This window comes from Nitratireductor aquibiodomus NL21 = JCM 21793, from assembly GCF_000615975.1.
GTDB classification, from domain to species: Bacteria; Pseudomonadota; Alphaproteobacteria; order Rhizobiales; family Rhizobiaceae; genus Nitratireductor; species Nitratireductor aquibiodomus.
The window spans coordinates 1-57,671 of the sequence record NZ_BAMP01000018.1; the positions used below are offsets into that span (position 1 = coordinate 1).

Annotated in this window: 39 protein-coding genes and 9 pseudogenes (1 of these 48 running past the window's edge); 21 read left to right on the top strand and 27 right to left on the bottom strand. The window is 61.3% G+C overall.

Annotated elements, in window-relative coordinates:
- The 6 genes and pseudogenes from JCM21793_RS24630 to JCM21793_RS24645 form a co-directional block, all read left to right on the top strand.
- Positions 1 to 863, top strand: an 863-nt coding sequence (locus JCM21793_RS24630) for an MFS transporter (RefSeq protein ID WP_051556132.1), incomplete at its 5' end; no start/stop codon positions are given.
- Positions 864 to 1,159: 296 nt separating this feature from the next.
- A pseudogene (locus tag JCM21793_RS24635) lies at positions 1,160 to 1,724 on the top strand (cysteine hydrolase family protein).
- A 303-nt stretch (positions 1,725 to 2,027) separates the two neighbouring features.
- Entirely contained in the window at positions 2,028 to 2,636 is a 609-nt protein-coding gene (locus JCM21793_RS07210) for a TetR/AcrR family transcriptional regulator (protein ID WP_007008464.1), read from the top strand.
- Between the two features lie 13 nt (positions 2,637 to 2,649).
- Positions 2,650 to 3,809, top strand: a pseudogene (locus JCM21793_RS24640) (isovaleryl-CoA dehydrogenase).
- A 55-nt stretch (positions 3,810 to 3,864) separates the two neighbouring features.
- Positions 3,865 to 4,590 carry a flavodoxin family protein gene (locus JCM21793_RS07220; protein WP_025029934.1) on the top strand — a complete coding sequence of 242 codons (726 nt, stop codon included), beginning with the start codon at positions 3,865 to 3,867 and terminating at the stop codon, positions 4,588 to 4,590.
- 25 nt (positions 4,591 to 4,615) lie between these two features.
- Positions 4,616 to 6,221: pseudogene (locus JCM21793_RS24645) on the top strand (carboxyl transferase domain-containing protein).
- An 18-nt stretch (positions 6,222 to 6,239) separates the two neighbouring features.
- On the opposite strand, the gene JCM21793_RS07230 reads toward JCM21793_RS24645, so the two are convergent.
- The 3 genes from JCM21793_RS07230 to JCM21793_RS30170 all read right to left on the bottom strand — a co-directional run bounded on the left by JCM21793_RS07230 (position 6,240) and on the right by JCM21793_RS30170 (position 10,773).
- Positions 6,240 to 6,866 (bottom strand): DUF922 domain-containing Zn-dependent protease, encoded by a 627-nt coding sequence (locus JCM21793_RS07230; RefSeq protein WP_007008461.1) that lies wholly within the window; start codon positions 6,864 to 6,866, stop codon positions 6,240 to 6,242.
- Positions 6,867 to 7,105: 239 nt separating this feature from the next.
- The gene (locus JCM21793_RS30165; protein ID WP_244439691.1) at positions 7,106 to 8,689 is read right to left on the bottom strand and encodes an SRPBCC family protein; all 1,584 of its coding nucleotides are present in this window, start codon (positions 8,687 to 8,689) and stop codon (positions 7,106 to 7,108) included.
- Positions 8,602 to 10,773, bottom strand: a complete 2,172-nt coding sequence (locus JCM21793_RS30170) for a hypothetical protein (RefSeq protein ID WP_244439692.1) — start codon at positions 10,771 to 10,773, stop codon at positions 8,602 to 8,604. The genes JCM21793_RS30165 and JCM21793_RS30170 overlap by 88 nt, the downstream gene beginning before the upstream one ends.
- Before the next feature lie 914 nt (positions 10,774 to 11,687).
- Here JCM21793_RS30170 and JCM21793_RS07240 point away from each other — a divergent pair.
- Positions 11,688 to 13,643, top strand: a complete 1,956-nt coding sequence (locus JCM21793_RS07240; protein WP_025029935.1) for an acetyl/propionyl/methylcrotonyl-CoA carboxylase subunit alpha — start codon at positions 11,688 to 11,690, stop codon at positions 13,641 to 13,643.
- 86 nt (positions 13,644 to 13,729) lie between these two features.
- Here the strand turns inward: JCM21793_RS07240 and JCM21793_RS07245 are convergent, their stop codons facing one another.
- Complete coding sequence (locus tag JCM21793_RS07245; RefSeq protein ID WP_007008458.1) at positions 13,730 to 13,996, bottom strand: SEL1-like repeat protein; 267 nt, start codon at positions 13,994 to 13,996, stop codon at positions 13,730 to 13,732.
- 572 nt (positions 13,997 to 14,568) lie between these two features.
- Between JCM21793_RS07245 and JCM21793_RS07250 the strand changes: the two genes are divergently transcribed.
- Positions 14,569 to 14,913 carry a DUF2147 domain-containing protein gene (locus JCM21793_RS07250; protein ID WP_007008457.1) on the top strand — a complete coding sequence of 115 codons (345 nt, stop codon included), beginning with the start codon at positions 14,569 to 14,571 and terminating at the stop codon, positions 14,911 to 14,913.
- A 94-nt stretch (positions 14,914 to 15,007) separates the two neighbouring features.
- Here JCM21793_RS07250 and JCM21793_RS07255 read toward each other — a convergent pair whose 3' ends face one another.
- Positions 15,008 to 15,916: a LysR family transcriptional regulator gene (locus JCM21793_RS07255; RefSeq protein WP_025029936.1), complete on the bottom strand. Its 909-nt coding sequence runs from the start codon at positions 15,914 to 15,916 to the stop codon at positions 15,008 to 15,010.
- Between the two features lie 111 nt (positions 15,917 to 16,027).
- On the opposite strand from JCM21793_RS07255, the gene JCM21793_RS07260 reads away from it, so the two are divergent.
- Positions 16,028 to 16,366 (top strand): DMT family transporter, encoded by a 339-nt coding sequence (locus tag JCM21793_RS07260; protein ID WP_051556133.1) that lies wholly within the window; start codon positions 16,028 to 16,030, stop codon positions 16,364 to 16,366.
- Positions 16,363 to 16,680, top strand: coding sequence for an SMR family transporter (locus tag JCM21793_RS07265; protein WP_025029938.1), 318 nt, complete (start codon positions 16,363 to 16,365; stop codon positions 16,678 to 16,680). The genes JCM21793_RS07260 and JCM21793_RS07265 overlap by 4 nt, the downstream gene beginning before the upstream one ends.
- A 62-nt stretch (positions 16,681 to 16,742) precedes the next feature.
- Here the strand turns inward: JCM21793_RS07265 and JCM21793_RS07270 are convergent, their stop codons facing one another.
- Positions 16,743 to 17,447, bottom strand: coding sequence for a glutathione binding-like protein (locus JCM21793_RS07270; protein ID WP_025029939.1), 705 nt, complete (start codon positions 17,445 to 17,447; stop codon positions 16,743 to 16,745).
- Positions 17,448 to 17,671: 224 nt separating this feature from the next.
- Here JCM21793_RS07270 and JCM21793_RS29710 point away from each other — a divergent pair, with 224 nt between their 5' ends.
- Genes JCM21793_RS29710 through JCM21793_RS07290 form a run of 4 tightly spaced genes read left to right on the top strand, consistent with a single transcriptional unit; the run spans position 17,672 to position 20,663 of the window.
- On the top strand, positions 17,672 to 17,842 hold the full coding sequence (locus JCM21793_RS29710; protein WP_007008452.1) for a hypothetical protein: 171 nt from the start codon (positions 17,672 to 17,674) through the stop codon (positions 17,840 to 17,842).
- Positions 17,843 to 17,867: 25 nt separating this feature from the next.
- Positions 17,868 to 18,041, top strand: a complete 174-nt coding sequence (locus JCM21793_RS29155; protein WP_155983393.1) for a hypothetical protein — start codon at positions 17,868 to 17,870, stop codon at positions 18,039 to 18,041.
- A gap of 46 nt (positions 18,042 to 18,087) precedes the next feature.
- Positions 18,088 to 19,587 carry an AMP nucleosidase gene (locus JCM21793_RS07285; protein WP_007008451.1) on the top strand — a complete coding sequence of 500 codons (1,500 nt, stop codon included), beginning with the start codon at positions 18,088 to 18,090 and terminating at the stop codon, positions 19,585 to 19,587.
- A gap of 56 nt (positions 19,588 to 19,643) precedes the next feature.
- A complete protein-coding gene (locus JCM21793_RS07290) occupies positions 19,644 to 20,663 on the top strand; it encodes an endonuclease/exonuclease/phosphatase family protein (RefSeq protein WP_244439693.1) in 1,020 nt (339 codons plus the stop codon).
- Positions 20,664 to 20,925: 262 nt separating this feature from the next.
- Here the strand turns inward: JCM21793_RS07290 and JCM21793_RS07295 are convergent, their stop codons facing one another.
- Both JCM21793_RS07295 and JCM21793_RS24655 read right to left on the bottom strand, forming a co-directional pair.
- On the bottom strand, positions 20,926 to 21,777 hold the full coding sequence (locus JCM21793_RS07295) for a class I SAM-dependent DNA methyltransferase (protein WP_025029941.1): 852 nt from the start codon (positions 21,775 to 21,777) through the stop codon (positions 20,926 to 20,928).
- A 5-nt stretch (positions 21,778 to 21,782) separates the two neighbouring features.
- Positions 21,783 to 23,463, bottom strand: a pseudogene (locus JCM21793_RS24655) (electron transfer flavoprotein-ubiquinone oxidoreductase).
- Between the two features lie 484 nt (positions 23,464 to 23,947).
- On the opposite strand from JCM21793_RS24655, the gene JCM21793_RS07305 reads away from it, so the two are divergent.
- The 4 genes from JCM21793_RS07305 (at position 23,948) to JCM21793_RS24660 (ending at position 27,063) form a co-directional block, all read left to right on the top strand.
- Positions 23,948 to 24,541, top strand: coding sequence for a DUF2585 family protein (locus JCM21793_RS07305; RefSeq protein ID WP_025029942.1), 594 nt, complete (start codon positions 23,948 to 23,950; stop codon positions 24,539 to 24,541).
- Positions 24,542 to 24,623: 82 nt separating this feature from the next.
- Positions 24,624 to 25,202 (top strand): hypothetical protein, encoded by a 579-nt coding sequence (locus JCM21793_RS07310; RefSeq protein ID WP_025029943.1) that lies wholly within the window; start codon positions 24,624 to 24,626, stop codon positions 25,200 to 25,202.
- 72 nt (positions 25,203 to 25,274) lie between these two features.
- The gene (locus tag JCM21793_RS07315; protein ID WP_025029944.1) at positions 25,275 to 26,096 is read left to right on the top strand and encodes a uracil-DNA glycosylase; all 822 of its coding nucleotides are present in this window, start codon (positions 25,275 to 25,277) and stop codon (positions 26,094 to 26,096) included.
- A 217-nt stretch (positions 26,097 to 26,313) separates the two neighbouring features.
- Entirely contained in the window at positions 26,314 to 27,063 is a 750-nt protein-coding gene (locus JCM21793_RS24660) for a hypothetical protein (protein WP_155983394.1), read from the top strand.
- A 44-nt stretch (positions 27,064 to 27,107) separates the two neighbouring features.
- Here the strand turns inward: JCM21793_RS24660 and JCM21793_RS07325 are convergent, their stop codons facing one another.
- Positions 27,108 to 27,497, bottom strand: coding sequence for a hypothetical protein (locus tag JCM21793_RS07325; protein ID WP_025029946.1), 390 nt, complete (start codon positions 27,495 to 27,497; stop codon positions 27,108 to 27,110).
- Positions 27,498 to 27,635: 138 nt separating this feature from the next.
- Here JCM21793_RS07325 and JCM21793_RS24665 point away from each other — a divergent pair.
- A pseudogene (locus tag JCM21793_RS24665) lies at positions 27,636 to 28,453 on the top strand (helix-turn-helix domain-containing protein).
- On the opposite strand, the gene JCM21793_RS07335 reads toward JCM21793_RS24665, so the two are convergent.
- Positions 28,448 to 29,401 carry a DMT family transporter gene (locus JCM21793_RS07335; protein WP_007008442.1) on the bottom strand — a complete coding sequence of 318 codons (954 nt, stop codon included), beginning with the start codon at positions 29,399 to 29,401 and terminating at the stop codon, positions 28,448 to 28,450. The pseudogene JCM21793_RS24665 and the gene JCM21793_RS07335 overlap by 6 nt on opposite strands.
- Before the next feature lie 67 nt (positions 29,402 to 29,468).
- A complete protein-coding gene (locus JCM21793_RS07340) occupies positions 29,469 to 31,778 on the bottom strand; it encodes a xanthine dehydrogenase family protein molybdopterin-binding subunit (RefSeq protein WP_025029947.1) in 2,310 nt (769 codons plus the stop codon).
- A 187-nt stretch (positions 31,779 to 31,965) separates the two neighbouring features.
- Between JCM21793_RS07340 and pepN the strand changes: the two are divergent.
- Positions 31,966 to 34,610 (top strand): annotated as a pseudogene (pepN, locus tag JCM21793_RS24670) (aminopeptidase N).
- Positions 34,611 to 34,739: 129 nt separating this feature from the next.
- Positions 34,740 to 37,075 (top strand): annotated as a pseudogene (locus JCM21793_RS24675) (PAS domain-containing sensor histidine kinase).
- Position 37,076: 1 nt separating this feature from the next.
- Here the strand turns inward: JCM21793_RS24675 and JCM21793_RS07355 are convergent.
- The 16 genes and pseudogenes from JCM21793_RS07355 to JCM21793_RS07430 form a co-directional block, all read right to left on the bottom strand.
- A complete protein-coding gene (locus JCM21793_RS07355) occupies positions 37,077 to 40,034 on the bottom strand; it encodes a bifunctional [glutamine synthetase] adenylyltransferase/[glutamine synthetase]-adenylyl-L-tyrosine phosphorylase (protein ID WP_025029948.1) in 2,958 nt (985 codons plus the stop codon).
- 45 nt (positions 40,035 to 40,079) lie between these two features.
- Positions 40,080 to 41,540 carry a sensor histidine kinase gene (locus JCM21793_RS07360; RefSeq protein ID WP_007008438.1) on the bottom strand — a complete coding sequence of 487 codons (1,461 nt, stop codon included), beginning with the start codon at positions 41,538 to 41,540 and terminating at the stop codon, positions 40,080 to 40,082.
- Positions 41,540 to 42,211 carry a response regulator transcription factor gene (locus tag JCM21793_RS07365; protein WP_007008437.1) on the bottom strand — a complete coding sequence of 224 codons (672 nt, stop codon included), beginning with the start codon at positions 42,209 to 42,211 and terminating at the stop codon, positions 41,540 to 41,542. The genes JCM21793_RS07360 and JCM21793_RS07365 overlap by 1 nt, the downstream gene beginning before the upstream one ends.
- A gap of 107 nt (positions 42,212 to 42,318) precedes the next feature.
- Positions 42,319 to 43,857: a DegQ family serine endoprotease gene (locus tag JCM21793_RS07370; protein ID WP_025029949.1), complete on the bottom strand. Its 1,539-nt coding sequence runs from the start codon at positions 43,855 to 43,857 to the stop codon at positions 42,319 to 42,321.
- Positions 43,858 to 43,987: 130 nt separating this feature from the next.
- On the bottom strand, positions 43,988 to 45,232 hold the full coding sequence (locus tag JCM21793_RS07375; RefSeq protein ID WP_025029950.1) for a bifunctional alpha/beta hydrolase/OsmC family protein: 1,245 nt from the start codon (positions 45,230 to 45,232) through the stop codon (positions 43,988 to 43,990).
- A 97-nt stretch (positions 45,233 to 45,329) separates the two neighbouring features.
- Positions 45,330 to 45,770 carry a cytochrome c-type biogenesis protein gene (locus JCM21793_RS07380; RefSeq protein ID WP_036539852.1) on the bottom strand — a complete coding sequence of 147 codons (441 nt, stop codon included), beginning with the start codon at positions 45,768 to 45,770 and terminating at the stop codon, positions 45,330 to 45,332.
- Between the two features lie 31 nt (positions 45,771 to 45,801).
- A pseudogene (locus JCM21793_RS24680) lies at positions 45,802 to 47,786 on the bottom strand (heme lyase CcmF/NrfE family subunit).
- A 60-nt stretch (positions 47,787 to 47,846) separates the two neighbouring features.
- Positions 47,847 to 48,281 (bottom strand): cytochrome c maturation protein CcmE, encoded by a 435-nt coding sequence (gene ccmE, locus JCM21793_RS07390; protein ID WP_025029952.1) that lies wholly within the window; start codon positions 48,279 to 48,281, stop codon positions 47,847 to 47,849.
- A 7-nt stretch (positions 48,282 to 48,288) separates the two neighbouring features.
- The gene (gene ccmI / locus JCM21793_RS07395) at positions 48,289 to 49,410 is read right to left on the bottom strand and encodes a c-type cytochrome biogenesis protein CcmI (protein ID WP_025029953.1); all 1,122 of its coding nucleotides are present in this window, start codon (positions 49,408 to 49,410) and stop codon (positions 48,289 to 48,291) included.
- A 209-nt stretch (positions 49,411 to 49,619) separates the two neighbouring features.
- The gene (locus JCM21793_RS07400; protein ID WP_025029954.1) at positions 49,620 to 50,057 is read right to left on the bottom strand and encodes an RT0821/Lpp0805 family surface protein; all 438 of its coding nucleotides are present in this window, start codon (positions 50,055 to 50,057) and stop codon (positions 49,620 to 49,622) included.
- 81 nt (positions 50,058 to 50,138) lie between these two features.
- A pseudogene (locus tag JCM21793_RS24685) lies at positions 50,139 to 51,556 on the bottom strand (ATP-binding protein).
- Positions 51,557 to 51,565: 9 nt separating this feature from the next.
- Complete coding sequence (locus tag JCM21793_RS07410) at positions 51,566 to 52,237, bottom strand: response regulator transcription factor (RefSeq protein WP_007008429.1); 672 nt, start codon at positions 52,235 to 52,237, stop codon at positions 51,566 to 51,568.
- Positions 52,238 to 52,706: 469 nt separating this feature from the next.
- Positions 52,707 to 52,913 (bottom strand): hypothetical protein, encoded by a 207-nt coding sequence (locus tag JCM21793_RS07415; RefSeq protein WP_007008427.1) that lies wholly within the window; start codon positions 52,911 to 52,913, stop codon positions 52,707 to 52,709.
- Positions 52,914 to 52,939: 26 nt separating this feature from the next.
- Positions 52,940 to 56,902: a baseplate multidomain protein megatron gene (locus JCM21793_RS07420; RefSeq protein ID WP_025029955.1), complete on the bottom strand. Its 3,963-nt coding sequence runs from the start codon at positions 56,900 to 56,902 to the stop codon at positions 52,940 to 52,942.
- A gap of 6 nt (positions 56,903 to 56,908) precedes the next feature.
- Positions 56,909 to 57,385, bottom strand: coding sequence for an NlpC/P60 family protein (locus JCM21793_RS07425; RefSeq protein ID WP_025029956.1), 477 nt, complete (start codon positions 57,383 to 57,385; stop codon positions 56,909 to 56,911).
- Positions 57,382 to 57,671, bottom strand: partial view of a phage/gene transfer agent baseplate hub protein gene (locus tag JCM21793_RS07430; RefSeq protein ID WP_025029957.1) — the 3' portion only. 601 nt of this gene lie beyond the right edge of the window; only the last 290 of its 891 coding nucleotides appear in the window; the start codon falls outside the window, past its right edge; the stop codon is at positions 57,382 to 57,384. Before JCM21793_RS07430 ends, JCM21793_RS07425 begins: the two co-directional genes overlap by 4 nt.

A 57,671-nucleotide genomic window follows, 5' to 3' on the forward strand; every position in this document is an offset into this window, starting at 1 on the left:
ATCCCCGCCGTCTTTGCCTGATTGCCGACAGGGTCCCGGAAGCGCGGCATGCTGAGGCCATGGGGCTCGTGATGCTCGGCATGACGGCCGGCATCGCCCTCGGCCCCGCACTCGCGGGCATTCTCACGCAGGTTTTCGGATGGCGTGCGCCGTTTCTGGCAAGTGCCGCCGGCTGCCTCCTGCTGATGTTTCCGGTCGGCCAGGTTCTCCGGTTCGATGGAGAAACATATGCGATGGCGGTCCGGCCGCGTTTCAGGGGCCTGAAACGTGATGTTCTCACGCTCCTTGCGGCAAAGGCTCTCTGGAACGGGGCAGCTGTCGCGGCCTTCGGTCTCAGCGGTGAAATGCTGCGCCAGCGCTTTGCGACAGACACACTTCAGACCGGCCTCTCGGTCGGCTTCTTCGGTGTCGGGCTGGCGATCGGCAATTTTTCAGTCGGCGTTGCCAAACGGATGCTTCGCGGCGATCAGGCGCTACTTTTTGCCGCCGTTCTGCTGCTAATCCTCACCTTCGCCGTGTTCCTGTTCGCACCGCTCCCGCTTGCAGGAGCACTCCTTTGTCTTGGTGGATGGGGCGTGGCGCTGGGTTTTGCCGCACCTGCCAGCACGGCCCTGATCGCACAGAGGGCCGGCGATACACGGGGACTTGTTCTCGCACTTTCCGAAAGCGCCAACAATCTGGCGCTTCTTGCTGTTCTGTCCCTCGCAGCTTTCACCCTTCAGACCTTGGGCCCGATCGCCGCAGGCATGGTGCTTGCGGGCGGGCTTGCGACGGGAGCAGCGCTGCTTTTCCTGGACGTTTTGGTCCAGAAGCGCGCGGGAAAACACGGCAATGGCTCTTGTGAGCGGGGCTATAGTCGCTAAGGGTCAGGACCCATTAATATGGCCGCAATGGCGATCGATAGACCAAGAGATGCAAGGAGAAGCCCGCAGAGCGGGGTCCTCCCCCCGGTCAAGGGGTTTGACGCAGCAGGTCGCCGGTCTATCGAACGTCCTTCGGATCGGCCTGATTTGCACGGCCTACTTTGTCGCAAGACCTTGAAAGACATGAAGTCTTCCTGCGGCCTTGCTTCGCGTATCCGCACGAATCAGGCCGACCATTGCGGCCATATTAATGGGTCTTGACCCTAACAAACAGCGCTCAGGGAAACGAACAGGCAATGACTTTCCAGACTGATTTGAATGATGCCGTTCTTCTGCTGGTCGATTTCCAGCAGGCCTTCGATGGCCCTCCCTGGCCGCAACGCTGGAACAATGATGTCGACCGGAATGCCCTCGCCCTGCTCGCGGCGTGGCGGAAGGCACGGCGGCCCGTCATTCACGTGCGCCATGATTCCGTCGAAACCGGCTCCACCCTTCGCCCGGGTGAACCTGGCCATGCGATGCGGCCGGGCTTCGAGCCGCTGGCCGGCGAGCAACTCGTGACCAAGAGCGTCAACTCTGCATTCATCGGAACCGATCTCGACCTCAGCTGCGCCGACTTGGTGCGAAAACGGTGGTCACATGTGGCATTTCCACCGACATGTGCGTCTCGACACAATCCGCACGGGCGCGAATATGGGGTGGGCAATGATGCTGGTGGAGGATGCCTGCGACTGTTTCGCGCTTCCGGATGGCAAGGGAGGCTCGCTTAGCGCCGAAGACGTGCACCGCGCTCACGTGGCGACGCTCGGCTTCGAGTTCTGCAAGGTCACGTCGACTGATACGCTTCTGGAAGCGCTTTGAACCGAAGCGGGTAAATTCTGGAACCCCGGCCCGGCAGTCGCATTCTAACTGCAACGGAGCCGCCCGTGTCAACCGGGCATGACGGTATGGAGAACAGGGCCGATTTTCCCGGTTTCCCGCCCTGGCATCAACGCATTGGCATACGTGCTTCTGTCCCGTCCGTGCGGCTCCGTTTTCTCCCCAAGCGCAAAGACCGCCCTGCCCCGTCATCCCGGATATGAAGGAGGCAAAGTTTTCTATCCGCCTCTCTCTATCCTTGAATTAATTGAACGTTCGTTTTATTATTGTGGAAAGGGAGGCTCCATGGCGCGAACGACCGGTTCTGACGGTGAAAAGACGGAAGCGGCGATCCGCGAGGCTGCGCTGGAGCTCATCGCACGGCTTGGCTTCGAGGCGATGTCGATGCGCCAGCTTGCGGGCCAGGTCGGTGTACAGCCAGCCGCGCTCTACCGCTATTTTCCGACCAAGGAAGAACTGCTCTACGCGCTCATGTGCGAGCACATGGAAAACCTGATCGCTTCCTGGGGGGAAGTGCGTCCTGCAACTGGCTCCGAAAAAGAAAGGCCGGCAGGACGCCTTGCAGCATTTGTCGAGAACCACATCCGCTTTCATCTTTCGCGCCGCAACGCCACCCATGTGAGCAATCTGGAACTGCGCAGCCTCTCCGAGGAACGCCTCCGGCACATTCTGGGCATGCGCAGCCAGTATGAAGGCGAGCTGCGGCGCATTCTGGCAGACGGCCAGCGCGACGGCGTGTTCCGCATCGACGATGTAGCGCTGACAGCGATGGCGATCATTCAGATGATCACGGGCGTGATTGTCTGGTTCCGCCCGGAACTGCGACTTTCCGAAGATGAAGTCGCCGCTAATTACCACACCATGACCATGCGCCTTGTGGGCGCTGAGACGTGACCGGAGGAGACCGATGTACACCGGATCAATGAATTTCGGGCTTGGCGAGGACATCGACGCGCTGCGGGAGATGACGCATCGCTTTGCACAGGAAAAGATCGCGCCGTTGGCGGCGCAAATCGACGAGAGCAACGAGTTTCCCGCCCATCTCTGGCAGGAAATGGGTGCGCTCGGCCTGCTGGGCATGACGGTCGATCCGGATCATGGCGGCTCGGGTCTCGGTTATCTGGCGCATGTGGTTGCGATGGAGGAGATTTCACGGGCATCCGCTTCGGTCGGCCTCTCCTATGGCGCGCACTCCAATCTCTGCGTCAACCAGATCCGCCGCTGGGGGAACGACGCGCAGAAGGAAAAATACCTCCCCGCCCTGTGCTCGGGCGAAACCGTGGGCGCGCTGGCCATGTCGGAAACAGGTGCGGGTTCCGACGTCGTCTCCATGAAACTTCGGGCGGAAAAGCGCAATGACCGCTTCGTCCTCAACGGGTCGAAGATGTGGATCACCAACGGCCCGGATGCGGGCACGCTGGTGTCTATGCAAAAACCGATCCCGCCGCAGGGCCGCGCGGCATCACCGCCTTCATCATCGAGCGCGACATGAAGGGGTTCTCCGTCGCCCAGAAGCTCGACAAGCTCGGCATGCGCGGCTCCAACACGGGCGAACTGGTGTTCGAGGACGTCGAAGTGCCGTTCGAGAACCTGCTCGGCGAAGAGGGCAAGGGCGTCAACGTGTTGATGTCCGGGCTCGACTATGAGCGTGTGGTACTGGCCGGCGGACCGGTTGGCATCATGGCTGCCTGCCTCGACGTGGCCGCGCCCTATGTGCGCGAGCGCGAGCAATTCGGCCAGCCGGTCGGTTCGTTCCAGCTCGTGCAGGGCAAGCTCGCCGACATGTACACGGCGATGAATGCCTGCCGCGCCTACGTCTATGCCGTGGCGTCCGCCTGCGACCGGGGCGAGACAACCCGCAAGGATGCGGCCGGCTGCATCCTCTATGCGGCGGAGAAAGCAACCCTGACGGCACTTGACGCAATCCAGCTTCTGGGCGGCAATGGCTATGTGAACGAGTTCCCCGCAGGACGGCTTCTGAGGGACGCAAAGCTCTACGAGATCGGCGCCGGAACGAGCGAGATCAGACGCTGGCTGATCGGGCGCGAGATGATGTCGGAGGCGTGAGAACCATGTCCGCTCCCGCGCGTTGACCGTGGTCAGACACGTCAGGAGAAGTATCATGCCGCTGAATGTTCTGCAGAAGCGCCTTGCCGATGAAAACACCGCCGATTTTTCGGACCTGAAGGCGCTGTTCATCAACACGACACTGAAACCGAGTGATCGGGCCGCCTCGCACACGGAAGACCTCATGCAGGATTCCCTGGCGCTTATGGATCGGTGCGGCGTTGGGACCGAATACTTGCGCGCCGCCGATTTCAACATTGCCTTCGGGGTGTCGCCGGATATGCGCAAAGAAGGAGCGGCGGTCGACGACTGGCCGGAGAAGATTTGGCCAAAGGTGAGTGAAGCCGACATTCTGGTGATCGGTTCGCCCATCTGGCTTGGTGAGGAGAGCTCCATCTGCCGTCTTATCATCGAACGGCTCTACGCCCATTCCGGCCAGCGCAACGCGAAGGACCAGTATATCTACTATGGCAAAGTTGGCGGGGCCGTCATCACCGGCAATGAGGATGGCATCAAGCATGTAGCAAAGACCGTGCTCTACTCCCTTCAGCATGTAGGCTATACGATCCCGCCCCAGGCCGATTGCGGCTGGATTGGCGAAGCCGGTCCCGGTCCCTCCTACGGCGATGAAACCGAAGACGGCAAACGTGCCGGCTATGACAGCGCGTTCACACGCCGCAATCTGACATTCATGACCTTCAACCTTATGCACATGGCACGCATGCTGCGCGACGCGGGCGGCTTGCCAGAGCATGGGAATCAAACCACGGATTGGGCATAGTGCCCTATTCGCCGCAGGAGATCGCATGACCGTCCTTCAATCGCAGCTTTCCCCTTCCTCCGACGCATACAGGGCCAATTTCAACCGCATGCAGGCGCTGGTCGGCGAAATGGCCGAGAATGCCGCCGTGATCGAGCGCGGCGGGTCGGACGAGGCGCGTGAACGCCATGTTAAACGCGGCAAGCTTCTGCCGCGCGAACGGCTTGCGCAACTGCTCGATGTGGGCGCGCCATTTCTCGAGATCGGCCAGTTCGCCGCCTTCGACATGTATGGCGGGGACATCGCCTCTGCCGGCCTGATTGCCGGTGTGGGGCGCATCGAGGGACGCGAATGCGTCATCGTCGTCAACGACGCCACGGTGAAAGGCGGCACCTATTATCCACTGACGGTCAAGAAGCATCTGCGCGCGCAGGAGATCGCGCTCGAAAACAATCTGCCCTGCGTCTATCTGGTGGATTCAGGCGGTGCCAATCTTCCAAACCAGGACGAAGTGTTTCCCGACCGGGATCATTTCGGCCGCATCTTCTACAATCAGCCAACATGTCGGCGAAGGGCATTCCGCAGATCGCCTGCGTAATGGGGTCGTGCACGGCCGGCGGCGCTATGTGCCAGCAATGAGTGACGAAACGGTGATGGTGAAAGGCAACGCCACCATCTTCCTCGGCGGCCCGCCGCTCGTGAAGGCGGCCACCGGCGAAGTGGTAACGGCGGAGGAACTCGGCGGCGCGGAGGTGCATACACGCGAATCCGGCGTTGCCGACCACTATGCGCTGGACGATGAGCATGCGCTCGCGATCGTGCGGCGCATCGTCAAAAACCTGAATCGAAAGAAGAGCATATCGCTCGATCTTCGCAAACCGATTCCACCGGTTTACGACCCGCACGAGATCTATGGCATCATCCCCAGCGATACCCGCCAGCCTTACGATGTGCGCGAGGTGATCGCACGCGTGGTGGATGGCTCCGAGTTCGATGAATTCAAGGCCAATTACGGCACCACGCTCATTACCGGGTTTGCCCATATTTACGGGATTCCGGTGGGCATTCTGGCGAACAATGGCGTGCTTTTCTCCGAAAGTGCGCTGAAAGGCGCGCATTTCATCGAATTGTGCTGCCAGCGGAAAATCCCGCTTGTTTTCCTCCAGAACATCACCGGCTTCATGGTCGGACGCAAATATGAGGCCGGGGGTATCGCGCGCGACGGCGCCAAGCTGGTGACTGCGGTCGCAACCGCACAGGTGCCCAAGGTGACAGCGATCATCGGCGGCTCGTTCGGCGCCGGCAATTACGGCATGTGCGGCCGGGCCTATTCTCCCCGCTTCCTCTGGATGTGGCCCAATGCGCGCATTTCAGTGATGGGCGGCGAGCAGGCGGCAACCGTGCTTTCCATCGTCAAGCGCGAAGGCATCGAGCGTAAAGGCGGACACTGGAGTGCGGAGGAAGAGGCCGATTTTCGCCGGCCCATTCTGGAGAAATACGAACGTGAAGGCCATCCGCTTTATTCGAGCGCGCGACTTTGGGATGATGGCATTGTCGACCCTGCGAAGACACGCGAAGTGCTTGCCCTCTCGCTCGGCTCTGCTCTGAATGCGCCGATCGGCGATACGAAGTTCGGTGTTTTCAGGATGTAGGATTTCGGACAGGGGGCGTCAGTTGCTGCGTTGCCTGTCACCATTGATGAATTCCATCACCAGGCGGTGGACATTGCCGCCATCGCCCATCTCGACCCGGTCGAATTCGCGGCTGCGCTGACGCTGCTCCTGGGACAGGCGGCCAAGATGTTCCTGCAGTTTCACCCGCACCTTCCGGCACCCCGGATCCTGCTCTGCACGCAGGCCGACGGATACGGCCTCGATCTTCTTCACCATGTCGGTGATGATCTCTCCGTGGACACGCTCGTGGGTTCGCACACCGTCACTGAAGCGCTCCCATGCCGCCTGCGTCTGCGGGGGAAGGCTGCCTGAAACCTTCGGCAGGCGATAGGTGATGGTCAGCTTCGGTTTCGCCGATGCCAGAACGCAGGCACCGTCGTTGCGCGGCTGATAATCCCGTTGCCAGGTCAGCCTGAAATCCGTGTAGGCGATCACACGGCGCACGCCGAGCTTTGGTCCGCGTTCGCCGATGGACCTGTAGAGATCGAGAGCTGTCGAGCCGGAAATGGTGTAAGGTTCGATGCGCTCGACCGGCTTCCAGTCAGCCAGCGCCACGCCTGGAAAAAACGCCACTGCCGCAGCTGCATACGCCCAGCGGATATTGACCAAATCCAGTGCCCCCATAATACCCAGCGCTTCCGACCGAATTGCTGCAACTGAAATAACAGACCGCCAGAGCTTCGGAAAGGAAGCCCTGGCGGTTTAATGTCCCGCGACTTTCGACAATGACTTTGTCCAAATGAGGACAGGTTGCTCTCGCTGTCGGGAGTGGAGTGGCGGGCGCCTCCCCCCCTCGAGCGACGCCCGCCTCGGGCCTCAGAACTTCCCGACAACGTTCAGGAAGGCTCCGCGGTCGTCCAGCGTCAGATCACGGAGATCGTCTGAGAAGCGCCCGAAATTGTAACCCGCACCGACCTTGAAGTTGTTGCCAACATGCCGGTAGAGGCTGCGAGGGCGCCGTAGTCCATGGACTCGATTTCCGGAAGATAGAATGCCCGTCCTTCAATCATCGCATCCCAGTTCTTGACCACATGCAGGTCGGCGCGAAGGATGCCAAGATGTGCCGAAGACTTCTCCCAGCTACCCATTGACTTGCTGCCGTCACGGCTCCTTGCCCGGATCTCGCCGAGACGCATACCGTATTTGCCACCAATGGAGAGCCATGGCAGGAGATCGTAGGTCAGGTCAGCGGAGACAATGTGGCTGCGCTGAAGCGGCCCGTTCGTCGAACGCGACATGCTGCTGATCTGGTCATTGCCGGGAAGGTTGTAGAGATATGTATACCGCAGCAATGCGTTCAGCAGATCGTTGTCCACCGGTCGATAGGCGTACCCCAGCGATCCCTCGATATAGTCTCCGTTGTAGTATGTTCCAAATGGCGTCTGTGAGATAACGGCATCGACACTTCCAAGAACCCGACCGTACCCGTCGTGATCCATGGTAGCACCGGCACTCATGACATAGGTGTTGCGGGTGCGGGTTTCGTCGTCGGACCGCTCAAAACGGGCTTCGCCTCGAACGCGTGCGCTGACACCCATCTCTTCATCCTTGAAGCCGACACCCAGCGAACCTGCATAACGTTCGAAGTCGGCATATGGCGATCCGGTCGCGGGATTGATGCGCTCATCCTCGATGTTGCCGGCTTCGATACCGCCATCAAAGGTCCATGCGACATCCGGTGTGTAAATGACACCATAGCGCTGAGCCAGTGAATTGCGGCGTCCGAAGAGATCGAAATCGGCTTCCGAATAGGCCGAGATTACATCGCTCATGCGCTTCTTCACACCCGCGACCACCGCACCATGGTCACGACCCTGCAGATCATAGCCATAGCTGCCATCGGTCGCGCGATCGGGATCGAGGCGATAACCGATGTAGTAGTGATCTTCCGGCGTCGGGTCGTAGGTCAGGGCTGCGAGACCGCCAATTCCCGACTTGCCCCAGGATACCTCACCCTCAGCACCGAGTTTCTCACTCAGACGTACTTCGGCACCAACGCCGTAACGATCATTCTTGGCAATGTTGCCTTTCCGATCCACCGTGCCCTGCACGAAACCGTAGTAGAGGTAGTCGTCATTCTGCCGATAGTCGACGCGCAGACCTGCATCCAGCCGGGTACCGTCATAACCGGATTTGCCCGAAGCAATCGCTGCCGGCGAATGAAGCTTCGAATATGCAATGCCGAATGCAGCTTTCCAGTAGGCGTCAAAGGCGTAGCTGACTTCGAGCTCCGCATCGCTGCGCTCCCGCCCCTCCTCATTCTGATAATCGTCATACGACAATTTGAGGTTCATGTTGGCGCTCAGAGGAATTTCGGTTTCGACGCCCCAGCTGCGTTCATCAGCATCCACCTGCTCGGTCACGCTGGAAAAACCGGCCTCCTTCTGCTCGTAGTAGCCGCCAAGTCTGCCGGCAGTGCCGAGCCAGCGGAAATCCTTGAAGGCCATTTGACCACGGAGCTCCAGGCTTTCGCCGAGAGGCCCTCACGCCCCGCCGTATCCTGATCGGCCAGGGTCAGACCGCCATCCGTGGAGCGAGACAGCCCAAAGCCGGGGCCCTTCGAATAGGCAATCTCACCGTCGATATAGGTATCATCTGAACGCTGGACCCTGAGGTCTGCGCCATAGGCTTTCTGGTCAGACAGTCCCGTTGAATCCTTGATCCCCGTTGCGCCCAGTCGAACATGTTTTCCGACCCAGGTCTGCGCGCGGCCGCCAAAGACGTAGTTCTCCATATCGCCCGCGCGAGCGCGGTATTCGTACTGGGCGACCATATAGGCCTTGAGACCACCCAGTGCGCCATCGCGAACCGCACCGTCATCAATAGAACCGGATGACAATGGCGCGTCGAGAATGACGACACCCTGCAGATAGTCGATCGTGTAATCTTCGCCATAGACCAGCGCCCGCCGTTCGATGATCCGGCCAGTGACCTTGTCCCGATATTCGATATGCAGGGTTTCGGAACCCTCTATGATGCGCTGCCGCTTGAGAAAATAGGCGGAGCCGCCGGTCCCCAGGAACTCGTCACGCTGCGGCAGTGTATCAGGTTTGGCGGCAAAGGCCGTTGCTTCGAACTTGGGCTGGCCATTCGCGGTGTTGCCTGCCGAGCGGAGGACCATCTCGGCGCCATAGAGACCGCGATCCACCTGCAGGAAGCGCGTGCCTGAAATCTTGGTCTTGTAGTTGCCCCACATCACATGACTTTCACCGCGCTGCAGGCGCACATAGAATTTCCCGTTTGTGGGAGCATCTTCCACCGAGGTGGAGTCATCCCCATACACAGGATAATACTTGTCTGGATCAATGCGACGGAGGAGTTCCCTCGGGTCTCGGGCATCAAGGTCCCTGAAAAGGTTCCTCACCTCGTTTTCGCCGGTATCGGCGGCCGCTGTGAGAAGGAATTTTCCCTTGATCTTACCGCGGAGATAGAATGCCAGGCGGCCCGAATTCCACACCTTGTCGAATTCGCCCGTCCGTACCTCCTCAATTCCGCTGTCGCCGGTCCGCTTGCCGACGGTGAAGTCTGCAAGCGCGACATAGAACCAGTCGTTTGTCGGTATGTTGACATCCCGGCTGAAGTAAAGGCCACCCGCCTTCGAACCGCCGTCGACAGCGACATCGACCACATGCTGGCCTGGCGGCAGAATGCGCTGGGTGACGAAAGTGCCCTTTGGATCAAGTGGCACGAGCTCGTCAAAGGCGACGATCCCATATCCATCGGGAACATTCTTGCCATAGACCGTTATCGCACCGCCATAGACCGGAATATTGCGGAAGGCAGTCCGGTCCTCCGCATTGCCCGGCGCCACGCCATGTCCGGAATCGGAGAGGAATTCGCCGCGCGTGCTGGCGATGGTCATCGGCACCGTTTCATCGAAGCGGCCCTTGGCATCGTAGACACGCAGCACATAGCGGAACTCACGGCCGCTTCGTGCGGGCATGACCCAGGCGGCCTCGTCGTTAACATTGATCGGGACGACAGCCACAGGCTTGTTGGCCCAGGCGACATTGTCCTCGTATATGCGCACCTCTGCCCGACTGATGAATGCAGGATAATTGGAGGTCGCATAGAAACGGATTGGCTCCCCTTCCCGAAAGATGCGCTGTACGGGCACGGTCGACACGTTGAGCAATGGCTCGGCGTCCAGCCCGTCGAACTTGATCTGAATATCCACGGAACTCAGATCGAGATCTGTCTTCCGCTGCTTGTCGACGGAACGTGCATTAGGCGAGACGCCAAACATGCCCTCGTTCGTGATCTGGCCACTTTCATCGACGACCTGGCCATCAACGGAAATGACGAACGGGACGGCAGGCCGGTCACCGGGCCCCGCCCGTTCCGTGTTCTCACCGATCCGCAGCCTGCCAACGGAGCTGTTGTCCAGCATCTTTCCCCGCATCGCGGCAGGACAGGCCACACCGCCACAATCGCCCTCGAGGTCGACCAGCGGTGGCAATTCGTCCCCCTTGTATACGGGGGAACCGTCTCCCGGCACGACCATTGGAGCTCCGCCAACCGTTCCCTGCATGGGCGCGCCTCCGACGATACGGGCGTTCTGCCTCAGGGGTGACGGAGAAAAAAGCGGCGGCTCGGGAATAACCTCCCTCCCCTCCATGTCTGCTGCTAAGAGCGGGCCGATTTGCAGAGTAGCCGAGATTGTTACAAGACTACTCGCGAACAGAAAGCGGGATGGTGAATATTTCATCATGGAATTTCCATCTGTTGTCTGCTGACAAGTTCAGCGAATTGCTCCGCTTCACGCCTCCGAAGGTCCCAAACTCACTGTCGTACGCGCGGCCGCTGCGGTTCACCGGGAGTGCAACCCCACCGGTCCGCCTTTTCTCGCCTGTTGTTTTGCTACCCGCGCGCCGAGAGGCCATACGCTCCCGGTTTCGCAACGCTTCACTACTCGAGCAGCTCAAACGCGCGTACAGAGTTTCAAGATCAAATTACGTCGAACGCGAACCGGCTGTTTTGGAATTCCCCGATCGGACCAGGCAAAAGGCCATCAAAGTCAGGCCGTTTCGGGATACACACAGCAGTATTCTCTGCGTCGGAAAACGGATCATCTAAAGAACGCAAAGCACATGTCAGACATGCAAGCCGCATGAACACCCCGACACTTTGGCAAAAACATAATTGAAAGATGCGGTTATGAAGCAGTTGTTTTGGGTATTCTTACCGAATTGCGGGCTCGACGATACTGTATGAATTACCCGGCGCCTGTATCAGGCCTGCGCGGGATTGCCAGATTCAGGAACCTATCCCAAAATGCGGGCCGCTGCACCGGCAGCCTTCAATGCCGTTCCGTGCCGTCGACTCTAGAGGCAACCGCACGTGGCATCGGTTCCTGCGGAATGAATGATGGCCCAAGCAGATTTCCCGCCACAAAACACGCTCAACGCATTATGGTGTCTCTGCTTCGTAGGAGGAACGCTCTGCATGTTTGACAAGATTCTGATCGCCAATCGTGGGGAAATCGCCGTCCGGATCATCCGAACCGCCAGGCGTCTGGGGATCGCCACGGTTGCGGTCTATTCCGATGCGGATCGGGACGCGCTGCACGTGCGCATGGCCGATCAGGCGGTGTGCATCGGCCCGGCTCCGGCGACCGAGAGCTATCTCGATGGAGACAGAATTATCGCTGCTGCGCTTGAAACCGCAGCGCAGGCCATCCACCCGGGCTATGGCTTTCTCTCGGAGAATCCCGACTTCGTCGAAAAGGTGGAGAACGCCGGCCTTATCTTTGTCGGCCCGTCGTCGCAGGCCATCCGGGCAATGGGGCTGAAAGACGCCGCAAAACGGCTGATGGAAAAAGCGGGAGTGCCGGTCGTTCCCGGCTATCACGGCGATACGCAGGCGCTAGTCGCGCTCGCTTCCAAGGCCAATGAAATCGGCTATCCGGTTCTGATCAAGGCGCGGGCGGGCGGCGGCGGCAAGGGCATGCGTCTGGTGTCCGATCCCGATGCGTTCCCGGATGCTCTGGCCGCGGCCCAGCGGGAAGCCAAGGCTGCCTTCGGCGATGAACGCGTGCTGGTGGAAAAATACATTCAGACACCCCGGCACATCGAGGTGCAGGTTTTTGGCGACAGCCACGGAAATGCCGTGCATCTCTTCGAACGCGATTGCTCGGCCCAGCGCCGTCATCAGAAGGTGATCGAGGAAGCCCCCGCGCCCGGCATGAACGAAGAAACGCGGGCGGCGATGACCGAGGCCGCCGTGAAGGCCGCCAGGGCCATTTCCTACAGCGGTGCCGGCACGATCGAGTTCATCGTCGACGCATCGGAAGGACTGCGGCCGGACCGGTTCTGGTTCATGGAGATGAACACGCGGCTTCAGGTGGAACATCCAGTGACAGAGATGATTACGGGTGTCGACCTGGTGGAATGGCAATTGCGGGTGGCGGCGGGCGAGCCCCTGCCACGCACACAGGACGAAATCACGGTGAGCGGCCATGCGGTGGAAGCCCGACTCTACGCCGAGGATGCAACGCGTGACTTCCTGCCGGCAACCGGGACCCTGCACCATTTGCGGTTTCCCGATGGCATTGAAACCGCACGCCTGCGCATTGATGCCGGCGTTGCGGAAAAGGATGCCATAACCCCGTTCTACGATCCGATGATCGCCAAGCTGATTGTCCATGCGCCCACACGGGAGGAGGCGATTGAGGGGCTCGCCGACGCGCTCGAGAAGACCGAGGTCGCCGGCTCGACCGTCAATCTCGGCTTTCTGACACGACTTCTGCGCGACGATGATTTTTCTGCCGGGCGACTGGAGACCGGCCTGATCGGACGCAAGCAGGACGTTCTGACCAAAACTGCCCCTCTTAAGGCGCGGCATCTTGCGGCAGCCATTGCGGCAACGAGCGGAGCCGCATCTTCAGAAGATACATCCGATCCGTTTTCCACAATTTCGGGTTACGGCCATTTCGGGCCGCTCCGCCACAAACGCACGCTGATAAACGGTGAAGAGGCGGTGGAAGCCCGCGTGGCGGCGCAGGCCGATGGCGCGCTGGCAGTTCACCTTGGTGACGATGAAGCCAGCCGGCCAATCATCGTACGCCGCGATGACCCCACCCGCATCGCTTCATGGCCGGGCCATATTACGGTGTTCGAGGGCGCGGATGCGCTGACGCTCAAGGTGCCGGACCGGCTGCAGGCAGCCGAGGAAAGCGGCGGCGGCGACCGGCTCAGAGCTCCGATGCCCGGGCTGGTGAAGCTGGTGCGCGCTTCGGTCAACGAGACGGTCCAGAAGGGTCAGCCGCTACTGGTGCTCGAAGCGATGAAGATGGAGCACACCATCACCGCGCCGCATGACGGCGTCGTCGCCGAAATCGCGACCGAAGGTCTGCAGGTCAATGACGGCGCGATGCTCGTCCGCTTTCAGGAAGCAGAGTAGACTCGCGCACACGTAAAGGCGCCCTGCGTTCAGGACCCGGCCCGTTTCAGACCGGATCCTGAACGTTCCGCCCCCCGGCATCAGCATCAGTGCATCGTCATCCATTCACGGGCATCGCGCAGCGCCCTGGCCAATTCCGGCTTGGACATGCCGGCGGCCAGTTCCGAGCGCAGCTCCGCAGCGCGCTCGGAGCCCTTGATGGCTGCAATGTTGAACCATTTGTGCGCGGCCACCAGGTCGACATCGCAGTCGCGGCCGGTCGCATACATCATTCCAAGTTGAAACAGCACGTCGGCCTGGGTGGACGAACCAGCCGTACCGAAGCCTGCTTCCTGAACGTCGTAACGTGCCATAATCCAAGATCCCTGTTTTTCTCCCGAGAGCCTTTGTTCTTGCCCTTCCGGGCCAGCCCTTCGATGCTTTCGAGAATGCAGGGTGCGGCTGAAATCGCCGTTAAATCTTGTGCTTAATTAGAAGAAAACAAAGTTCAAATTTTCAGTAAATGCCTGATTTTGTTAAGCATCGCAAACCCGCAGGGCATCGGGATTTCAGTGGCGGGAGCCAGGCGAATTCGTTAACGCCGTTTGCAAGATTTCGTTAACCACGCCGCACGCTTGAAGAGACAATTTTCTGAAAATTCTAATTGTGCGCGGTGCGGTTTCGTCCCTTGCGGCGGGCAGAAAACCGGGCCGGCCACGGCCTTCTGCGCCGTTTCCCGCTGCATTCATACGGCTGCCGCCGTTCAGTCTCTCGCCCGATCGGCGAAAATGCTCGAAGAGCGTAAGCCACGGCGCGGTGGCGATACTACCGCATCGTTCACACTGCTTCGGCTTTTGCCACGTTGCGGCCTGCCATCACAAAAAGCGGTTGTATTACGTTTACGTTTGCGTAAGCTGAGCCCGCAACATCATTGGGAGGAAGACTGATGATTGGCAGAGTTGTTTTGAGCGGTGCCGCGCTGCTTCTGGCTTGTGGCGTTGCCATGGCCGACCCCATTGAGGGGAACTGGAAGACGGAATCCGGCGCGACGGCACAGATTGCGCCATGTGGCGGCTCCTATTGCATCACGCTGAAAAGCGGCAAGCACGCCGGCAAGAAGATCGGCACGTTTCAGGCTGCCGGCGGCAGCAAGTATACGGGCAAGATCACCGATCCGGCCAACGACAAGACCTATTCCGGCAAGGGCACGCTCTCCGGCAACAGCCTGAAGATGGGAGGCTGCGTGCTCGGCGGCCTGATCTGCCGCAACCAGACCTGGTCGCGTCTCTAGGGCAGGCGTCATCCAGATCGTTAGCCTCAGATTGAACACAGCCCCCAGTCAGAGCCTTTCACGCCCTTCCTCCCTGCGGAAGGCGTGGGGGGGCTCATTCTGTGATCAGACCTTCACTGCGCATTTGTGCGAGAATGATCTCATGTGCGCGTGATTGCAGTGCGGCTTCGGCCTGCGCCCCGATGGCAAGCGGCTCGCGGCTGCAGACGAAATACGGATACCAGGCCGCACCCAGGCCGTGACTGATCTGTCCTAGCTGCGCATCGTCTTCTTCCGACAACAGGGATTCGGGCACGTAGCCCCAGCCCAGCCCATCGCAGATCGCATCCTTGCCAAGCTCGAAGCTGCTGAGCGCGATGCGTTCGCTACCCATCGCGTCGAGGTGAAAGCGTTCGCGCTGCGTGCTGTCGAGATAGGTGATCTGCGGCAGGATGGCGAGATCATCGTCGGCGACGTAGCTCATGGAATGAAGCGGATGGCTCCGGGCCACCATCATGCGCATGCCAATCCGCGCAATGACACGACTGTAGAGCCCGGATGCCGGGCCGGCACGACCCGAAGCAATGAAATAGGCGATATCGAGCTGCCCTTCGCGCACCAGTTCAGGAAGCACATCGCTTTCCGCATAGCGCATGCTCAGCCGCACGTCCGGCCGCGCCCGGCGAATGGCCCGGATCACATGGCGCCAGAAGTTTTCCGACAGGACATCGTCGCGCCCGATCCTCAGTTCCCGGCGTGCAGTCTCACCACCGCGCGCGCAGCGCTCGATGATGCTGTTGGACAGCGCGATGATGCGGGCACAGTCATCCAGAATGTGCTCGCCCACCGGCGAGAGAGCAAGGCTGTTGCCGCGCCGCACGAACAACGCGGCCCCAAGCTCATCCTCAAGCGCCGCGATCGCCATACTGACCGTGGAGCGGTTGCGCCCAAGCTGGAGCGCCGCTCCCGAGATGGAGCCCGCGCGCGCCGCAGCCACGAAATACTCCAGATAATCCAGTCTCACGGCAAAGCTTCTTCGTCAAAAATCCTGTCGCTCAGCGATTTTCCATACGTGAAATGGGCGGATATCTCAATCGAGTGACATAAAACTTGATCTGACAATATGAGGTCGAAATTGCACTGGTTCTATCTGATCGCTGCGGTCTTTGCAGAAGTGGTCGGGACCACACTCATGAAACTCCTGGTATCCGGCGGCGCGCTTCTTCAGGGAACGCTGGCGGCGATTGCGATGATCGGCATCGCCTATCTCTTTCTGGGGCGCGCAACGCTGCGCATACCGGTCGCGCTTGCCAATGCGTTCTGGGAAGGGTTCGGCATGATCCTGATCGCCCTCACCTCCCTCTACCTTCTCGGCGAAACGATCTCGCTGATTCAGGGCGTCGGCATCGGTGTGGCGCTGCTCGGGATCGCTGTGATCAACTATGGTCACCACCAGCAGGGTGAGACACGATGAGCATCTGTATGGGTTATGTCCTGGGATCGGTGGCGCTCGACATCCTCGCCAATCTGGCGCTGGAGAAATCGAACGGTTTCGCACGCAGGGGCTGGGGAACCGCTGCCGTCCTGCTCATCATGGCGGCCTTCGCGCTTCTGGCGCTGGCCGTCACCGGCATGGACCTCTTTATCGCCTATGCGGTGTGGGGCGTGCTTTCGATCCTCGGAACGGCGCTGGCCGTCTGGCTCGTCTTCGGTCATCGGTTCAACCTGACGAGCTGGCTGGGTGTGGGCATTCTCATCCTCGCCATCCTGTTGATACGGCTCGGATAAACAATAAAACAGGGCGGACGCCCCAAGGACGCCCGCCCTGCCTGAAACGCACAAAACTGTCGTCAGCTGGAGCGCTGCCCGAAGAGAACTTTCTGGGCTTCCTTGTCCTCAGCGATATTGCGGCGATGCTCCTGACCGACCTCCAGCGCGCGCACGACCGCCGGCCGCGCCATGATGGTCTCGAACCAGCGCTTAAGGTTCGGAAAATCGTTGAGATCCTGCCCCTGCTGCTCATACGGCTTCACCCAGCCGATGCTCGCCATGTCGGCGATGGTGTAGTCATCGCCGGCAAGGAACGGCCGGTCTGCAAGGCGCTTGTTCATGACGCCGTAGAGGCGGTTGACCTCATTGGTGTAGCGCTCGATGCCGTAGGGAATTTTTTCCGGCGCGTAATTGCGGAAGTGATGCGCCTGACCGGCCATGGGGCCGAGACCACCCATCTGCCAGAACAGCCACTGATCGACTTCAACGCGGGCACGCTCGTCGGCGGGATAGAACTTTCCCGTCTTGCGGCCGAGATACTGAAGGATGGCACCGGATTCGAACACGGAAATGGGCTCACCACCCGGACCTTCAGGGTCCACAATGGCCGGCATGCGGTTGTTCGGCGCGATCTTGAGGAAGGAGGGCTCGAACTGCTCGCCCTTGCCGATGTTCACAAAGTGCACATCGTAGGGCAGCCCGGTTTCCTCAAGAAAAATGGTGATTTTCCAGCCGTTGGGCGTCGGCCAGTAGTGAAGCTCAATCGGCTTGGTCTGGGTGGTCATGTGTCGTTGCCTCCAGGTGTTGGGCGCCGCGCGGTCGGGGAGGATCGCGGCGATACCCGGGCAGGTAAGCACCATCTGCACACTTTGCAACGCGCTCGCTGATAAACGATCCGTTATCTGCCCATAATGGGGGTGTTAACACTGCTGAACCCTGGATGAATGCACCTCTCAGTCTCGGTTCAGTCCGCGTCTGCCAAAGTGATGGCGACACTGAGGACGAACCAATGTTGATGCGCCGCTTTTCAATTGTCTGCCTGATCACCGCCCTCTTCGGCATGGGGCTCGCCATACTGGTCGCAGAGGCCGGCAGGCCTTCCGATCCCTGGCAGGACAACCGGCCGTTCTCCTGCTCCGCGGAGCAGGCCGCCCTTTGCGGCAGAACTGCGCTGCGCTGAACGAGACGAGTTGAGGTAAGAGACGATGCGGACGGTCACACATATGGCCCGGGGATTGATGTTTGCCGCCCTGATCGGCTCACCGCTGCTTGCGGTCCAGAACGTCCGTGCCGGTAATGAGAACATCATCGAAGGGGATTATGAACGCTCGAGCGGCGCCGGTCTCGTCCTGATGGTCAGCCTGAAGCGCTCGCGTTAGATCGGGTCGGGCCTTGAGAAGAAAAAGAATATCCATATAAAAGGCCATGGAACATAGAATATACCCTCAGCCCATTCAGACGATTTCGAGCCCCGAGCCTTTTGCCCGGAAAAGCTTTACCGATGCCCGCGAAGCCGTTGCGGCATTGAAGGCGCTCTATGAGCGCAACACCGCATTCCTGCGCGATGCCTTCGCGCAGGTGGCCAAAGACGGCGAGAGCGACCGCCGCTTTCGCGCCTTCTATCCCGAAATCAGCCTTGCCACGGGCTCCTACGCCCAGATCGATACGCGGCTTGCCTATGGCCATGTGGCTGCGCCCGGCGTCTATGCCACGACAATCACGCGGCCCGACCTCTTCGACGACTATCTGATCGATCAATTGAGCCTGGTCATCCGCAATCACGGCGTCCCCATCACCGTCTCCGAATCGGAAACACCGATACCGCTCCATTTTGCGTTCCTCCAGGACACTTATGTGGAGGGCTCGATAGCCGATCGGCTGAAACGGCCGTTGCGCGATCTTTTCGATGTGCCGGACCTCAACGCCACGGACGATCATATCGTCAACGGCACGCATGAGGCCCCGCCCGGCGAGCCCCTGCCGCTCGCACCCTTTACCGCACAGCGGGTCGACTATTCGCTGCACCGGCTTTCTCATTATACGGCGACCGCACCGGCGCACTTCCAGAACTTCGTGCTCTTTACGAACTACCAGTTCTATATCGACGAGTTCTGCGCGCTTGCCCGCGAGATGATGGCCGAGGGCGGAAACGGCTACACCTCCTTTGTGGAGCCGGGCAATATCATCACAAAGGCCGGCGAGACGAGCCCGTCCGCCAGCGCCCTTGCCCGTCTGCCGCAGATGCCGGCCTATCACCTGACGCGTGAAGGACATGCAGGGATCACCATGGTGAATATCGGTGTCGGCCCCTCCAACGCCAAGACGATTACCGACCATGTGGCGGTGCTGCGCCCGCATGCCTGGCTGATGCTTGGCCATTGCGCGGGCCTGAGGAACACGCAGGCGCTCGGCGACTATGTGCTGGCACATGCCTATGTGCGCGAGGACCACGTGCTCGACGACGACCTGCCCGTCTGGGTGCCGCTGCCGGCGCTGGCGGAGGTGCAGGTGGCGCTTCAGGAAGCGGTGGCCGAGATCACTGGACTTTCCGGCTATGAATTAAAGCGCATCATGCGCACCGGAACAGTCGCCACTATCGACAACCGCAACTGGGAACTGCGCGAACAGCGCGGACCGGTGCAGCGCCTCTCACAATCCCGCGCAATCGCGCTCGACATGGAATCGGCCACGATTGCCGCCAACGGTTTTCGCTTTCGCGTCCCCTATGGCACGCTGTTGTGCGTTTCGGACAAACCGCTGCACGGTGAGCTGAAGCTGCCGGGCATGGCCACCGATTTCTACAAGAGGCAGGTTTCGCAACATCTCAAGATCGGCATGAGGGCCGTAGAAAAGCTTGCAGCCATGCCGCCGGAACGGCTTCATTCGCGCAAGTTGCGAAGCTTTTTCGAGACCGCCTTCCAATAGCCCGAAAATGCGGTTAGGCGCTGCTGCATCGAGACGGAAACAATGGGCGCGAGGCAATGAAGAGACCGAGAATCGCATCAATGCTGCCGGCCTTTCTGGCCATCGGCGTGGTTCTGGTGTCTTTTCCGCTGGTCGCCGGTTTCTGGGGCAGGCTGCACCCTGCCCTCGATTCCATGGCGCATTTTCGCATTCACCTTGCCGTGCTGATCGCTCTTCTGGCCGCACCCCTGCTTTTTGTGAAAGGCTGGCGTCAGATCGGTGCGGCGGGAACCGTGCTTGGCATTGCAACGCTCAGCGCAACACTGCTTCCCGTTCAGGCGTCCACCGGTTCGGCAAGGGCCGGAGAGGCAGACGCGCCGGCGGCACGGTACAGGCTTCTGCAACTCAACCTGCGATATGACAATGCAACTCCCAAGCAGGTCTTTTCACTGATCGGCCGCACCAAGCCCGACATCGTCACGCTGAACGAAGTCTCGCGCATGTGGGTGGAAGAGCTGAAGTTTCTCGAAGCCGCGTATCCCTATCGCGTGATCTGCCCGCCGCCGGCGCGCATCGGCGGGGTTGCCATTCTCTCGCGCCGGCCCTTCGCCGACCCGTCCGCCTTTGCCTGCTATGACCGCGGTTCGATGGCCGTGGCGACGGTTCGGCTTGGCGCGGATGCGGTGGAGATCGGCACGCTGCATCTCGGCTGGCCCTGGCCGTTTGAACAGCATCGACAGGTGGGGCGTGTCGCGCCTGTGCTCGAACGCCTCCCCGATACCGCCATTCTGGCCGGCGACCTGAACGCAACCCCATGGAGCGTGACGGCCCACCTTGTGGCGGCAGCCGGGCGGCTGGATCTCTTGCCTGGGGTCGGTCCCACATGGATGAAGCCGATCGTGCCCGAAAGCCTCCACCGGCTCGTGGGGCTGCCGATCGACAATCTGTTCACCAAGGGCCGGATCGTGCCATTTTCGGTCGAGCGGCTGGAGGATGTCGGCTCCGATCACCTGCCCGTTCTGCTTGAATTCGGCATCATGCCCGGCAATGAGCCGGCCGAGGTGATCGAAGTGAAGCTCGCCAGAAACGGAAACTAGGGTCAGGACCTATTAATATGGCCGCAATGGTCGGCCTGATCTGTGCGGATACGCGAAGCAAGGCCGCAGGAAGACTTCATGTCTTTCAAGGTCTTGCGACAAAGTAGCCCGTGCTGATCAGGCCGATCCGAAGGACGCTCGATAAACCGGCGACCTGCCGCGTCAAACCCCTTGACCGGGGGAAAGGCCCCGCTCTGCGGGCTTTTCCTTGCATCTCTTGGTCTATCGAACGCCATTGTGGCCATATTAATAGGTCCTGACCCTAATCGGCCGGCTTCCTGCGCGCGATGACCAGATGGCCGGGAACCGGCTTTCCCATTTCATGCCGCACCACGATGCCGCCGATGGCGAGCCCCGCAAAGCCGTGCCTGGCGAGCATTTCGGCGAGATAGGTCTCGGAATGGGCGAAGCGCTGATGCGGCCCGACCATGAAGGCGCGCCCGGCGAGCACCTCGTCCGGCAGGGTCTCGCTTGAAAAGGCGAGAACCGCACCGTCCACGGATAGCTCCGCCGCGCCGGCGAAGAAAGCATCCAGATCGCCCAGATAGGGCAAAACATCGGTCGCGGTGATCAGATCGAAGGGTTCGACATCCGCGTGATGGAGAAAGTCCACCGCATCGCCCACATAGAGCGCGTCGTAGACCTCTTTCTCGTCGGTGACCTCAATCATGGTCTCCGAAAGATCAATGCCGGTGATGTGGTCCGCGATGTCGCGCAGAATCTCTCCGGCAAGCCCCGTTCCACAACCGAGATCCAGCATGCGGCTGAACGGCCCCGGCGCCACCTCATCCAGCGCCCTGCGGGTCAGTGCCGGCACATCGTAGCCGAGTTGATCGACCAGAATGCTCTCAAACGCGCCGGCGTGCTGGTCGAACAGGGTCGCCACATAGGCTTCCGATGCGCGCGCCGGCGTCTCGCCCCGTCCCATAGACGCAAGCCGCACCGCGGCACCGCCATGGTCGGCAGGATCGAGAGCGAGCACCTCCCGATAGGCGGCAGCGGCAGCATCAAGATCGCCGGCCTTTTCGAGCGCAAGGGCGCGGTTATAGGCCTCGGCCAGCGCCTCTTCGTCGATGGGGCTGGTGGTTCCGCTTTCGGGGTCGGGCTCGGACAATGGTGTTACATCCCGGTATAGACGGGCCCCTCGCCGCCCTGCGGCGGCACCCAGTTGATGTTCTGGTTGGGGTCTTTGATGTCGCAGGTTTTGCAATGAACGCAGTTCTGCGCGTTGATGACGAAACGGGCATCGGCCACATCGCTGCCATCGGTGAGCGCATTGCCGTCAGCATCCACCCATTCATAGACACCCGCAGGACAGTAGCGCGAGGACGGACCGGCATAGACGGCGTATTCCGACGTCTTCTGCAGCTCCATGTCCTTCACCTGAAGATGAACCGGCTGCTCCTCCTCGTGATTGGTGTTGGACAGGAATACGGAGGAAAGACGGTCGAAGGTGAGCACACCGTCGGGTTTCGGGTAGTCTATCGGCTTGTGCTTTGCGGCCGGCTCCAGCGAAGCCGCGTCGGTCTTGCAATGTTTCAGGGTGCCGAACAGCGAGAAGCCGAACAGCGAGTTCATCCACATGTCGAAGCCGCCAATGCCGACGCCAGAAGCGTGCCGAAGCGCGACCAGAGCGGCTTGACGTTGCGCACCTTCTTCAGGTCCTTGCCGATGTCCGAGGCGCGCCAGGCGGCCTCATAGCTTCCAGCGTGTCATTGCCACGCCCCGCGCCCAGCGCTTCCACGACATGCTCGGCGGCAAGCATGCCCGAGAGGACCGCATTGTGAGACCCTTTGATGCGCGGAACATTGACGAAGCCTGCCGAGCACCCGATGAGCGCACCTCCGGGGAAGACAAGCTTTGGCACGGACTGATAGCCGCCCTCCGTGATGGCGCGGGCGCCATAGGAGATGCGCTTGCCACCTTCAAACGTCTTGCTGATCGCGGGATGCGTCTTGAAACGCTGGAATTCCTGGAAGGGTGAGAGGAACGGGTTTTTGTAGTTCAAGTGAACCACGAAACCGACCGCCACCTGATTGTTTTCCAGATGATAGAGGAAAGAGCCGCCGCCGGTTTTCATGTCGAGCGGCCAGCCGAAGGAATGCTGGACGAGACCCGGCCTGTGGTTCTCCGGCTTGACCTCCCAGAGCTCTTTCAGGCCGATGCCGAATTTCTGGGGTTCGCGATCCTTGGAAAGGCCGAATTTCTCGATCAGCTGCTTGGCGAGCGAACCGCGCACGCCCTCGCCGATCAGGACATATTTGCCCAGAAGCGCCATGCCAGGCTGATAGTTGGGACCGTGCGAGCCATCGCGCTCGACGCCCATATCGCCGGTGGCGACACCGATGACCGCGCCATCGTCGTTGTAGAGCACTTCGGCGGCAGCAAAGCCCGGATAGATTTCAACGCCCAGTCCCTCGGCATAGCCTGCAAGCCAGCGGCAGACATTGCCGAGCGAGACGGCGTAATTGCCGTGATTGTTCATCAGCGGCGGCATCAGAAAATTGGGAATGCGCATGGAGCCCGCCGGCCCGAGAACCAGAAACTGATCGTCGGTGACGGGTGTCTTGAACGGGTGATCGGGATCGTCGCGCCACTCCGGCAGAAGCCGGTCGATGCCGATGGGATCGACGACAGCACCAGACAGGATGTGCGCGCCGACTTCACCGCCCTTTTCGAGAACGACGACGGAAAGCTCCGGGTTCAGCTGCTTGAGCCGGATGGACGCGGCCAGCCCCGCCGGCCCTGCGCCGACGATGACCACATCGAATTCCATGCTTTCGCGTTCCACTTCGCTCATTCCACCCTCCGCAGTCTTTTTCTCTCGCGCGCCCCTGCTCTCGTTTCGTGCCGGCGCGATCCGGATACCCATCAGTCCCGCATAACGGTTTCAACGCCGGGCTATAGCGCATCCGCGCGCCTGTCGAAACCGGAGATGTTGCATCAATCCATTCCTGTTTGACGCCAACTGATATTACTTTAACGTAAACGTAAATAATTGAGAAATCAGGCGTAGGCAATTCCTGTTTGCCTCCCGGATCGAATCCAAGCAGTTTCAGCCTGTTTCACGATGGAGGGTGCGGGACATGCATAGCAACACCGCGCATGCCCAGTTTGACCGTGTTCGATCTTGAAGCGACTTTGTTGTGCGCGGTTTGTGGTTCGGCGGGCTCACCAGGAGGGTGAGTGCATGACTGCAAAGTCCCGCATTCCTCCTGAGGACCCTGTCAAACAATGCGCCACATCAATGCAGTGGCGTGTCATCTACCATGAAGGAAGTGGCTATGAGTGAAAACCGGCTATTGGCGGCATACAGACAAAGACCGGTTGCCGTGACCGCTTTCTGCGTACTCGCGATCCTTGCCATTCAGGCGTTTTTCCTGAAGTTCATGGGGCAGACGACGATCTGCGACTGCGGGACGGTGAAGCTCTGGTATTCGGACCCATCGGGGCCTGAAACCTCCCAGCACATCGGCGACTGGTACACCTATTCGCACTTCCTGCATGGGCTGCTGTTCTATGGGCTCATCTGGCTTGTCGCGCCGCGTATGCCGGTCGGCTATCGCCTTGCGCTGGCCGTGGGGCTCGAAGCCGCCTGGGAAATGGCCGAAAACACGCCCATGGTGATCAACCGCTACCGGGAATCGGCGCTCGCCCAGGGTTATTACGGAGACAGCGTGATCAACTCGCTCTCGGACACGTTTGCCACCATCGTCGGCTTCTTCGTCGCGCGATTATCGCCCCTCTGGCTCAGCATTCTTCTGGTGGTTGCGACGGAGATTTTCATGGCGGTCATGATCCGTGACAATCTCACGCTCAACATTCTCCAGCTTGTCTATCCCTCGCAGGCGATTTCCAACTGGCAGTTGGGCGGCTGAAGCCGCCGGCGATACCGTTTCTCCAGAACACCAAACGGCGGTATAATACGGCAGGAAGGGAGGTGTCGTCCTGCCCCGTGCCATGTCCATAACCGCATTCCTCCTGTCTGCAGCCCTTCTGGGCGCAGGGCCGGGAGACGACGGACGCTGGCAGGCCGGACAATATTCCTTTTCCGATGAGCTTGGCGGGTTCCGCATCCAGGCGGTTTCGGGGACAGGCTCGCGCAGCGACCCCGTGCTCCTTAGGCAGAAGCTTTATACGGCCTCTGCCGTTGTGCTGGTCATCCGCACCACCGGGGAGGTGCCGCGTTACGCCTATGACGAACGGGCCGGCGCCGGCTACCTCTTCATCGAAATCGAGACGCTCAATGCAAGCAACCTGCCCTGGGTGGAATTTGAATTCGAACTGCAGGAGATGCGCGGCATCTCGAGTGTCTACGGGGACGGTCTCTCCTTCGATCAGAGGAATGTCGGCTCCGCCCAGATCGGCTCCAGCGCATTTGCCACCCACGACCGTAAATTCGAGCCCTATGACCGGCTTCTGTTTCAGTCAGGCACGGTCGATGCGGGCCATTCGGTGACATTTCGGCTCCTGATCACCGACCTGACGCCGAAGCCGGTATTTTATCTGGTGCAGGACCCGCGCATTCCCGCTTCCTGAACTTGCAACCACAGGCAAAGAAAGAGAAAGTGCCTCTTTCAACATATGCCGACAATCAGGATTTCGGACGCAATGGATTCCGCTGGACTAAGGGAGCTGCTGAACTTCTACGCCGATGCCGGCGTGGACGAGCCCCTTCTGGAGGAAGCGGCGGACCGGTTCGAGGAAACACGCACAGAAGCCGAGAAAAGGGCCGCCCAGCGCCAGCCTGCACAGCAGAAGGCGGTTGCGGCCCCGCAGGCCCGGCCAGCCGCTCCCGCTGCAGCCAGAGCAGCGGTTCCGGACGATGCGCAGGCCGCACGGGCGCGCGAGATAGCAAAAAGCGCCGAAAGCCTGGACGCTCTGCGCGAGCAGCTTTCCGCCTTCGACGGCTGCAACCTGAAGACAACGGCAAAAAACACCGTTTTTGCCGATGGCAACCCGCAGGCCGGCGTAATGTTCGTCGGCGAAGCGCCGGGCCGCGACGAGGATATTCAGGGCCTGCCCTTCGTCGGCCGCTCCGGCAAGCTGCTCGACCGGATGCTGGTGGCAATCGGGCTCGACCGCACATCCGTCTACATCTCCAACGTGATCCCGTGGCGGCCACCGGGCAACCGGGACCCCTCCCCTCTGGAGACGGAAATCTGTCGCCCGTTCATCGAACGGCACATCGAGCTTGTTTCGCCCAAAATTCTCGTGACGCTCGGGAACCCTTCCACCAAGCTACTCCTGAACACACAGACCGGCATCATGCGGATGCGTGGCAACTGGGCCGAGCACAGGACGCCGTCGGGCCTCGAAATCCCAACGATGCCGACGCTGCACCCGGCCTATCTCCTGCGCAACCCGGCACACAAGAAGCTCGCCTGGCATGATTTCCTGGCCATCAAACTCAAGCTGGAAGAAGCAGTCTGAGACTGCAAGCGAATGCGAATTAAGGCCGCATTAACGCTGTTGGCGCAGAGTGGCGCATCTCAACAACGTCCCGGAGTCGAGCATGTTTGTTCGCGTCAGTTCCGGGGGGCGCCTGATTTTTCTGTTACCTTTCCTCATTTTTGGACCAAGAGCCGCGGTCGGCGCTGATCTGGTGATCGGCGGTCCGCCTGTGCCACCCAGCGTGGAAAACGCACCCTTGTTGCTCAAATTCGGACCGCGGTTTTCCGGCTTCATTGAAGTCAACTCTGCCCTGGGTAAGGCGAGCCTGGATGAAGATTCTGGCAAAAGCAGCGGCTGGGCACTACGCGGAGCGGTCAACCTGCCAGTCAGGGAGCGTTGGAATGTCCAGCTCGACGGCCAGTTCGCAAAACTGAAGTTCGAAGACCTTTCCGACCAGACGATGGATTTCGGAGCGCATGCCTATTATCGCAGGGAGAACCGCTACGCCGTCGGTCTCTACGCACAATATGAGCGGCTATCCGCCGAGACCCTGGCACTTGGGCCCATGGAAACGTCAGCCGGGCTGGAAGGTGCGGTTTTTCTCAGCCAGTCGACGGTTCTGGGCCGGGTGGGCCTGGGCAAGGGGCGTCTGGAAGAGCAGGATGCGTCCAAGCTCAACGGCCTTATCGGCGCACGCTATTATCACACAGACAATCTGCGTTTCGATCTGGATGCCGGATTTGAGCAATTGCTGAGCGACGATGCGGCGCTGAAGACCTACTCCGTGTCTACCGCCGCCAACTATCGGCTCTCGAACAGACCAGTCACTGCCTTTGGCGGATATCGCTACCGTTCCTCCTCGCTGACATCGGGCGAGACCCATAGCGAGGATATGAAATCTCACGGCATCGTGGCAGGGTTTCGCTATCATTTCGGTTCCACCAGCCTGAAAGACGAAGAGCGCAACGGCCCGCTCTGGACCGCCGCGCCATATCTCGATTACTGAAGAATCGAAGGCCGGGCCGTGCGGTTGCGCGGTCCCGGACCCTCTCAACCTCGTGCGGCGCGCAGAGCTGCCAGCTGAAGCAGAGCGAACACCGCGACTGCAACGGCCTGAACGCAGACGAACGCTATGCCAAGCGGATTGGGAGCGACCCAGCCGCTTGCGAGCAGGGCGAAACTCGCCACAACCCAGACGGCGTTGAGCAGAACAATGTCGATCAGCACAAGGCGCGGTGTTTTCGCACGCGCGGCAATCACCAAAAGCATCGTCACGAACGGCACCAGCACAACACCGGCCCAGAACAGAAGCGCTTCAGGCAGGGCGAGAAGACGCGATAGCGGGCCGGCCGCGACAACAAGGAGCAGCGCGGCACCGCCACTCATGGCAGCGTCGAACCGAAGCGTTTTCCTCAGTGTGGGTGTAAGGGCGAGCGACATGTTCTTGTCCTTCCTGCAAGGGGTTTGTGGCGAGCCAGTTACGGCGTTGACGCAGTGAAGCCTGTGGGATGAACCGCCGCCTGGCGATTACGTGAGAGGTAATGGAAATGTGCGGCGGACAGCTTTAGGGTCTCCGCCATGGAGATTGAAAACACCATCGCATCGAAGAGCAATGCCGGTTCCCTGCTCAAAGAATGGCGCGAAAGACGGCGCATGAGCCAGCTTCACCTGGCGCTCGAAGCCGGCATCTCGCAACGCCATCTGAGCTTCGTTGAAAGCGGGCGATCCAACCCGTCACGCGACATGGTTCTGCTGTTGTCGGAAAGCCTCTCCGTGCCGCTTCGGCAACGCAACCGCATTCTGCTGGCCGCAGGCTATGCGCCCGGCTTTTCCGAGCGGGACCTGAATGATCCGACACTGAAGCCGGCGATGGACGCGGTGCAGACCGTGCTCGACGGCCATGCGCCCAACCCCGCCATCGCCATCGACCGCCACTGGACAATGATCGCCGCGAACGGGGCCATCGCGCCGCTGCTCAGGGGCGTAACGAACGTGGAACTCCTAAAGCCGCCCGTGAACGTGCTACGCCTCAGCCTGCATCCCGAGGGCCTTGCGCCCAGCATTGTCAATCTCGTCCCCTGGCGGGCGCATGTTCTGGAAAGCTGCGCCAGCTCATCGACCAGACCGCCGATCCGCAACTGACATCTCTGGAAAAGGAACTCGCGGCCTATCCCGTTAAAAAGAACGGGCCGGAGTCGCGGCCCCAGGCGGCAGACATGATAGCTGTTCCGCTTCGGCTGCGTCTTGGTGAAACCGAACTCTCGTTCATCACCACAACGACCGTGTTCGGCACACCGCTCGACGTGACGCTGTCGGAAATCGCCATTGAAAGCTTTTTCCCGACCGACGCTGCAACCGCCGCCTTTCTGCGGCAATTGCACGATGGCGCTTCATGAGGCCGGCGGCACGAAACGACGGGCTGCCACGCGCTTGAGGCCGAGCCGGCGCTCGCGCCAGATGATGAAGAGCCCTGCCCCGATGACAATCATGCCGCCCACCAGCGTGTAGAGGGTCGGAACATCGCCGAAGGCGAAATAGCCGATGACGATGGCCAGAAGCATGGAGGTGTATTCAAACGGCGCGATGGTCGAGAGTTCCGCGTGCCGGTAGCACTCTGTCATGAGAATCTGCGCCACACCCCCGCACACACCAGCCCCCGCCAGAGCGAGATATTGCTCACGCGAGAGATCGGCCCAGCCGAAGGGAATGGTAAACAGGGAGAGCACGGTGGCCGTGACCGAGAACCACAGGACGATGGTGGCGGTCTTCTCCGTCTGCACGAGGCGGCGCACGAGGAGCATGGCGACCGCCGAGCCCGTCGCCCCGCACAGGGCTGCGATGACACCCACCGCCTGAGCGGCTTCAAGGCCGGCATCGCCGGTAAGCAGAGTGAGTTTGGGCCAGGCGATGATGATAACGCCAACAAAACCGACGGCGACGGCGCTCCAGCGGTAGATGCGCACGACCTCGCCCATGAAGATTGCCGACAGCACCACAACGATGAGCGGTTGCGCATAGTTGAGCGTGATTGCATCGGGCAGCGGCAGGCGCGTCAACGCGAAGAAGCCGAGCCCCATGGCCGTGACGCCGACAAGGCCGCGCATGATGTGACTGACGGGGTGTGTGGTGCGAAACGCCGTTGCCAGTTCCCGACGCCAGGCGAGCATGGCGATGATCGGAAATATGGCAAAGAAGGAGCGGAAGAAGACGATCTGGCCGGACGGCACCATCCCCGCCGATTTGATCAGCGAGGACATCATGACGAACACGGAGACCGAAATGACCTTCAGCGCGATGCCCATTAATGGCTGGCGTTCAGCGCCGACTTCGGTCACAGCGGGCATGATCTGTTTTCCTATAAGGCCGGTAAGGACGCAGGACAGTGCATCGAATTGATCGAGCGTGGCTGCATCACGCCGCGTCCCTGGCCTGCCGGATCATCTCCCACACACGCGATGGCGTGGTGGGCATGTCGATATGGGCAATGCCATGGGCACGGTAGAGCGCATCCGTCACCGCGTTGAGAACCGCCGGCGTGGCGCCGATCGTGCCAGCCTCGCCTGCCCCCTTTATGCCCATCGCGTTGGTGGTCGAGGGCACGTTGCGGGTCTCAAAATGAATGAACGGAAGATCGTCGGCACGCGGCATCGCGTAGTCCATAAAGCTCGCAGTGACCAATTGCCCATCCTCCGAGTAGACCGTGTCTTCCGTCAGTGCCTGCCCGAGGCCCTGCGCAACACCGCCATGGACCTGCCCGGCAAGCAGGATCGGGTTTACGGTAGCGCCGAAATCGTCGACGATCCAATAAGCAATGACTTGCGTGCGGCCGGTTTCCGGATCGATTTCGACTTCGCAGATGTGCGTACCATTGGGATAGGTCGCCTCTTCCTGCACGAACTCGCCGAAGCCCTCCAAATCCTCAGGCGCTTTTGCGGCCCTGGCGATGGCTGCAAAATCGACCGCGCGGTCCGTGCCGACAATGCGCGCTGCACCGCCGGACAGTTCGATGTCATCGACGGACGCTTCCAGTTCGTCCGCCGCCAGTTTTCGGATTTTCTCGGCGAGGTCTTCGCCGGCCCGCGCGGCCGAGACGCCGCCCAGCGGAATGGAGCGCGACCCGCCCGTGCCACCACCGGATGCCAGCTCGTCCGTGTCGCCCTGACGCACGGTGATCCGGTCTATGTCGATATTGAGTTTGTCGGCCACGAATTGCGCATAGGCGGTGGCGTGTCCCTGGCCGTTGGACTGGGTGCCGATCAGAAGCGTGACGGTGCCATCGTCGTTCAGCCGCACATGGGCAGGCTCCGAACCGGCAAAGGCGCAGGCTTCAATATAGGTGGCCATGCCGATGCCGCGCAGTTTGCCGTTGCGCCGCGATTCCTCAAGCCGCTCATCGAACGTGGCCCAGCCGGCGTTCTCCATGCATTTGTTCATGTGCCCCTCGAACTCGCCGACGTCGTAAAGGCGGCCAGTCTGGGTACGATAGGGAAACTGCTCGGGCCTGATGAAGTTGCGGCGGCGGATTTCGTCACGCCCGATGCCAAGATCGCGCGCACAGGCGTCCACCAGCTTCTCAAGCAGGAATGCAGCCTCCGGGCGGCCCGCCCCGCGATAGGCATCCACCGGGCAGGTGTTGGTGTAGACGCCGTTGATCGTCACATCGAGCGCCTGAATGTCATAGACGCCTGTCGACATGGAGACGCCGACAAACGGGATGAATGGGCCGTACTGTGAGATATAGGCGCCCATATTGGCCATGAGATCGACCCGCAGGCCAAGGAAACGCCCGTCGCCATCCATCGCCATCTCGGCGGTCACAACATTGTCGCGCCCCTGCGCATCGGTCATGAAATGCTCATTGCGGTCACCGGTCCACTTGACCGGGCGGCCAAGCCGCTTCGCCGCCTCCATGACCATCGCGTATTCACGATAGACGAAGGTTTTCGGGCCGAAACCGCCACCGACATCCGGCGTAATCACGCGCAGGTTTTCCGGCTCGATGCCGAAGGTCTTGCACAGAATGCCGCGCATGGAATGAACGCCCTGCGAACCGGTGGTCAGCACGTAGCGGTTTTCGTCATCGCGCCATTCGGCAAGTGCCGCGCGCGGCTCCATATAGTTGCAGACGAGACGGTTGTTCACGAATTCAATACGGGTGACATGCTCAGCCCTGGCGAATGCCGCGTCCGATTTTTCCCTGTCGCCCACGTGGTAAAGAAAGGCGCGGTTTGAGCCGAGCTCCGGCCAGACCAGCGGAGCATCCTCGGAAAGGGCGGCGGCGGTCGAGGCTATGGCTTCCTCATCGTCGAAATCGATTTCGATCAGTTCAGCTGCGTCCTGCGCCTGCGCCCGGCTTTCCGCCACCACCAGCGCCACCGCATCGCCCACATACTGCACGCGATCACGACACAGGATAGGAATGTCGCGCGTGGGGGCGCGTGTTCCGTCGGGCTGTTTCTGCATGGCGCCGGAGCGCAGATCCTTCAGATGCGCCACATCCGCACCCGTGAGCACCAGATGGACACCCGGTGCTGCCCTTGCCTCCTCGACCGACGCAATGGTGAATGTGCCCTTGGCAACAGGCGAACGCACCACGTAGAGATGCAGCGTGCCTTCGGGCAGGAAATCGTCCGTGTAGCGTCCCCGGCCCGTAATGAATGCCGCATCTTCCTTGCGGCGCACGGAGGCACCCATCCCGAATTTCGGCGTCATCACAGTCATGCGGAATCCCTTCTGGCCAATCGCGAATTGGCCGATGTTCGGTGAGCTGGCTGGAAACAGTCGAGCGACATATGCTGTCTTAGTTTTGTCGAGCCTAATGATTGTGTAAAGAGCAACAATTCGATTTTGTTGGACCAGACAGCCCACAGATTGCCGGCCTGCGCCCCGGGCCCTAGAAAGAGTTGAGATGCGTACAGAAAGCGGCCAGATTTTTCGTCTCGAAGACTACCAGCCGAGCAACTACCTCATTCCGGAGGTAGCGCTGGATTTTCAGCTGAACGCCGAGGAAACGCTGGTAACGGCCAGGCTTCAGGTGGAACGCATCGCCCGCGCTCCCGCCGACGCTCCCCTGATTCTGGATGGCGACGGGCTGGTGCTGGAAGCCCTTGCGGTCAATGGCACCGAGGCGGAGCCTGCCGATTATGATGCCTCTCCCGACCGACTGACGATCAGCCGGCTGCCGGCCTCGCGCCGGTTCGAGCTGACCATCGTGACCCGGATCGCGCCATCGAAGAACACGACGCTGATGGGGCTCTACGTTTCCAGTGGTGTTTTCTGCACCCAGTGCGAGGCCGAGGGCTTCCGCCGCATCACCTATTTCCTCGACCGGCCAGACATTCTGTCCGTCTATACCGTGCGCATGGAAGCAGATCGCAAAGACGCGCCGCTTCTTCTGTCGAACGGCAATCCGGTGGAAAGCGGTGATCTCGCCGCCGGGCGTCATTTCGCCGTCTGGCACGACCCCTTCCCAAAACCCTCCTATCTGTTCGCTCTCGTGGCCGGCGATCTCGGTGTGGTGAAAGACCGCTTTACGACCGCTTCCGGGCGCGAGGTCGACCTCGGCATCTATGTCGAGCACGGGAAGGAAAAACGGGCGGCCTACGCGATGGACGCGCTGAAGCGCTCGATGCGTTGGGACGAGGAACGTTTCGGGCGGGAATACGACCTCGACGTGTTCAACATCGTCGCCGTCTCGGATTTCAACATGGGCGCGATGGAGAACAAGGGGCTCAATGTCTTCAACGACAAGTATGTGCTTGCCGACGAGGACACGGCCACGGATGTCGATTTCGCCAATATCGAGGCGATCATCGCGCATGAGTATTTCCACAATTGGACAGGCAACAGAATCACTTGCCGGGATTGGTTCCAGCTCTGCCTGAAGGAAGGTCTGACGGTTTTCCGCGACCATGAATTCTCCGCCGACGAGCGCTCGCGCGCCGTCAAGCGCATCGCCGAAGTGCGCGGCCTGCGCGCGCATCAGTTTCCCGAGGATCAGGGCCCGCTGGCCCATCCGGTGCGGCCGCGTCGCTACCGCGAGATCAACAATTTCTACACGGCGACCGTTTACGAGAAGGGCTCGGAAGTTGTCCGCATGCTGCGCACCATTCTGGGCGAGGACGCCTTTCGGGCCGGCATGGACCTCTATTTCGAGCGGCATGACGGGCAGGCCGTAACCATCGAGGATTTTGTAAAAGCCTTCGAGGACGCTTCCGGGCGGGACCTCAGCCAGTTCTCGCTCTGGTACCATCAGGCCGGCACGCCCAATGTGGCGCTTTCATCGCGCTATGACGGCAAGGAAAAAGCGCTGACAGTGGAGATCGAACAATCGGTGCCGCCCACGCCCTCCGAAAGCCGCAAACGCCTGATGCACATACCGCTCGCCTTCGGCCTTGTCGGGCCTGACGGGAGAGACCTCGACTACCAGAGCGCGGAAGGGGCGAGCGTCGAAAACGGTGTGATCCACCTGCGCAAGCGCAGACACCAGATCGTGTTCAAGGGGGTGAAGGCGCGTCCCGTCCTGTCGATCAACCGGGGTTTTTCGGCCCCGGTGACCCTTTCGGTTGAAAGCCGGGCCGATGAACAGCTTTTCCTCGCCCGCCACGACAGCGACCCCTTCTCGCGCTGGCAGGCGCTGAACACGCTTCTGACGGATGCGCTGATTGCCGCGAGCAATGCGGTGCGCGGCGGCAAGAAGCCGGTGTTTGAGGACGAACTCATCTCGGTGACCATCGACCTCGCTGCAGACGAAACGCTCGAAGAGGCTTTCCGCGCGCTGATCCTGAGCGTTCCGGGTGAAGCCGATGTGGCACGCGAAATCGGCCGGGACATCGACCCGGATGCGATCCACACCGCACGCGGGGCGCTACTGATGGCCATTGCGCAGGCGGGAAGCCAGACTTTCCGCGCGCTTTACGAGCGTCTGCTCGACAATGCGCCGTTTTCTCCGGATGCGCGCAGCGCGGGCCGCCGTGCCCTGCGCAACACGCTGATTGAATTTCTCGCGCTGGAGGATGCCGGCCCCGACGCCGCATGCCGGCAGTTCGAGGACGCCGACAACATGACGGAGCGCGCGGGCGCGCTCACCGTTCTGGCGCAGCATTTCCACGACACCGACGTCGGGCGGGCAGCGCTCGCGGCTTTCGAGAAACGTTACCGTGACAACCCGCTGGTGCTCGACAAATGGTTCCAGATCCAGGCGATGATCCCATCGGCCGCGACGGTTTCCCTGCTTCGCAGCCTGATGGAGCATCCGCACTTCTCGCTTGCAAACCCGAACCGCGTGCGGGCGCTCGTGGGCACGTTCTCCATGGCGAACCAGACGGCGTTCCATAGCGCCGATGGCGAGGCTATCGTCTCGTCGCTGAGACGGTCGCCGCGCTCGACAGTCACAATCCACAGGTGGCGGCGCGTCTTGCCACCGCGTTCCGCTCCTGGCGGTCGCTTGAAAAGGGCCGGCGCGAGCACGCGCGCAAGCTTCTTTCCGAGATGGCCAAGCGGAAAGACCTCTCGCGCGACCTTGCCGACATTCTGGAACGAACGCTCGCCTGAGGGCGGGCGTTAATATCTTTTTTACCAAGACCACTGGACAAGGCGAATCACCTTTGATTCCTTATGGATGATTCGGCAGCAGGCGGAGCCGAATCACCGAACTTAACAAGGAACGAGGGAGCCCGTCGGATGGCGAAGGCAGGGGGTTGGGCTTTGCCCCTGATTGCGGGCATGGCTGCCGGGCCACGAACCCGACGCGCAAGGCGCATGGGACTGGCAGGCAACGCCAAGATTATTGCAGCTCCGGCCTATGAACGTCTTCTGGCCATAGAGCCCTATCTGCGCCGTTCCATTCCGGTTCTGATCATCATCTTTCTTCTGGTGCTGGCGGCAGCACGGCTTCTCTCGCTCTTCACCTGGCGCGACGACATCGAACGCGACGCACGGACCATGCTCGCGCTGGCGGCGGATTCGCTGGCCGCAAGCGTGGCAATCGACACGACCGAGACCGAGCCGGCACAGAAGGCGCGCATGCTCATCGAAGAAGCGATGCGCCGCGCCGGATCGGAAGACGAACGCGTGCTCGCCATCACCGATGAACATTTTGGCGTCCTGGCCACCTCGCCCAACGGACAGAACCTCATCGGTCGCTCGCTCGAAGACGTGTTGACGGGCGGCCAGCCGCTCTTCCTGTTCGGCGCGCGCGCCGGAGTGATGAATGTGGAGATTGCTGGTGAGCAGTGGCTGGCGTCGCTTGTCCATGTTGCCGGTCAGGAGGGCGCTGCCGTCGCCCTCACCTCACGCGACAGTCTCTTTGCCGACTGGCGCCGCTCCGTTTCGATGAATGTTTCGCTGTTTGCCCTGACCGCGGGCATCCTTATGGTGATCCTCTACGCCTATTTCAGCCAGGCCGCGCGCGCCAGGCTGCCGACCGAATTTACATGGAAGCACACCAGCGCATCGACATGGCCATGGTGCGCGGCAAATGCGGCCTCTGGGACTGGGACATGGTGCGCGGCAAGATGTTCTGGTCGCGCTCCATGTTCGAGATGCTGGGCTACGAGACGACCGACGAGATGCTTTCCTTCGGTGAGGTCGCGGCAATCATCCATCCCGACGATGGCGATCTGTTCGATCTGGCCAACCGCATCATGGCGCGCGAGATCGATCATGTGGATCGTGTCTTCCGTATGAAACGCGCCGACGGACAGTGGGTCTGGGTGCGCGCGCGGGCGCAGGTGGTAGACCCGAACGCGCCTGAGCTGCACCTGATCGGCATCGCCGTGGATGTGACCGAGCAGCGCACGCTTGTGCAGCAGACGGAAGCGGCCGATCAGCGGCTGCGCACGGCGATCGAGAGCATCGGCGAGTCCTTCGTGCTGTGGGACTATGCCGAGCGGCTCGTCATGTGCAACACCAAATACAAGCAGGATCTGGGCGTCGACCAGAGCGTGATCGTCTCCGGCGCGCGTCGCCGCGACATCGAAGCGCTGGCACCGGCCTTCCGCTCAGAACGCAGACTGGCTGTGCCCTCGGGCAATGGCAATGGCGCCACCTATGAACGACAGCTCGCGGACGGGCGCTGGCTGCAGGTGACGGAACTGAAAACGCGCGACGGCGGCACGGTCTCCGTCGGCACCGACATTACCCAGCTCAAGCAGCACCAGGGCAAGCTTGTCGACAGCGAGCGCCGATTGATGGCGACCATTCACGATCTCAGCCTCGCGCGCCGCGCCGAGCAGGAGCGCACACGCGAACTCAGTGAGCTCAACCGCAAATACATGCGCGAGACCGAGCGTGCCGAGGCGGCAAACCGGGCAAAATCCGAATTCCTGGCCAACATGTCGCACGAGCTGCGCACGCCGCTCAACGCGATCATCGGTTTCTCGGAAGTGATGGAGTCGGGCATGTTCGGGCCGCTCGGATCTGAGCGCTACGAGGAATATGTGCGCGACATCTGTTCGAGCGGTTCCTACCTGCTCGGCGTCATCAACGACATTCTCGACATGTCGAAGATCGAAGCCGGCCAGTTCTCGGTCGATTGCGAGGAAATCGATCTGTGCCCACTGATCCGCGAGACCGTGCGGGTGGTAGAGCTCCAGGCAGCGGAGAAATCGATCGCCATGAAGATGGACATCCCAGAGCGGATGCAGGTTTTTGCCGACCGCCGCGCAATCAAGCAGATCGTCATCAATCTGCTGTCCAACGCCGTAAAGTTCACCGGCGAAGGCGGGCATATATCGCTGCGCGCGCGCAAGGTCGGGCCGGCGGTCACGCTCACCATTGAGGATTCAGGCTGCGGCATCCCGCGGGATGCCCTGAAAAAGCTCGGCCGCCCCTTCGAACAGGTTCAGAACCAGTTTTCCAAGAACCACACGGGCTCCGGCCTTGGCCTTGCCATTTCCCGCTCGCTGGCAGAGCTGCATGGCGGCGTTCTGAAAATCCGCTCGACGGAAGGCGTCGGCACCATCGTATCGGTGCGCCTGCCTGCGGAAGAGCGCAAGAAGCCGGCCGTGGCCGCCTGAGTTAAACGACCGGACCAACCAGTTCTTCGAACAGCCGCCTCACCCTGCCCGCCGTTTCTTCCACATGCGCTTCCAGAATGCCGAGTTCCGGCAGGTCGGTCTGCCGCAACATGAGGTCGGCGAAGCCGGGCGGCGCCTCGTCCGGATCAAAACCGCCTTCAAGGCAAAGTCGTGTGGTCTGCGTGAGCGTCATATAGAGGTGATGCGCATCGACGAGTTCCTGGCGCGCCTGAGGCGCGCAGAACGTCTCTGAAAGAGAGGACAGAACCTCACTGGTGGCAGTCGCTTCGCGTTCGGACGGGGTGTTTCTGGTCAACACGGCCACCTGGGCAATGAATTCGAGGTCGATGAGGCCGCCCGGAACAAGCTTCAGATCCCAGACGTCGCGGGCAGGCTTCTCCTCTTCCAGTAGCCGACGCATCTCGGCTGCTTCGTTGCGGATCTTCTGCGTGTCCCGTGGCAGGGCGAGGATGTCGTGCACCTCCTTTTCGACACGCTCGATCAGCGCCCTGTCACCGGCGAAGGCGCGCGCACGCGTGAGTGCCATGTGCTCCCAGGTCCAGGCATCGTTGCGCTGATAGCGCGCAAAAGCATCGATATGCGTGGCGACCGGCCCCTTGTTGCCTGAGGGGCGAAGGCGCAGGTCGAGCTCGTAGAGCACGCCCTCTGCGGTCGGCGCGGAGACGGCGGCAATCAGCCTCTGGGTCAGGCGCGCGTAATATTCCGAAGGCGCCAGCGCTTTCTGCCCGTCCGAATAGTCGGCATCCTCGTCGTGATCGTAAAGCAGGATCAGATCTATGTCTGAACCCGCCGTCAGCTCGCGGCTGCCAAGCTTTCCCATGCCCAGAATGGCGACGCGTCCGCCGGCGATGCGACCGTGGCGCCCGGCGAAGTTCTCAACCACCGCCTCGAGCGCGGACTCAACCGTGAGATCGGCCAGGTCCGAAAACGCCTTGCCGGCGCGCGCGGAATCGATGGCCCCGGTCAGGAGCCTGATACCGATCAGAAACTTCTGCTCGGCCGCAAAAATGCGCAGCCTGTCGAGTATTTCCTCGTAGATCTGCGCGCCAGCCAGAAAGGTCTCCAGCCGCTCAGAGAGATAGGCCCGGTCGGGGAGCTCGGAGAGTAGCGCCGGATCGAGAAGTCCGTCGAACACGTGGGGCCGCCTGGTGATGATCGCGGCCAGGCGTGGCGCTGCGCCCATGATGCTCACCAGCATGTTGAGCAGGGCCGGATTGGACTGCAATAGCGAGAAAAGCTGAATGCCGGCCGGCAGTCCTGCCAGAAAGGCATCGAAGCGCAACAGCGCCTCATCGGCACGCCGCGTGCTTCCAAAAGCCTCGAGAAGGGCCGGTGTTAGCTCGGTCAAACGCTCGCGCGCTTCTGCCGACTGCGTCGCGCGGTAGCGGCCATAATGCCAGCCGCGGATCACGCGGCACATGTCGCTTGGCCGCTCGAAACCGAGTTCGCTCAGGGTTTCCAGCGTGCCCGGATCGTCCACATCGCCCGTAAAGACCAGATTGCCGACACCGCGCGAAAGCTGCGGTGCGGTCTCGAAGAGATCAGCATAGTGCTGTTCGACCAGGCGCAGGCTTTCGCGGAAGGCTTCTGAAAACGCTTCTGCATCGTCGAAGGCGAGCAGATGCGCGATGCGCTCCAGTTCATCGTCCTCTTCGGGAAGCGTGTGGGTCTGCTCGTCAGCCACCATCTGCAGGGCGTGCTCGACATCCCGCAGGAACCAGTACTGACGCGTCAGCGCTTCCCGCGCCTCTTCGTCGATCCAGCCGCAACGAGCGAGTTCCTTCAACATAATGACGGTGCGCCGGCCGCGCAGTTCCGGGAAACGGCCGCCGGCGATCAATTGCTGGGTCTGGACGAAGAACTCGATCTCGCGGATGCCGCCGCGCCCGAGCTTGACGTTGTGGCCGCGCACCGCCACAGCCCCATGTCCCTTGTGCGCATGGATCTGGCGCTTGATGGAATGGACATCGGCGATGGCCGCATAATCCAGATATTTGCGCCACACATAGGGCTGCAGTTCTTTCAGGAAGCTTTCGCCGGCCACAAGGTCGCCGGCAATCGGGCGGGCCTTGATCATCGCCGCCCGTTCCCAGTTCTGGCCGCGGCTTTCGTAATAGTGAAGCGCCGCCTCGACGGGTATTGCCAGCGGGGTGGAGCCCGGATCGGGACGCAGCCGCAGGTCCGTGCGAAAGACATAGCCATGCTCTGTCCGGTCCTGAAGGATTCGAACGAGCCTGCGTGTCAGGCGGACAAAGAGATCGATGGCCTCATAGGCATCGATGATGGCCGGCGCGTGCGGATCGACCAGCACGATCAGGTCGATATCGGAAGAGAAGTTCAGCTCATTGGCACCGAGCTTGCCCATGCCAAGCAGGATCCAGCCGCTGCCTTCTGCCGGTCTCGCTTGATCGGGGAGTTTCAGTTTCCCCGCCCGGTCCGCATCGAGAAGCAGAAAATTGACGGCGGCGCGAATGCATTTGTCTGCAAGAAGGCTCAGCCGCTCGGTGGTTGTGGCCGTGTCCGCAACATCGGCAAGCCGGCAGAGCGCAATCAGGAAATGCGCCTCCGCCTTCAGGTCGCGCAGCGCCTTCATCTGACCGCTTTCGGTCTGTTCCTCGGCAAAGGCACTCGTATCAATGTGCTCGAACAGCATTTTGAGCCGTTCGTCAGCCGGCGCGTCGAACAGGGCTTCGAGAGCGTGCGGGTTGCGGCGCGCGCAATCGCGCAGGAATGGCGAAAGCTCGAACACCCCCGAGAGGAAACCCGTTAAACCGGTGTTGCTCCCGAGGAGGTCGCACAGGCGCGCGCATTGAGCATCCTCGGCTGCTTCACGGACCATCTCAAGCGCTTCCGCGGCCTCGTCGTCATCCACCGGCTTCAGGACAAGAACCGGCGCCCCAAACCAGAGGCTTCCATCAGCAACCGCATCACGCCCCATCAAGGCCCCCTCTCCGGTCAAGCATTTTCGCTCGCCCAATCCCTCTCAGTCGGAGGCTTCACGTTTCCTGAAAACCGTTTCGACTTTCCGTTTCGGCGCTTCAGCGGGAAACACCATTGTCACGGCGAGACCGGGCTCGTTGTCGGCGAATTCGAGACGTCCACCATGGAATGTCATGACAGCCTTGGCAAGACTGAGCCCCAGACCGGACCCCGGCTGGGTACGGCTTTCCTCAAGGCGCACGAAACGTTCCGTCACGCGGCGACGGTCCGCGTCGGGGACACCGGGACCATTGTCGCGCACCGTCAGCCGAATTTCAGAGGCTGCGGTTTCCAGGGAGACCTGCACCGCCGGCGTCTCGCCAGAACCCGCGGAGTATTTGATCGCGTTGTCAACGATGTTCGATAGCGCCTGTCCGATCAGTTCGCGGTTGCCCTGCAGTGTGACGGCACCGTCAATCTCGGCCTCAAGCGCCACGCCCTGCTCCTCGGCGAGCGGCTCGTAGAGCTCCACCACATCGGCCAGAATGGCGCGCAGGTCGATTGTCGACGTGGCTTCCGCAGAGTAACCCGCCTCGAGCCGCGAAATCATCAAAATGGCGTTGAACGTGCGTATGAGCTGGTCGGATTCGGCGATGGTGCGCTCCAGAGCAGCGCGGTAGTCCGCCGTTTTCTGCTTTCCGGCGAGCGCGGCCTCTGCCCTGTTGCGCAGGCGCGTCAACGGCGTCTTTAGATCATGGGCGATGTTGTCGGAAACCTCCCGCAACCCTTCATTCAGGGCCGCGATACGATCGAGCATCTTGTTCAGATTGTCGGAAAGCCGATCGAACTCGTCACCCGCTCCCGAAACGGGCAGCCGGCGGTTGAGATCGCCGCCCATGATGCTGCGGCTTGCCTCGGAGACGCGGTCGATGCGCTTCAACGCGCGGCGGCCGACAAAATACCAGATCAGCAGGGCGCCCGCACACATGATGGCGAGCGTGACCACAAGGGCGCGCTGCATCACATTGCGGAATTTTTCCGGTTCGCCGAGATCGCGCCCGACCATGACGATGATCTGGTTGGGCAGACGAAAGACCACGGCCATCGCCTTGTGTTCCGCCTCACGCGCTCTTGGGTCCAGGCGCGCCTCGCCCTCGCCAAAACGGCTATAGGTGAAAGGCCGTTCGGTCCAGCCCATCACGTCGAGCACACCTGGCTGCAGGCTTTCCACATTGCCGGAAAGGATGCGGCCGTTGGCATCGGCCAGAAGATAGAGATTGGCGCCGGGCTGACGCGCGCGCGATTCGATCACCCGCACGAGAAACGGCAGGCCGCCACGGCGATAGGCGCGGTCGAGGCCGCGCACCTCCTCGTTGATGGCCTCATGTGTCTGCCCGACCAGCATGCGGGCCGACAGAGATGTCATGTAAATGACGAGGAATGTGGCACAGACGGCGAAAAGGATGAGATAGAGCGCAGAAAGGCGCGCTGCCGTCGTGTTGAGGATCGAAAGGAGCCGCGCCATCAGTCCTTCAGCATGTAGCCGGCGCCACGCACCGTGTGAAGCAGCGGCTTCTCAAAGCCCTTTTCGATCTTGCCGCGCAGACGCGAGATGTGCACGTCGATGACATTGGTCTGCGGGTCGAAATGATAGTCCCAGACATTCTCGAGGAGCATGGTCCGGGTCACCACCTGCCCGGCATGGCGCATCATGTATTCGAGTAGCCGGAACTCGCGTGGCTGGAGAACAATTTCCTGCCCCGCGCGTCGCACCGTGTGCGACAGGCGGTCCAGCTCCAGATCGCCGACATTGTAGACGGTTTCGACATCCTTGGTGCCCGCCCGCCGGCGCAGAACCTCGATGCGGGCGAGCAGTTCGGAGAAGGCGTATGGCTTGGTCAGATAGTCGTCGCCACCGGCACGCAGGCCGGTCACCCGGTCATCCACCTCTCCGAGCGCCGAGAGGATGAGCGCAGGCGTGTCGTTACCGCCGTCACGCAGCTCGGCAATGATGGAAAGACCGTCGCGGCGCGGCAGCATGCGATCGATGACGAAGACGTCGTAGCTGCCGGTCTCGGCCATGGAAAAGCCGCTGTCGCCGTCGCGCGCGATGTCCGCTGTGTGGCCTGCCTCGGCAAAGGCGTTCCTGAGATAGTCCGCCGCTTCCCGGTCGTCCTCGATGACAAGAATCTTCATACGGTCGTTATAACCCGTTCACAGATGAGACGTCTTCCTGAAAGGTCTGGATGACAACCGAACTCCCCCACAGCGACAGCGGGGGAGTTCGAAACCTGCCCGAGAGATCAGCCTTCCCCGGTCGGCAGGGCGACAAAGCGGCTGGCATCGTCGCGCTCGATCTGCACGAGCACGGCCTTGCGACCGGCTTTCACGGCAGCCGAGACGGCTTCCTCGACATCCTTGCCCGACTTCACCGCCTGCGAGTTGACGGTGCGGATAATGTCACCAGGGCGGATTCCGCGGTCATCTGCCGGGCTCCCGGGCTCCACATCCGTCACCACCAGACCATCGCCGTCTTCTGCCGGCGTCACCTTCAGGCCGAACTGGGCATCCATCGTGCTCGACTGCGAACCGCCTCGCGCCGATGCCATCGTCTCCACGCCCGGCATTTCGGAAAGCGTCACCGTGACGTTTTCCGTCTCGCCATTGCGCCAGAGTGTGACGTCGACCTCATTGCCCGGCGCGAAGCCCGCGATCAGGCGGGCCAGTTCCTTCGGCGAAGCGACTGGCTTGTCCTCAACGGCGATGATGATGTCGCCGGAGCGGATGCCGGCCTTGGCGGCCGGTTCGCCTTCCTGCGCATCGGCGACCAGCGCGCCTTTCTCCTCATCCAGGCCAACGGATTCGGCGATGTCTTTGGACACCGGCTGAATCTGGACGCCAAGCCAGCCGCGTTCAACCGTACCGTCCTTGATCAGATCCCCGACAACCTCTTTGGCGACCGAGGCTGGAATCGCGAAGGCGATGCCGACATTGCCGCCGGAGGGCGAGAAGATCGCCGTATTGATGCCAACGACCTCACCGGTAAGGTTGAAGGCCGGGCCACCGGAGTTTCCGCGGTTCACGGCCGCATCGATCTGGATGAAATCGTCATACGGTCCGGCGCCGATATCGCGGCCACGGGCGGAGACGATGCCTGCCGTCACCGTGCCGCCGAGACCGAACGGATTGCCGACGGCAACCACCCAGTCACCGACACGCACCTTCTCGTCGTCTGCAAAATCGACATAGGTGAACTTGCGTTCCTCATCGACCTTCAGCACGGCAAGGTCCGTGCGCGGGTCGGTGCCGACCAGCTTTGCGTCGATCTCGGTACCGTCATCCATGACGACGGTGAAGTTGCTGCCGCCATCGACCACATGGTTGTTGGTGACGAGATAACCGTCTTCGGAAATGAAGAAGCCGGACCCCTGAGAAACCGGGCGGGGACGACGACGCTCGGACCGGCGATCCTGCTCAAATCCGCGATCGCCGCGGAACTCGCGGAAGAAGCGCTTGAGGGGGTGCCCGTCCGGCAGTTCTTCAAAGCCCGGCATGTCGAAGAAACCCGAGCCGCCAGGATTCGATGTCATTTTGACATCGGCTTTGACGCGCACGCTGACCACCGCAGGAGAAACCTTCTCGACGATATCGGCGAAGCTCGGAGCCTGAACCGGCTGGTCGAGCCGGACGGCTTCAGCCATGACCGGCGCCGTTCCGCTGGTAACGGCACCCAGGCCAATCGCCCCGGCAATGGCGACGGAAGCGATTGTCGCCATCAGGCGCCCGCGCTTCTTTGTGATGATACCCTTCTCCGGTGCCTTGTTATCCGCGTCCTGGTGCATGGTAACCTATCCTCTTGGAAAATCTCATTTCGGCGCGCAAACGCGTCTTAGGGTGATGAAGTAGCGGTGCCTACATTACAACGCCATTTCCAGCCGATGAAATTTTCGTAATGTTCGGGCCCGCTTCGGGTCACTCCGCTCCGCTTTCCTCCCCGCGAACACCTGTATGAACATGCGCGACGCTCTCAAGCGTTCTGTGGACCGGGCACTTGCCGGCAATTTCGATCAGTTTGTCCCGCAGCTCGGAGGATACGGGTTTCTCCACTTCGATGACGCGCTCAAATCGGTCGATACGCCCCTGTGCCTTCGCCGCCTCGGAGCAGTCCTCGCAATCCCTGGCGTGGACCTTGTCGTGCGAGACGTCGACGCTGATGCGCCCGAGATCCAGCTTCTTGCGATCTGCATAGAGCCGCAGCGTCATCGTGGTGCAGGCGCCGAGGGCTATAGACAGAAAGTCATAGGGTGACGGCCCAGTGTCGAGCCCGCCGAAACTCTCCGGCTCATCGGCGAACAGACGATGCCGGCCGGCCTGTACCGCATTCTGGAATTTGCCCTGTCCCGTCTCCATCACGCGCACATGCTCGACCGGCACCGTGCCCTGCGGTTCGTCGCCGGGAAGATAGCGCGAGAGCCAGCCACACATCGCACTTGCGGCAAAGGAGGCGTCCTCGGGGGTTGTCAAAAGATGATCGCCCTGGTCCAGCGATATGAAGCTCTTGGGATGTTTTGCCGCCAGAAATATCTGCGTGGCGTTGTCGATGCCGACAATCTCGTCGAGCGGCGCATGCAAAACGAGCAGCGGCTTGCGCATGCCGGCGACGGCATCCAGAAGACTGTGCGACCGGACATCCTCGACAAACTGTCTCTGCACGCGAAACTGCCGACCGCCGAGCGAAACATCCGCTTCGCCTTCCTGCTGGATACTCTCAAGCGAAGCGCCCAGATTCTTCAGCACATGCGCCGTATCGGCAGGCGCTCCAATGGTTGCGACCGCCTTTACGGAGGGCAAGCGCCCGGCAATGGCAAGAACCGCCGCACCGCCCAGAGAATGCCCGACCAGAACGGAGGGCGCCTCATAATGCTTTTCAAGAAAGGTTGCCGCACTGAGCAGATCTTCGAGATTGGTGGAGAAATTGGTCGATGCGAATTCGCCCTCGCTGGACCCGAGGCCTGTAAAGTCGAAGCGCAACACGGCGATGCCGGCCCGCGCCAGTTCGGCAGCAATACGCCGCGCAGCAAGCAGATCCTTCGAGCAGGTAAAGCAGTGCGCAAACAGTGCGTAGGCTCGGATCGGCCCGTTCGGCAGGTCGAGCCGCGCAGCGAGATCAGCGCCGGAGTGGCCTTTGAACGCAAGCTTCTGTGTTTTCGCCGTCATGGGGTCCCCTTTCGCTTGTGCCCGAACCCGCCAACAGGCAGGCCGGTTTCAGGCTAGGTGGGCGCGGACCCTTCGTACAGGTTTGCGACGCAAAATTTCAGTCACGGTCGTTCAAAATCTGGTCAAGGCGCTTTTGCTCTTCAGCGCTCAGGCCAGAGATAGCCTCTCCGGTCTTCCTGCGCCGTGCGTTTGCGACAATCAATGCCCCTCCGAACAGCAAGAGTATGACAGGAGCGCCCCAGAGAAGCGCGTTGCGATAGCTGAAGCGCGGTTTCAGGAGAACGAACTCGCCGTAGCGATCGACCACATAGGCGATGACCTCTTCGTCGCTGTCGCCCGCCTCCAGGCGGTCGCGCACCAAGACCCGGAGGTCACGTGCCAGCTCCGCATCGGAATCGTCGATCGACTGGTTCTGGCAGACCATACACCGCAACTCGGCAGAAAGGTCGCGCGCGCGCGCCTCCAGCGCCGGATCATCCAGCACCTCGTCGGGCTGCACGGCAAATGCGGCTGAAGCGCCAGAAACACAAGCCCGCAGATTGCGAAGAACGCGCCGGAAATCAACCGCCTCATGCCGCCCTGCCCTCTGCAGCCGGTTTTCTGCGTGGCATCGGCGCTCCAATCCGCAGCCGGCGGTCAAGCAGCGACACCGTCCCACCAATCATCATGACCAGCGCACCCAGCCAGATCAGCGTGACCATCGGCTTCCACCAGATTCGCACCACGATCTTGCCGTTCGGGGTCTGGTCGCCGAGGGAAACGTAGAGCTGGCTCAGGCCAAGTGTGCGAATGCCAGCTTCGGTGGTGGGCATCTGACGCGCGGTGTAGAGACGCTTGGAAGACACCACCTCGCCAAGCGGTTTCCCGGTCACACGGTTCAGGATGAACGTTGCCTGATCTTCCGTGTAGTTCGGTCCGGTGAAGGGGCGCAGGCTGTCGAACCGTAGATTGTATCCCTGCATCTCCACCGTTTCGCCCGGCTGCATTGCCGCGATCTGCTCGGTTTCCAGCGTGGTTACGGAGATGATCCCGATTGTCGTGAGCCCGATGCCGGCGTGGGCCAGCGCCGTCCCGAACACCGAGCGCGGCAACCCCCTGAAACGGCTGAACGCCACGGACGGCGCTGCCTTGCCAAGCCGGATTTGACCACAAGGTCGGTCAGCGCGCCGAGCACCAGCCAGACGCCCAGCCCGATGCCGAGTGCCGCCAGAACGGAGGCGCGGTCAATCATCAGGACGACGAGAAGCGCAATCGCCAGTGCGCTGCCAAAAGCCCAGAACAGGCGTTGCGAAACGGCCCATAAATCACCGCGTTTCCAGGCAAGCAAGGGCCCGAAAGGCACAATCAGCAGCAAGGGAAGAATGAGCGGGCCGAAGGTGAGATTGAAGAAGGGCGGGCCGACCGAAATCTTGTCGCCCGTCACGGCTTCAACCAGAAGCGGATAAAGCGTGCCGATCAGCACGGTGGCGGTCGCCGTCGTCAGGATGAGGTTGTTGAGGACAAGCGCACCCTCGCGCGAAACCGGCTGAAAAAGGCCGCCCGGCGTCAGGGTTGCCGCCCTCCACGCAAAGAGCGCCAGCGACCCCCCGATGAACAGGATCAGAATGCACAGGATAAAGACACCGCGTGCCGGATCCGTAGCGAAGGCATGGACGGACGTCAGGACACCGGAGCGAACCAGGAACGTTCCGAGCAGCGACAGCGAAAATGTCAGGATTGCGAGCAGGACGGTCCAGATTTTCAGCGCCGAGCGCTTTTCCATCACCAGCGCCGAGTGCAACAGCGCCGTTCCTCCCAGCCACGGCAGCAGGGAAGCATTCTCGACCGGGTCCCAGAACCAGAACCCGCCCCAGCCAAGCTCGTAATAGGCCCAGTAAGAGCCCATTGCGATGCCTCCTGTCAGAAACATCCAGGCCGCCAGCGTCCAGGGCCGCACCCAGCGCGCCCAGGCCGCATCCAGCCGCCCCTCGATCAGGGCCGCAATGGCAAAGGAAAAGGCAACGGAAAACCCGACATAGCCGAGATAAAGAAGAGGCGGGTGAACGGCAAGCCCGATGTCCTGGAGAATGGGGTTCAGATCACGCCCTTCCATCGGCGCCGGGTCGAGGCGCGCAAACGGATTGGATGTTGCCAGAATGAATATGATGAACGCACAGCTGATCGCCCCCTGCACCCCCAGCACATTGGCACGCAGCGACAGGGGCAGGTTGCGCCCGAAAACCGCAACCAGTGCACCGAAGAAGACAAGGATCAGCACCCACAGGAGCATTGAGCCCTCGTGGTTCCCCCATGTGCCGGTGATCTTGTAGAGAAGCGGCTTGGCCGAATGCGAATTCTCCCAGACGTTCAAGACGGAGAAATCCGACTGGATATAGGCCGAGGTCAACGCCATGAAGGACAGCGCCACCAGCATGAAGTTGGTCAGAGCGGCCGGTTCGCCCACGCGCATCAGCGTGTCGTTTTTGAGTTGCGCTCCAACGATCGGCACCGTCATCTGAACCAGCGCCAGCGCAAAAGCCAGGACAAGGGCGAAGTGACCGAGTTCGATGCTCATTCTTTCATGCGCTCCAATCAAGCCGTTTATGGCCTCGTCCCGACGGACTCTCAACCAGCGTCAGTTTTCCTGCCAGACACCCTTTTCCTTGAGGCTGTCGGCCACTTCACGTGGCATGTAGTTTTCGTCATGCTTGGCGAGCACCGTATCGGCGACAAAGGTCTGGCTCTCGTCAAACACACCCTCGGTGACCACCCCCTGCTCCTCCCGGAAGAGATCGGGAAGGATGCCGTTGTAGCGCACCGTCACCGTGTCGCTTCCATCGGTCACCGCAAAGCGGACATGGGTATCGTCGGAGCGCTCGATGGACCCCTTTTCCACGAGGCCACCAAGGCGGATGCGCTGGCCCGCAGCAACCGGCTTTTCCGCCAGGTCACCGGGCATGTAGAAATAAGAGGTCTGTTCCCCCAGAGCATAGAGGGTCAACCCGGTGGCGGCACCGAGAAAGCCGATCGCGCCTGCGATGATCACCAGTCTTTTCTGCTTCCGTGTCACATCAAACCTATTCGATAACGACGCCGAGATCGGCCGCAAATCCCTTGAGATCGCCGCTTTCGGGAGCCTCCGGGCCGAATGCCGCCACGGCCCGCTCTAAGGCTTCTTTCGCGGCCTCCGGACGCTGCAGCACCATGTATGAACGAATGAGACGCCGCCATCCATCCAGATCGGTCGGATTTTCACGCAGCTTCTCGTCCAGTCCAGCGACCATGCCTTCGATCATCTGCTGCCGGTCAGCCCCGGAGAGGTCCGAAGCGGCCGCAACTTCGTCTTCACTGGGCCCCGCGCCGGATTCGGCGGCACCACCCGAACGCGCCATAGCCTGCTCAACCGCCGAGCGCCACGGCGAAACCTCCGGCAGATCGTCGAGCATTTCACGCCAGAGCGACCGGGCGTCGTCAGTCGCGCCGTCCTGTGCACGCGCCAGCCCCAGGAAGAAGCGTGCCTTCGGCTCCCTGGGATCAAGAACAAGCACTTCCTGAAAGACCGTCTCGGCCTCAGCCGTGACCATGCCCTGTGCACTACCGACGATCGCCTCGCCCAATGCCGCTTTCATATCCGCCGTATCGCCCGACAGGCGCATGATGTTGCGCAATGCTGTCTGTGCATCGCCAAAACGCCCCAGACGCATGTAAACCGGCGCCAGCACCTGCCAGCCGCGCACATCGTCGGGATTGTCTGCCAGATGTGTCTCGGCCCGTGCAACCAGCTCATCAATCGGCGCTTCGGCGGGCTCCTCGGCCATCCGCGCATGCAGGGGCTGCGCGGGCATTTCCGGCGACCCGGTGAACACATAGAGCCCCCAGCTCACCAGTGGCACGGCGAGCACGGCGATCGCTGCCGTCAGGCGTGTCACGCGCTGGCTTGCCAGATGTTCCTTCTGGCCGCCAACCGCTTCTGAAATCCTCAGAATGCGGCGTCCGATCTCGGCTCGCGCCTGCTCGGCTTCCTGCTGCCCGATCAGCCCGCGTTCGGCGTCCCGCTCAACTTCCTCGAGTTGGTCACGATAGACCTCGATATCGTGAGCGCGCGCGTCCTCGGACATCGTGCTGCGCATGGCGAAAGGCCGCAGCACTGCAAAGGCTGCGACGAAGGTCAGAAAAGCTGCGAGTATCCAGAACAACATGGGCTCTAAATAGCGGTCGGGGAAGACGCTGCCAACTCGGCGCACCTGCGGCCATTTGGCAAACCCGTCCCGCCGCGGGGGTTGCCGCCATGGCAGCAGGGCTGCTCCCGGAGCGCTTCCACTTTTCAATAGAGCGCAGAAGCGCTCAATCATATTGTTCTCACGCAGTTCCGGATGGAGAACCGGCGCCAACTTCTCCGGGGATTGCTCTAACCGAGCAGCATCCAGCTTCCATCCTCATTTCGGCATGCGGTCCCGCGCGCTTCGCGCGGTGTGCCGTTGATCTGGATGGTATGGGTGTATTGCCTACAATCCTGGGAACCAACGCGGTAAGGCTGTGCCGCGCGCACCGTCCCGGCCCGGCTCGAGCCAGTGTCCTGCCAGGAAACATCCTGTCCGGCCGGTGTGTTCTCCAGCGCCTTGTATTCAGCCTCTATCGCAAGGCGCTTTTGCCGGCGTGACAGTGCCTCACCGAATTCACCACCGATCAGGCCACCACCCTCCATACCAAGAATGGCGGAGCTGTCAGCCGCCGCCTGGGATGCCGCGAACTGATTTGGCTCAAGCTGCGAACCCGACATGTCGCGGCTCAGGCAGCCCGACAAAACCGCGGAGAAGGCTATTGCAAAAACTGCTGCGACTTTCATTGATCCCGATGGTCCCCTGAGACACACTTATCGTTGCAAGGCATTTAAGGCGTCGATTTGGCCCAATTTAGGCAGTTCTCGTCAGCTGGCACCTTGGGTTTCTGCGCGCGGCAAGGAAACAACAGCCTTGAGCCCGCCAAGCGAGGATCGTTCCAAAGCGAGAGAACCACCATACTCTTCCACCAGGTCTGCGACAATCGCAAGCCCAAGCCCCGTTCCCGGCTTTGTTTCATCGAGCCGCCGTCCACGCTTCAACGCATCGCGCGCCTTTTCCTCCGGAATGCCCGGGCCGTCATCTTCGATGAGAATCAGAACGCCATGCCCATCGCCCTGCATTTCTCCTTCCTCAACGGAAAGAGAAACCCGGCTTCGGGCCCACTTCATGGCATTTTCCATGAGATTGCCGCTGATTTCCTCCAGGTCTTCCCGCTCTCCCGCAAAGATCAGAGGTTCATCCGCAAATTGCACCTGAAGGTCGATGGAAGGATTTAGTTTGCCCATCACGCGCGCCATTCGCTCCAGCGATGCCTTGACCGGCGTGCGAAAAACAAGACTGTCGCGCTGTGCGGCGGCCCGCGCTCGCTGCAGATAATGATCAAGCTGCTGTTGCAGCGCGGTCGCCTGTGCGGTGATCAGCTTCCCGCGTTCGCCGCCAACGGCATGCCCTTCGTTCATAAGCACCGCCAGGGGCGTCTTGAGAGAATGCGCCAGATTGCCCACCTGCTTGCGTGAGCGTTCAACGATGCGGCGGTTGTTGTCGATCAGCGCATTTGTTTCATCAGCGAGCGATTCGATCTCCGTCGGAAACGGCCCCTCCAGACGCTGCGCAGAACCCGCTCGAATATCCGAGAGGGCCTGTTGCACGCGATTGAGCGGGCGCAGACCGTAAAGGATGGCGAAGACGTTGATCGCGATCATGCCAAGACCGAATATGGCGAGGTAGCCATAGAGCTTGCGGACAAACTGACTGACCTCCTCCTCCAGCTCGCTTCGATTGCCCATGACACGAAAGCGGGCCACCTGCCCCTGATCTCCCACAACGAGTTCGGCCTCGACCACCTCGATCGTATCGCCGCCGGGTCCCACCGTCATGTAGCTGCGCTGGAACCCCGTATTAAACGGCACCTCACCGCTATCCGGTGAAGGGATCGGCGTCGCCATTGAGGGCGAGCGCAGTGCCCCACCCAGATCGCTGGTCACCGGTTCTACTGCCCAGTACCAGCCGATTGGGGCTGCAGAAAACGCAGATCGTCGAGATTGGGACTGCCCTGCAGGTCACCGTCTTCAGCGATGCCCACCGAGCCGATTACATTGTTGAGATAGGCGGAAAGAACACTGTCAAAACCACGTTCGGACACCTGTCGAAACAAGGCCGAGATGATCGTTGCGATGACAACCAGCGCGATGACTGCCCAAAAAGATGAAAACGCGATGACGCGCACCGCAAGCGAGCGGGATACGATGCGCCTGAGCCAGGACTGCGTCTTCGGATCAGTCATCACCGGGGCCTAACCGGCCTCCGGTTCGCGCAATCGATATCCCATACCGCGCACGGTTTCGATCAGGTCCACATCTCCGAGCTTCTTGCGCAGCCGACCGACAAAAACCTCGATTGTATTGGAATCCCTGTCGAAATCCTGATCGTAAAGATGTTCGACCAGCTCCGTCCTTGAGACAACCGTGTCCCGATGGTGCATCAGATAGGCAAGCAGCCGATATTCGTGGGAAGTGAGCTTCAGCGGGATTCCGTCGACATCGGCCTTGGAGGCCTTGGTGTCGAGGCGCACCGGCCCACAGCGCAGTTCCGTCGAGGCGTGACCTGCTGCGCGTCGGATGAGCGCGCGCAGCCGTGCGAGCACTTCCTCGATATGAAACGGCTTGGTCACGTAATCGTCGGCTCCCGCATCGATGCCGGCCACCTTGTCGCTCCAGCGATCACGTGCGGTGAGGATCAGAACGGGCATTTTGCGGTCGTCCTGGCGCCAGCGTTCCAGCACGCTGATGCCATCCATCTGCGGCAAGCCGATATCGAGGACCACGGCGTCATAAGGCTCGGTGTCGCCGAGAAAATGTCCTTCCTCGCCGTCAAATGCCCTGTCCACAACGTAACCGGCGTCGGTCAGCGCCTGGCATATCTGCCGGTTCAGATCCTTGTCGTCTTCGACAACGAGAATGCGCATTAACCCCTCGACCTGGTTCGTTTCAAAATTTGGTTTTGTCGCCGCCGCTGCGCGACACTAGAGCAATTCCAGGATAAGCGAAAACGCTCTAATTTGCGGGTACAACGAATTCGGCCCGCTTCGGACGTTCCCCGTTGCCCCCCGGAATGACCACCACCACCCTGCAGACGGTCTGTCCTCCCTGTGTCTCCGCAGTTGCCTGAACAAGCTACCACCGTTTTGGGAGGCGACCCGTGAACCGACCGAGTAGCAATCGACGCCCGCCTGGGCTGGCGATGCCGTGGGCCAGAGCAGCACCGGCAGAAGAGCCAGAGCCGCGAGGAAGCCGGGTTTATGTGCGCGATGCCAGAACATGTATCCGATGTACCCCATCGAGGCTGAATAGGAAATGAACAGCATGTCATTTTACCCCGATCCTGCCCTTTCGAAGCAGCGGCGCAACCGCCCGCTGCGCCGCTGCTTCGTTGTGTCACCGTATACGGCTACGGGCCTGGATCCTGCCGAAGATGGCGACCAGGCCGGAAATTGCGGTAACGGCCTGCAGAAGCCCGTCGGATACGGCGGAACTGTCAATATCGCCCAGCGGATAGCCCAGCATGGTTGCCGCCGTCGCTGCAATTGTCACCATCGACGCCCAGATCGTGCGGGACAGGTACCAGGGTTTGCTGTCATTCATCCTTTTTCCTTTCGCTCCTTTGGTGCTCAGCCGGCGACGGAAACTGCCGCCGGTATGCCCGGGCCGACCTGCGCGCTTAGCTGACGCACGGTGAACCGGATTTCAGACGGCGCCACCGGAAAATCAGCAGCCCTCATTTCCGGCGTGTAAGTCCAGTCCGCAGTCTCGGAAGTCACCCTGCGGAGCGGAGCGCCATCGTCACCGGCTATGTCGATCCGATAACGCTCGCTCGTTTCACCAAGCGGCACATCGTCGCCAAGCCAGCTGTCGGCATCCATGCGTCCACGTCGTATCCAGGAAAGTACGACCGCACCCGACGAGGCCTCACGGGCCCTGAGGTGCACCGGTGACAGGGGCATCAGCGCTCTCAGACCACCCGCCGCCCGCATCTGAAAGAATCGGGCGCTGCCAAACGCCTCGCCGGCGGGGCCTATGCGCCAATGGCGTTCAAGTCCGATCTCTGCGGCACGCAGTCCCACGGCCTGCACGGCCTGATCGAGCAGGATAAATCCCGCCCCCTCCGGGGCACCGGCCCGCATTGCATCGTCGGTACCAAGCTGCCCGCGCAGGAGCCCGTCAAGCCGCCATACCGATGGCTCGATCTCTTCTGCGGACGTGAACTGCAGCACTTCCCAGACTCCGGCCCCGCTGAACACCGCGGCCGCGTTCGCGCCATTGACGAGCTGCGCCGGCGAAACACTCTCCAATGCGCCGGAAAGAAGCTCCACGGTGATTGTCCGGCTCCGGTCCAGTCGGCCTGAAACGCCCACATCCAGTCCCTCTCTCAGGAACCCTATGGTGGCACGCCGGGCAATCCGGCTCCGCATTTCGAAGCCGCTCTCCTCGGGTGAGGCGAACGCGACGTGGCTGCTCCATGGGGTTGCGTGAACGGCGACACGAAACTGCTCTTCCGCTTCCCTTGTTCCCGGCTGCCAGGGCAGGTCCAACAACAGCGCGAAGGCAGCGCTTTCGCCCTGCTCGCCATCGTCTGCCGGTGGCGTTGAAGCCGCTCGTGCCGCGGGCGCGGGATTGGCGTGCACACGCCGCGCCTTCACGCTGCTGAACAGGCCGTCTTCAACCTCGGTGACCAGATATCGGGTCGGCCCCGAAACCTCCGGAAGACGCAGGATCGAACCCGGCTGCACCCGACCTGCAGAAAACGGTAGCGCAAAGCGGGCTTCCTCCCGCGCCGCCCAGTGGCGCAGAAGCCAGTCCTTTGCCTGTCTTTCAGCCTCCGGCGCTGCCAATACGCCCGGGAAACTCAGAAAATGCTTTCGTCGTCCTCTGGCGCCGATATGAACCGCGCGCGTCGTCGCGGCCTGGTGGTCGCGCATCTCATGGCGGAAATCCACATGCAGTTCAGCAGGCAACGCATGGTCGGGTTCGCGTATCCGCTCGAAAACGGCGCCATCGGCTTCCGTTGCCAGCTCCGAAACTTCCCGAGCATCCTTCAGGGCCGCTCCCAGCGAGCGGAAAACGAGTTCCCCGTCCCGCTCATGGGCACCGATCCCGAACAGATCGACAATCGGCTCGATGGCAGCCCGTGCGGTGGCCGGGTTGGCGACTACATAACCCGCGATCGCGCCATCGCCATGCATCGTTTCCGCTGGCGCCAGACCATGGTCCTTCAGAATGGCGTTGATCAGGTCCCCGACCGTCATGCTGCTTGCGCGACCATTGAGCCAATGTCCGCATGCCCAGTTTTCACCATCTCCCCAGATGTCGCCGCGATTGGGAAAGGCCGGGAATGGCCGCGCATCCCATGCCCACAGGCTGAACATCTTCGGATCGACCATCGGCCCTTGATAGACGGGCGAAACAGGGTTGTGAGACCCTGTTTGCGCCCAATAGGCATAATGCGCCTCGAGCAGACGATGCTGCGCCAGGTCAGAACGTCCGCCGTTTGAAAAGTACGGCAAGGCGTTCTCAGACGACTTGGCATCCGGGAACACGTTCGGCTGGTTCGGCCCCTTGTCGACCGCGGGGCAGCCAAGCTCGGTGAAAATGATCGGTTTGGAGGCCGGCACCCATCCCGTTGGCGAGAGCTGCTCCACACCACCTGGACGGTCGAAATGCTGATTCGACCACCACGAAACCAGATCCTTGTAGCGGAAAACCCAGGGTTTCCCGTGCGCGCCGTCGGTGATGGGCGTGCGAAGCCGCGCGTTCCTGTCCGCCTCGCTCGCATAGTACCAGTCGTAACCTTCGCCTGCGGCGATGTTCGCTTTCAGTCCGGTCGGGTCGTAGGGCCCGGAAAACCCGTCCGGGCTGTCGCCGGCATAATCCTCGTCGCGCCAGTCGGCGAGCGGCATGTAGTTGTCGATGCCCACCGCGTCGATGGCATCGTCCGCCCAGAGCCCGTCCAGGTGAAACAGCACATCACCGCTGCCATCGGCAGGACGATGCCCAAAATACTCGGTCCAGTCCGCGCCATAGGTGATCGTGGTCTGCGGCCCCAGAAGTCCGCGCACTTCGTTGGCCATCACCTTTAGGCCTTCGACAAAGGGGAATTGACCGTTCTGATCCCGTAGCCCTGTCAGCCCGCGCAGTTCCGAACCGATCAGGAAACCATCCACACCACCGGCCACCGCCGCCAGATGGGCATAATGCAGGAGAAAACGCCGGTAGCCCCAGTCCTCCGGTTCACCGGTGAAATCGACCGTATCACCTGCCTGCGCAAATTCTGCGGTGCCGGCATTGCCGAGCAAAGCGCTTACCTGCGCGGCAGCCGCTGCCGTCTTGTCGGCGCTTCCCGGGCGCCCCGGCCCCGGGTAGCACGTGATCCGCCCCCGCCAGGGATAGACCGGCTGATGCGCCGCTCCGTCGGGGCTCGGAAGACTGTTGCCGGCAGGCACATCCATCATGATGAACGGATAGAGCCAGACCTTGAGCCCCCGCGCCCTGATTGCCCGGATGGCAGCCACCACCGTATGGTCTGACGGCGTGCCCCCATAGGCGGCACCGTTTTCGGTGAATGAGACGATCGGTGCGTTCCATCGCATGAGGCTGGAAACCCGCCACCTCTCATTTTCGCCACCGCCGAACAGGTGACTGGAGAACGACGAAGGAACCCCCATGAGCGACCAGATGTTTCCCCAATGATTCGGGAAAGCGCTCCCGCCATGCGTGGTCACCATGGGTTTGATCTGGCAGTTGCCTGCCCGCAGATCCGTGCCAAACCAGGAAACCACCAGCGATATGCTTTTCAGGTTGGGCAGCAGCGCCTGCAACTCGTCAAGCGAGGCTTCGAAATCGCTCTCCGCAACCAGCGTATTGCGATTGATTACTTTATGATGTCCGGGTCTTTCATGGATTCTTACCGCATCAGGTGAAAGGCCGAACTCCGTGGAACCGGGAATGAGGGCGACGGAACCGATCTTCCCGTTCAACGCGCCAACCGGTCGAAGAACCTCGAACTGGAGCTGCGGTATGCGCCGCCCATAATCGTCGATCGGCATTCGGTCGATGACGACATAGGCGGTTCCCCGATAGGCTGGCGCGTTGCCCGCCCCCTGTTTCGCCTCGATCAGCGGATCGGGCAACTGGTCCTCGGTTCCACGATAGATCCGGATGTTGACCTTGCTCTGATCCACCTCCTGCCCGTCGGCCCAGATGCGCCGCACGCCAGCGATTTCCCCTTCGCAGATCGCAAAGGCAGCATTGGCGAAATACGCGTATGTCGTTACCTTTGGTCCACCCTTGCCCCCCTGGCGCTCCGTGGTGCTGGTTTCTTCGAAGCGCGTCGCCCAGATCAGTGTCCCGCCGGTGCGCACAGTGCCGTAGAGCCGGGGCAATGGCGCGCCTTCTTCCCCCGAAAACGGCCTTGCCGCCGAGAGGCGTGGCCCTTCGTAGTGCTGAGACCCTCCAAAAAGGGCCCGGTCCACAACATAGCCGGCCAAGGCACCTGCGGCGGTTCCGATGGTCGCGCCGACAGGGCCAAGAAGGCCGCCGATGAATGCACCGGCCGCCTGCAAGACGAGTGTAGCCATGAGTTCCTACTTTCCGGATCTGGAGGGCGCAGGCATCGGGAAGGCAAAGACACCCGCAATGCGCCTGCGCCACTGCGGCACGAGTGGCGAAACCACGACTGCGCTTCCCTCATAGGCATGCACGAATGCGTCCCCCGCCGTCATGACGCCCACATGCTTGGCGGGGAGATGCGGGCGCCAGCGAAAAATCACCATGTCGCCCGGTCCCGGTTCTGAAAGCGCCCCCTCCAGGCAGTGCCGTCTGGCTGCCGCCAGGAGCCGGTCCTCTCCTGCGGATTCGGCCCAGTCAGCGCTGTAAACGCCCGGATCCTCGGCCTCGCGGCCGAAAACATTGCGCCATACGCCTCGGAGCAGGCCAAGGCAGTCACAGCCCACGCCCCTACGGCTTGCCTGATGACGATAGGGTGTCCCGACCCAACTCAGCGCCTCTTCCACAATGGCATTTCGCAGGGCCGCTTCTGTCGGAAATTGAGGCTGCATCATTTCACCAGCGCCTTGCCGTCGAAGACACCCTCGTCCCGCACATAGCTATAGGCTGCATCGTCACCGGGAAGATGCGGAAACCCGCGAAAATTCCGCTGGTTCAGGAATTTCGCCTTGCAGGTGGAAAACCGCTTGTCGCACCCGGCGACAATCGTGAATGCGTCTCCCGCATCCCCAGCCAGCGGCGCTTCCCGCCACAGTGACAGCCGAGCCTCACCACCAGCGTTCACATGGTTGACCACGCGCTCTTTCCGGCCTGAATGCGCACCGCTGGTCCAGGTCAACA

Coding starts and splice junctions, on each gene's coding strand:
- JCM21793_RS07315 (WP_025029944.1), top strand. CDS start 25,275: ATGGATTCCGCTGGACTAAGGGAGCTGCTGAACTTCTACGCCGATGCC.
- ccmI (WP_025029953.1), bottom strand. CDS start 49,410: ATGTTGTTCTGGATACTCGCAGCTTTTCTGACCTTCGTCGCAGCCTTT.
- JCM21793_RS29155 (WP_155983393.1), top strand. CDS start 17,868: ATGCGGACGGTCACACATATGGCCCGGGGATTGATGTTTGCCGCCCTG.
- JCM21793_RS07375 (WP_025029950.1), bottom strand. CDS start 45,232: ATGACGGCGAAAACACAGAAGCTTGCGTTCAAAGGCCACTCCGGCGCT.
- JCM21793_RS30165 (WP_244439691.1), bottom strand. CDS start 8,689: ATGGCCTTCAAGGATTTCCGCTGGCTCGGCACTGCCGGCAGACTTGGC.
- JCM21793_RS07415 (WP_007008427.1), bottom strand. CDS start 52,913: ATGAATGACAGCAAACCCTGGTACCTGTCCCGCACGATCTGGGCGTCG.
- JCM21793_RS07290 (WP_244439693.1), top strand. CDS start 19,644: ATGAAGAGACCGAGAATCGCATCAATGCTGCCGGCCTTTCTGGCCATC.
- JCM21793_RS07310 (WP_025029943.1), top strand. CDS start 24,624: ATGTCCATAACCGCATTCCTCCTGTCTGCAGCCCTTCTGGGCGCAGGG.
- JCM21793_RS07400 (WP_025029954.1), bottom strand. CDS start 50,057: ATGAAAGTCGCAGCAGTTTTTGCAATAGCCTTCTCCGCGGTTTTGTCG.
- JCM21793_RS29710 (WP_007008452.1), top strand. CDS start 17,672: ATGTTGATGCGCCGCTTTTCAATTGTCTGCCTGATCACCGCCCTCTTC.
- JCM21793_RS07325 (WP_025029946.1), bottom strand. CDS start 27,497: ATGTCGCTCGCCCTTACACCCACACTGAGGAAAACGCTTCGGTTCGAC.
- JCM21793_RS07240 (WP_025029935.1), top strand. CDS start 11,688: ATGTTTGACAAGATTCTGATCGCCAATCGTGGGGAAATCGCCGTCCGG.
- JCM21793_RS07230 (WP_007008461.1), bottom strand. CDS start 6,866: ATGGGGGCACTGGATTTGGTCAATATCCGCTGGGCGTATGCAGCTGCG.
- JCM21793_RS07410 (WP_007008429.1), bottom strand. CDS start 52,237: ATGCGCATTCTCGTTGTCGAAGACGACAAGGATCTGAACCGGCAGATA.
- JCM21793_RS07270 (WP_025029939.1), bottom strand. CDS start 17,447: ATGACCACCCAGACCAAGCCGATTGAGCTTCACTACTGGCCGACGCCC.
- JCM21793_RS07245 (WP_007008458.1), bottom strand. CDS start 13,996: ATGGCACGTTACGACGTTCAGGAAGCAGGCTTCGGTACGGCTGGTTCG.
- JCM21793_RS07360 (WP_007008438.1), bottom strand. CDS start 41,540: ATGGCGCGGCTCCTTTCGATCCTCAACACGACGGCAGCGCGCCTTTCT.
- JCM21793_RS07420 (WP_025029955.1), bottom strand. CDS start 56,902: ATGGCTACACTCGTCTTGCAGGCGGCCGGTGCATTCATCGGCGGCCTT.
- JCM21793_RS07425 (WP_025029956.1), bottom strand. CDS start 57,385: ATGATGCAGCCTCAATTTCCGACAGAAGCGGCCCTGCGAAATGCCATT.
- JCM21793_RS07250 (WP_007008457.1), top strand. CDS start 14,569: ATGATTGGCAGAGTTGTTTTGAGCGGTGCCGCGCTGCTTCTGGCTTGT.
- JCM21793_RS07335 (WP_007008442.1), bottom strand. CDS start 29,401: ATGCCCGCTGTGACCGAAGTCGGCGCTGAACGCCAGCCATTAATGGGC.
- JCM21793_RS07355 (WP_025029948.1), bottom strand. CDS start 40,034: ATGGGGCGTGATGCGGTTGCTGATGGAAGCCTCTGGTTTGGGGCGCCG.
- JCM21793_RS30170 (WP_244439692.1), bottom strand. CDS start 10,773: ATGCAGGGAACGGTTGGCGGAGCTCCAATGGTCGTGCCGGGAGACGGT.
- JCM21793_RS07220 (WP_025029934.1), top strand. CDS start 3,865: ATGCCGCTGAATGTTCTGCAGAAGCGCCTTGCCGATGAAAACACCGCC.
- JCM21793_RS07265 (WP_025029938.1), top strand. CDS start 16,363: ATGAGCATCTGTATGGGTTATGTCCTGGGATCGGTGGCGCTCGACATC.
- JCM21793_RS07365 (WP_007008437.1), bottom strand. CDS start 42,211: ATGAAGATTCTTGTCATCGAGGACGACCGGGAAGCGGCGGACTATCTC.
- JCM21793_RS07340 (WP_025029947.1), bottom strand. CDS start 31,778: ATGACTGTGATGACGCCGAAATTCGGGATGGGTGCCTCCGTGCGCCGC.
- JCM21793_RS07285 (WP_007008451.1), top strand. CDS start 18,088: ATGGAACATAGAATATACCCTCAGCCCATTCAGACGATTTCGAGCCCC.
- JCM21793_RS07210 (WP_007008464.1), top strand. CDS start 2,028: ATGGCGCGAACGACCGGTTCTGACGGTGAAAAGACGGAAGCGGCGATC.
- JCM21793_RS07370 (WP_025029949.1), bottom strand. CDS start 43,857: ATGCACCAGGACGCGGATAACAAGGCACCGGAGAAGGGTATCATCACA.
- JCM21793_RS07305 (WP_025029942.1), top strand. CDS start 23,948: ATGAGTGAAAACCGGCTATTGGCGGCATACAGACAAAGACCGGTTGCC.